The following is a 42,329-nucleotide window of genomic DNA, read 5'->3' as shown; positions in this document are numbered from 1 at the left end:
TAATTACGCAACAAAGCCATGTAACCCTCCCAGTTTTAATGACGGAGAGTTTTACGCTGCCAGAAAGGCGGGATAGAAGTTATCCAAGAGCATTAAAAAGAAGGCCCAGTCGGTATGCGACTAGGCCTTCAAAAAGGAGGTAAATGCTTCCTAACTTACAAACATTACGCATTTCGGCGCTTCATTTAAACGTCTATCACCTAAACATCACCAACATGGTGCTTAAGTAAAGAATTGAACTTAGGTAGATTAAAATATAGCTAAATCATATAAAAGTGGATTATATTAGCACCTAAAATGTGCATCCTCCGTGAATATTCTACATAAGTAATTTTAACAAATCAGTCTATCAAAATGTCCACACCATTTTTTTTGAAGAGAGATTCAAACAACAACTTACTAATATAGTATTTATTCTCACTTGAAATATATAAATACTCAATATGATCATTCTCAGATAATGATGATACAGGTTCAGCAATTATTTCACTATAGTCTTCTAAAGCTTCATCAACACACCCTCTTGAAGGTGATATCATTGAAGGCTCTAAAGAAACTTGTAAATTGCTCAACAATTTATCAAAACAAACATTTCTAACAAATATCCTTTTATTAAGATATTGATTTATGTATAAATCCGGTTCTACTTCAACAATTCGGTTAGAGCAGTTGTCGTGTTTATCTAAATCTTTAAGCTCTATAAATTCTCTCATGACAACATCCACTCCATAGTCCATTTACTTGCAGATATAACCTTGCCTGATTGCAAATCCCCACCATTAAGAACGTTATTAATAAAGCTTTTATGAAACAAGTATGTCATTGAATCTTCAGATGGTTTAAATATAATCCTTTTTTCTATAGGTATTGATGAGAGAATTTCAAAGTCTAATTTATCCCCATCAATTATATCTATTACGTTACCGCAGTGAATATATATATAATCTGAGCCATTTACAGAGGCAGGAACGGCTGAGCATTTATAAAGATAAATTGATTTTAATTTTCTGTAAAAATCAACACTTAATAATATATCATTTGAAACGTAGACGTCAAATATAGGCTTAATTTTTTCTGTAGATATAAAATCAAAGCATTTAAAAACAACTGGGGTGAATGAAGCTACAGTTCCATTTGAAAGAATATCAAAGTCACGTTCATCGTCATAACTTACGATGTAATTTACATTTTTATAATTCTCACTGACAATGAAATAATCATCTGAAATTTTATGTGTCATACTCTAAGCCCTTACCAAAGTTCTCTAATTCAAAAACAGTTTTTAGTCTATTGTTATGTTTCATACTATCTATAAGGGGAGATAAGTTATAGCCATGATACCTTTCTACGCAAGACTTTGACTCATCTTTCTTTTTCTCGATATTATCTGTGATCTCTCTACATCCAGGACCATTCTCCCTGTAATCTTTGCCAAATTTGTGAAGAAGCAAGTTAAAACTACTAATCCATTCCAATTTTATGCATGATAGATAATCTACATTAACTAGTACTTCTTGACTCTCAGATTCAGTATCACCAGGGCAAGTCCCTTTTCTACGAAGTAGTTTCAACATATGTAAAATCATCTTGGTAGTAAACATATGATACGACATTCCCATTTGCATATCTGGAATCGCTTCTCCATTATGATTACCATAATGAATCGGTACTTCTAACTCACATGCCATCTGCGATAACGTGGGTAGCGCCACGATGTTTTTACAGTGATTAGTATCATACTTAGCAGCCTCCAACATAGTCCCATATTTAGTCTTGGATGCAGCTTTGACTCCTGAAACAGAAAGAATGTGATGACCGGTAACGGAAACTTTTTCGGAGGCCTCAACATACCAAGGGTGAGCCGAAGGATATTTGTTTGGTTCACTGATTTTGTTAGCTGAACGCCAACAACTTCTTCTCTCAAAGTCGTGCCTTTTACCTGTTTTCACTGTTTTCTTTAAACTTCCTTTATTATTTCCAGAGTAAAGTTTAATTCTTTCGATTTCCATTAGTGGAGTCATTTTTTATTTCCTTTTCGACCCTAGCCTAGCCTTACATGGATGTTTTTTGCTTTTTTTATTTTTCCTACATATTTTGCAAACATACTCAGCCTTGTCATTCTCTTCATTTGTTTTGCTAGCATTTTTACCAGACTGTGCGGTCTCACCAGAGCCATGCTTTACCTTCGCCGGATATGCTCTCTCACTCTTACCCAAAATTCGCGCAAACAATTGGTCAAATTCACCCATCGCTTGTTTTAGTTTATCCGGCACCATTTTATCGATGATTTTCACTTCATCGGCCAACTTTAAGAAGTATTCTGCTAATTCGTCTGCGCCCATGCGATTGGCGTAAGAAGCAAGCTCACTTGCTACTTCGATACAGGGCTTTAAAACATCCGACACAATGTTGCTCGCCTGCTTGGCGTAATCAACCCAATCTAATGTGCGTAAGAACTTTTCTGGATCGCCTTTACCCATACCACGAAGTACCGCGAGTAAAGTGTCTTTCGATGTGCCCTTACCACCTTTCAAAGCAACTTTACATGTACCTTTAACTGCACTACCAAACGTTGGGATACAACCAATCAAAGTCAGAGACAATGCCAACCAATTTTCTGGCTTCTCTCGCTCTTCTTCACTTAATAATGTCATGATATTGGCTGAGAGATCTCGCACATCCGCTGCTTGGTCAACTACGGGGAGCATGGTCAGCGCTGTGTTGGCTATGATTTGCTCTACCGATGCGTCATCATTGAAGTCACCTAAAATTACCCCCCAGATCCAGCTAGCTGCCCCTGACATTCTCTTCCAAGAGTTTTCCCAGAAACCAACTTCACCTCGCTTTGCTTCTTCAATAATTAATTGGGCATTCGCATTTGGATTGAAATTAGGGTTGGTTTTAGTGGGGATGTTTGGCATGAACTCACGGCTGTCTTCACCATAATCAATGTTAAACTCTCCCGGGGCAACGCCACCTACTGAAGCTTTGCCTACATTATCTAATGTGCCTTCAAAGGCAGCGCCGGTTTGATCGACCAGTTTATATGTCGCCCCTTGAACAGGCTCCCCATCTGAGTATGAAAGAAACAGATCAACCGTATACGTCCCTTCTTGCTCTTCGGTTACTGAAACCGAAGGGTTTTGCGCGCCGCCCAAACACATGGTGTTGGCTTTGTTCATCGTCATTTGATCGGACAAGCGACATACGCCGGCACCTTCAAATTTAACGGTAGGAGACGCCGATATGAATTCTGCCTCGGCTTCAATGGTGCCAGATGAGACACCCTTTTTATCACCACCGGCATCGCCAGTACTGGCACTGAATTTACTGCCTTTAATAGCAATGCTGTTACCACCATCCATAGAAACGGTAGTGGTGCCGCCTGCTAAATCAGCGGACTTTGCATTATTGCCATAGGGAATAGGTACAACAGAGTTGCCAACTGTTGTTAAACAAACATCAGGAAGCGTTGCGTTCGCTTCTCCTCCCGAGCCTTGATGAACTACGCTGAGTCCATTCGCACAAACTGTTACGCCCATAGTAAGTCCAATTAAATTCCAATGAATGCATGATAAAAGAGATCGCAGGGTGCAATCTCTCTAAGTACGTAGTGAAAATGAAAGTAGAGCCTGTTAATTCGAGCCTAATTTTAAAAATGGACAGCAGATCTCATAATTAATTCTAATGCTACTGATATACATCTAGAAGTTGCTGAAATTTCAGGTCAATAACCAAGTAGGTCGCGACATACATAACGCCAAAAATGGCAGTACTAACCCCAAGAATTAACTTCGGTGAAACAACACGTTTTAGCGGCTTTTTTAAGTACTTCGCCTTTAAATTAACTAACGTTACTTTTTCTTGTTCAGCTAAACGCTCGTCTCTAACTAAACGATAAATCGTATTTCCTATCTCTGAAAGCTTTTCGTTACCACGGTCTTCTCGACCATATTTTCCTTTGAACCCAAGTTGAAGTAATAGATAAAGGAATTCGATGACGTGTCTATATTTTCGTGGGTCAGCTTTCAAACGCTCTAAAATAGTGAAGAATTTGTCGCCACCAGATGTTTCGTTATGGAACTCTGACAATAAGCTATTGGTACTCCAATGGCTGTTCGCCCCCCACTCTTGGCGACATACAGATTCATCGATTGCAGCACATAAGCAATAGCGTATAACCAGAATAGATGCCCTATCCAATTCCATTTCGTTAAGCTTTCGCTCACCTTTGCGAATCTCTCGAGCAACTTGTTCTCTGAAAGGGCCAGGGTCGTCCAGCCAAGGAATTGAAGACATACATGAAAGACTGGCGATCAACCAGGTAAACTGATCAACCAATGGGTTAACCCCCATGCTTTCTACATTTAGGTCTCTTACCGCAATATTCCTAGATAAATCAGGTGCAGGCATCACCTCCATTGGTTTGCCTGGTTCTGGTTGGAATAGTACTACGGTGATATCGTTTTCGACGTAACTCATAAACGTACAGCCCAAAGTTGTAGTGATAAGTTCGCGAAGTCACCAGCAATATGGACAGCGATGGCCGCTGCGTTATTCAAGGTACTCCATTCATCGCTCGTTTTATCCAATTCAAAATAGGTATAACCTGCATGGTAAGGTAACGCTCGAGGCACAACTGGCATTGGTTTCATTTCTATGCCAGGTAGTTGTAAGTTGATCAAATCACGAATGTTGTCAATCGAACCAATCTTAGTTTGACTTACAAACTGTGTATGTAAAATATCGAGTGGTACGTCTGCTTTAACCGCAAGAATAAACGTTGTAGATTCGACAATCTTACTGTCTGGGATTGCTGCCGTTCGAATTCCGTAGCTTTGCTCTCTTAGTGTTAAAGGTATTGCCCGTTGCTCTGACATCACGCTTAGCGTCATTTTTGCGCTATCAAGCGTGCGAGATAAACAATCAGTCAATTGGCGGTGGTTGTATTTTGTAAACTCTTGCGGTCTACGAGAGGCTGAGCACAACGTAGAGAGTTCACCTTCAGCTTGTAACAGGGTTCGATAAAACGACTCTGGATGAACACCCTCTACACTAGCAAAATGCCAGAATAACGGCTCATAACGATTTAAGGCTTGTAACAACATAAAATCAGCAACAGATGATACCCCCTGTTGGTCAACCACACCTAAACGCTGAACAATCGATTCTGCTCTGTGTTTTAGCATTGAAGCGAATTCTGTCGCGAACTTACTCAAAACTGTAGAAGCGTGTATATCGATGCATGTCGGGATATAGTTCTCATCCAGAATAATGCTTCCATCTGGCTTGACTTCCGAAATTTTTAAAATAGGAATGGATGTATATGCACTCTTATCCTCGTGATCGTACATCAAGAAGAAGTTAAGCTTACCCACGACAATACTTGCCATGTCTTCTGATTCATAACAGGCATCCACGGCCTCTTGGCTTTCCATTTTATAGCGGGCACCATCACTACTTTCACCAAAAAGTTCAGAGCGCTCGGATGGCAATGGGCAGCACAGGTACACCACTTTATCAGCTATAGATGGGTCAACATCTCTTACTTCGGGAAGTTCGGCAAGAAGCGGCAAATCAAATGGTGTGCGATCTTGTAATATGCCTTCTGCTCGCGTGATCCCGATTTTGCCTAACGCCAATAGTTCGGTGTTTATCTCGATTTTTTTCACTCCCCAATGTAAAGGAGAGCTGTTAGAGCTAAGCATGTTAGATAATTTGCTTTGAGACCTATCTAGCTGTTGGAAGTGCTGAGGCTTCATGAACATACCATCTTGCCAAACCACTGGGTTATATAAAGACATTCGTCAATTCCTTAAAAATACGTCTGTTCAATACCGCGGGTATTGTTCGAAGATAATTCGCTACCCTCTACTTTTAACCTTAAGAAGTACTCACTTTTCTCTTCGATCACTTCGACCTTACGCCAAGATGAACCATTAATATTTCTAAATGCGACAGAAAAACCTAGTGCTCTAGTTTTTGGGTCTAGCTCCAACAGCTCATGCAGCTTATCACCGGGCTGAAGCTGATATTCGTACCGTTTGATGTACTCGTCCCCCAAGGAGGCCTTATCATTTTCAAATAGAGCAAAGAAGTCCAAACTACGGAACATAACGGGAGACGTTAATTCGTGAATTCTCAAGATGACTGGCGATGATTGTCCTTGTTCGCGTATATTGAGGTGTTCTGACGCTTCAATAACTAGTTCAATCGAAGAGGTTTCCGGCGTTATTCCAGAAGATTCTTTGAACTGTTCCCACATTGAACAACCTGATAAAAGGAACAAGATAATAGGAGCTATTAGTTTATGCATGATTCGTTTTTGCAACCTTATTGTATCGTTCTTTAATCAACGCTTTGAATGTCGATTCATGGAGTTGACGAGTATTCTGGTCATAATGTTCCCCGTACTTTTGCCATAACTTCGATTTACTTAGAAAACGGGTTTCTTGGCTTAATACATCTTCGAATTTTTTGGGGTCGTTCGCTTTTAACTGATCGAACACAAGGTCGTTGAGTGTTTTTAAATACAAAGCGTCATGTTCATCAAGCTCATCCAAAATCTGTTCAATGAGCTCATTTGGAGCTAACAGATTTTGATTGTTTAGCGTTAACATTAACGTGGTTAGGCTAAGCTCATTCTTAGTAAACGAGTTTTCGTCTGTAAGTTCTTCAACACCCTGTAAGTTTTTGTACAGATTATCGATACACAATCGTAAACACGCGCCCATTTGCTTAAAAAATAGAGCGTCATGATTTGAATCAGTTTCTATATCTGCACCGAGGCCTTCGAAGAATGCATGTGTTACGTTCTCAGATGATGATTCACTCAGGGCGACATTATTCTGAGATCTACTTTCGCTTTCCGCACACAGTTCTTGAGTCTCAACATGTGGGACAAACTCTTGTGTCACCTCTTCCCATTTGTGGCTTTGTATATTCGCAGAACTTCGGGCACTAACAACAGATTGCACCGGAATTGACGTATGCTTAGAAACAGAAGAACGTTCAATAACGTCTTCAGGTTTGCCGTTTAAATCTTTATCATGAATAGGTTGTACGTAACCCGGTATTTCTTCCTCGTTATCAAGATTATGTGCATGAAGAGTCGTCGGGGCCTCTTCTTCTAATCCCATCCAATCTTCAGGAATCAAATTAGGTAGGTCAAACTCCGAGTGAATACTCAAACTGTCATCAACAACTTGCCTTTGAGGTTCGATCGACGTGCTCGCAAGGTTTTTATCATTACTTTCATCCCTAACAAGATAATCGTCGTCTCTTTGCATCGAAAACTTTAAGTGCTCAACGGGGTCATGACTGTCTACGTCGTCAGGTTTTGTTTCCATAAAAAGGTCTTCAAGTGCGCCAGGTTCAACGTCCTCTTCAACAACTGACTTTTCCAAATTCATTAGTGGATCGGTTGAATCTCTTTCTGGGGCGATTTCAGAGGCAATATCGTATGATGTTGTGACCAATTCTAACGATATACTAACTTCATACTGGCCAAGGGATATCTTATCACCATCACACAATGAGACTGGTTGATTCTTTAGGATCTTATTACCATTCACCAACGTGCCATTTGTACTGACATCACTAATGTAATAGGTATCTCCATATATACTCAATAAACAATGCGTACCAGATATAAATCGGTTGTGATCCGTTAATGTTACGGTACAGCCTGCTTCTCGTCCTAAAGAGCCTCCTTCTTCAGGCACCTCTATATTCTTAGCACCAACGTACTCTTCTGGGCACTTCGAGATCACCAAAATCAGTTGATTTATTCTCATGAATTACCTTTAAAACAGAAGAGAAACACTAAACTCAACGCCACCCAAACCCTCGTTATAAAAAGGTAAGATGTATGAAGCTTGAGGAACTATTTGCAAGTGCGCGTCAGGGTTACTACCCAATTTAATTACGCTACCTAGAGTGACAACGGCTCCGGCTTCAAATTGGTCGATGTCCTCAAGTTGTGCTCCATATCTAAAGCCTTGGTCATCGACTTTCCAGCGGTTAGAGTATTGTGAATAACCCAAAGATAAACCAGCGCCAATATAAGGCGTAAATATTGACCAACTTCCTAATGCGAATTGGGGAACAATGCGAAATTCGTAGTTAGTCACCTCGTTGTAAACACCATTACTTGGGGCTTCGATGTCTTCGGATAAATAATTTAACCCTAACCACCAGCGCCACCTGTTGTTACTTTCATCAATGGGACGAGTATGGACTAAGCCATATCGCAATGTATCGACTTGTCCAGTCGTTCCTTCTTTGTATTCGATACTATCAATGCTCAGCATATTAACTGAAGCACCATATCTTTCGCCCTTTGCGATCACGATAGATGAAAAAAGGCACATTGTGGATATTAGACCGATTTGACTTAGCTTTCGCATGCTTCCCTCTGAGTTCGTCCATATATTAATTAGATGCGCAAGATAGCAAGTATTATTTCTTTTACAAGACAGAGAACACGTTGCAAGCTAATTTCGACATTATAACTAGTAAAAGAAACGATATATCTATTAGAAAATGCATTAAGAAATCAACCAATAAAATGGCACTTTAAAATTAGAACTGTCAATAATAGAAAAGTTAAGCGTTAAGAAAAAGTAACTTTATGGGTAATTGGGTAATTGGGTAATTGGGTAATTGGGTAATTTTCGATCGCAAATTTAGAAGCAAACATACATAAATTTATCTAAATAGCGTAGAGTCGGCACTTCGATTTCGAGTTAGGCATCCGCTAACAATCAAGATAATGATTAAACGCATCAACCCTGCTCAATTAGCAACCATAAACATCATTAACAATACGCGTACGACATCACAAAAATAACCACAAAAAGACAACCTGGATCATTGAAATGACAAAACATGAGCAATTTTGAAGGTGTAACACCATTTTAATTATGTGACACACGTCACATCAAGGCTATATTCATAAGATTTCAAACCTTTTCACATTCAAATTATTAATTTTAACTATAGAATCATTAAAAATTATAATCACATTATCAATCATGCGGGCTAGTTTTATTGGTTTCGCTGTTTTTAGATTTCATTGTATATACAGTTGGATATTAAGATCATGCTCTCGTCAGATTTTACAAGACGCCCCATTGATGAAAAAAAACCCTACGGAACCAATCCTAACGGGTTAGATGAATTCACAGAGATAAAGCGCCAAATTAATAACATAAACAAGGTCACAGGCAGAGTTTCTTGGAAAAAAATTCAGACTTTGTCGAAAGAAATACTGTCCAAAAACAGTAAAGATTTCCGTTGTAGCTGTTATTTTACTGTTGCAGCTACGCACAACGAAGGCTTAAAAGGTTTAGTTGAAGGGCTTAACTCTATCTTAGATTTGTGTGTCATTTATTGGTTCACCGCATATCCAGAGGTGACAAAATCAAATGCAAGGATCGGAGCGATTGATTGGATGGTCGAACACACAGATAAACGAATTAAGTCCATAAAAACAAGTTCCGACGACATTCTATTGATCGAAACATGCCACCGCTTATGTTTGAGAATAGAAGAAGAGCTCAGACTACATTACGGTATAAAAGCACCTTCACTAGGGGGAATTCGTCGAACCTTAAAGCACTGGGTTGATGAGCATAAAGAGAACGAAGCAAAACTCTTTGAAGCAGAAAACACAAAAAAACTCCGCGTTTCGGAAGAACATAAAAAGGCAATACCAGTAGTTCAGCCATCAACCATTAAAATCGATGTGTCTAACAACAAACCTAAGAATGCAGCTGAAGTCGATGGAAAATCGACCTCGAGTTATTTAGTCATCTATCTTCTCGTTGGGTTTCTAATTTTGGCTTTATCCTCTCATTTCATTTATAAACAATATCAACGAAAAGAGTTGGCTAGACAAATCGTTACGTCTGATATCCCACAACTGAATGAAATAGTACATTCACTAAAGTATGAATATGCTTCGATTTCTGATGATGTAAGACCTAGTGTCGTCAATCAATTAGATGAATTAATGAAAGATTGGGGTACCGATCCAATTAAAGTGTACGAGATCGATACTCTAAATCAATTGACTATTGATTTAACTAAGCTTTACCCAGACTCATCATCCGTCTTACGTTTACGTAACGAATTCACTAATGAGCAACAAAAGTTAAACGCAGATTACATAAAACTTCATCGACGCTTCTCAAACGCGAGAACTGTGTTTGCAAATGCAATTAGAGGAAGTGAAAGTCAGAAAACAGCCCAAGCTTACGAATACAGCAACTCCCTTTTCCCGTTGATTGGCCGTATTGAATATGCAGAAAAAGAAAAACAACAAAAAGAGCTGCAGAAATCTCTTCAAATACTCAACGTCTATTTACACAAAATTAAAAACTTGGAGTCTGAGCTTAAAGCTATTAAACCGTAACATTAAGAAAACATCTTACGGCCAGATCATACAACAAACTTAAAACAACGAAATAGAAATAGGCTTATGTTAAAACACAAACTAATGAGAAACCCTGTTGTTATATCAACGGTGGTTTTTCTCTTTCTTGCAGCTACAATCGCTGCTACTTATATCCTTTGGCTAGATATAACAGACAAGTTTTATCTTTGGGTTGCTTTAGGCGCTGTCACACTTATCTATTCGTTGTTTCAGGTGACACTGTGGCTTAAGAAAAAAAACAACACTAAAGCCTTAAAACTTGAAACAGAGGAAGAAGCTCTAGCTATGGTAATGCGCCCTCTTCTTTGTCGTTCAAACAAAAAGCCAATATATTTGATGATTGGCAATAAACACGCGGGTCGAACTCAGTTCCTACTTAACTCTAGTGCGATCAAACCGATGGATCAAACTCGTACCGCAAAGAATGATTTTTTCGAATGGTATGAGTCTGACTCGGCTGTATATATCAAACCAGCTCAACGACTGTTATTTCAAGAAGTATCAAGTAATGACAGCGCTTTATGGAATGCGTTTGTAGATGAAGTCATTACACATAAACCAAGAAAGCCATTTTCTGGTTGTCTATTCTTTATTGATTTTGAATTTCTAATTATCTCTGAATCGGAACAAATAGATTACACATTAACAGCTCTTAACCATCGATTAGAATCAGTAAGTGACAAAACATCATCAGCAATCCCTCTTTATCTAATGATGTCTAAGCTCGATAAACTAGAAGGTTTTAAGGAGTACATTCACTTTAGCTCCCTAAAAACATCGGTCGAGTTTCTATCAATCCCATTGAAGGAAGCTAAAGGAGTATTCGTTGAATACTATCACGACAGTTTTCGAAATTTAGTCAAAGTGATGGAGAGTAATGCACTGGATTCATCTTCCCACTCTCACGACGTAAATGAAAAGCAAGCTATATTAGCTTTCCCTAAACAGTTTGAGTTATGTCAAACTGAGATCGCATCAGTAATAGAGCGACTTTCAGAACTGAATACTGGGTCCTATTCACTTGATATCCGCGAAGTGTTTTTTATATCGAATATCCAAGGTGGTAGAAAATACAACCTATTGGCAAAGAGCTGTAGTAACTACTTCAATTTGCCGATCATTGCTTCAGAACATACACAGTTGACTGAAACGCCCTATTTCACTCGCTTCTTGATGGACTCTCAAATCCTCCCAGAATCGGACTTTGCAGGCGAAAACAAAACTTATCTTAGAATGATCCAGCGACAAAGTCGCTTTGCTGTTGCTGTTTCTATCATTTTGCTTGCGAGTGGCGCTTACCTCTTTTCAACGACTTTGAATAGCAATTTAAGAGTGATTAGCCAACTCATTGGGATTGACGACTCACAATCTCTAATTCAAAGAGATAAATCTTTTGATAACTCACTTGAAAATGCAATCCAAATCATACAACCATCTTATCAAGCATGGCTTAGTGGATCTCATGCATTAGATAGTGAACTTTTAAACCTAAACGTTAGCCGTCTCGATGAAAGCACAAAAATCGCTTACAACGCCCTGATCACGCAAATTAGAACGCACCTAATGCCAGCAATTGAACAGGGATATCGTTTACAGCTAACACATAACCAAGACAATGTTAACAATGCGCTGCCTTTGCTCAAAGGCTACTTAATGTTAAATGACCCAAGCAAGCGAGAGACAAAATTTCTACGTCAACAAACAATGTCAACACTAGAAAAGCTAAGCACTCAACCTGAAACGATTGCTAGCGTAATGAAGTATTTAGACGCCTATCTCCGCACGAATTTTGAGCCGGTATCAATAAACATGAATATTGTTCGCGCGACAAGACGATCGTTGCTTTCTCATTCAAACGTAGATTTGGTTTATGCTAGCTTATTACAACAAGCTGGTGATATCGATTTAGGCACTTTGAACCTACAACGAGCGGTTGGTTTTGACTTCAACAATGTTTTCAACGATAACTTAGATCCTGCACGGTTAGAGATCGATAAAGTTTATACGTCAACAGGTTTCAGTACTTTTTATCGCCCTCGCGTCGATTTAATGTCTCAACAGGTTATCACTGATAATTGGGTTCTTGGCCTATCAAACCACATGATTCCTACTGACAAAGAGCAAGAAAGCTTCAAGAGACTAGTAAGGAAGAAATATACCGATGATTACATTAGTTATTGGCGAAATGCTTTGAGCGAGTTAAAAGTAAAACGTTACAACAATGTAGGGGAATTGACTAACGCTATTGATCTAATTTCCGGGCCATCTTCCCCAATGACAACCATTTTAAAACAAGTTTATACAAACACACAATTTTCACCTATAGGCCAACAAAGCATTTTGATGGCCAAGGTTAACCCAAAACTTGCCGGAGCGGTAAAAGCGGCTCCGGATCTCGTTGAAGAAATGGTACAACCCGATTACTTATTAATGAAAAGGGTTGAACAGGCATTTCATATCCTGAATCAGCTGCAGATCAATGAAACTCCAAACTCTCCCACTCCATGGGATGAGACGATAACCGCGCTGAGTCGAGTTCGAACTTATATGAAGGATATTGCTGACGCACCAGATCCTCAAATGGCCGCGCTGTCAGCAGCGCAACATAGAATGGGGAGTACTGAGGCAGATCCTATTATTCGTTTAAAACAGATCGCTCAAAAATCTCCTGAGCCAGTAAGAAGTTGGCTTTTAGACGTAGTTAACCAGAGCTGGTCCGTGATGATTTCTGAATCATCAAAAGGAATACAAACTCTTTGGTATAGTGAAATATATAGCAAGTTCAAAGAGTTAGGATTAGGAAAATATCCTTTCGATTTAAGTGCAACTGAAGAAATTTCAATCGATGACTTTGAACTTTTATTTGCACCAGGAGGGTTACTAGATGCATTCATCGTCAAAAACTTCGCACCTTTTTACGACACAAACCTATGGACACCAAAACAAGTAGAAGGTGAAACGATGCCGCTCTCACCTGAGTTACTCGTTCAGCTTAGAAATTATAATGTAATTAGAGATACGCTAATCAATAAAAGCACAAACCGACTGTATCTTCCTTTTAGCGCAAAAGTACTTGACCTGGACTCTAGTGCAATCAGAGCAAGCTTGAAGATAGCAGACTCAAATATCAATTATTACCATGGCCCTAGCAGAATTCGAGAACTCGAATGGCCTCCTCAAAATGGAGACTTCAATATAAGCATCACAATACAAGACGTAACAGACGAGGGGAAACAACACGTACTGAGTAAAAATGGTCAATGGGCTATCTATAGACTATTTGGAGATTCTACGTTGACAAATACCCACAACGGCAGCTTCGTGAGTGATATAAAAGTATCAGGCAGAGACCTAAGCTTACGAATTACCCCTTTAACTCAGAGAAATCCGTTTACGTTGGCGGAGCTATATAACTTCACTCTACCTGAAGCTATATAATACAAATACAAATACAAATACAAATACAAATACAATAATTATTCGGCAAAGGCAGAACACATGATGTCAAACATTAGTTTACAAGGCTTAGACAAACTAGATCGCAAAATTCTTTCGAATCTACTCTCAAATGGACGCGAATCGATTGCTAATTTATCTCGAAATATAGGCTTATCACGCACAGCTGTCGCTGAGCGTATCAACAGACTTGAAAAAACAGGTATTATCAAGGGATATACGGCGCAAGTCAGAGTAGAAAACGACGGAAGAAAGGCAGCGAGTTACCTCCTAATTTCTTGCGAGAAAGGTAAAAAAAATGATGTCAGTGATGCACTAAAAGAATTACCTGAAGTTAGGCTGACCAGTATCGTTGGCGGTACATATGACATTATATCTTTGATTGAAGCCCCCGACTTACAATCAATACACCATTTATGCAACGAGATAGAGTCTTTTCATGGTATCCGCTCTCTTAATACCACCGTTGTCTTACACCAACCAATTAGTCGTTAAAACAAAGCCGCTCTTATGAGCGGCTTTTTCATACGCCTCCAATAACCCTAATTTTCGCATCTTTTTCACTCGCTTGACCTAACCATAACGTCTGGCCAAGGCTAGCTCCTTGGCCAAGCTGATTCTTGGGGATCGAACCTATATCAACAGTAAGCCTTAGATCCCAAGACATTGGGTCGCGAAGAATGAAGCGCATCAAACCAACTAGGGTGGTATGAAGCTCTCCACCATAGGAAAACTTACGGTACGTATCAAAGTCAACATTGTCGATACAGAGGTTAAATTTCCCGTTTAGGTCTGGGATACTCTTACCTAAATGTAGGTTTGAACCCAAAGTACAATTAGTTCTATTCAATTGATTTCTTTGACATTCTGCAATATTCACTCTCCGGAATACCCACTCTTCAATTCGTACACTTGGTAATGAAAAGTAATGCGCCACAATACCGGAAATTAGTTTAGGCGATCGTGTTCTAGTAGACAGTTGATTAACGTAAGACAAAATCTTTGCACGATCGAGTCCTATCGCTTCTGACTCTTGAATAACATTAGACAAGCCAGCTAGGTGTAACATTCGTCCAGAGAACTTGTCCGCTGCACCACTTTGATACTGAACATGATAACGATACTTTTTCCAAACACGATAAATTAAGCTGGTATATCGATTATGGAAGAAATCAAAAAAATCTTTGACCGGATTATCATCAATATCTCTACCAACTAACTTTTCGGTGTAATTAGCTGGTAAAGGAGAACTAGAGCCGTGCAAGCCCAAAAAATTAGTTTCGATTCTAGAATATTGCTTACCCGATCTTTCCATGTGACAGATAAATTCCATGTCACTTTTAGGGAAACATAGATTTGGTGAAACGCTGAACGCAACCCTCTCTTGACGAAAGTACTTATTTTCACCAACAGCTACAAATTCACCGTCCGGCAAAAGTTGATAATGCTTCTCCAATAACAGAACAGCTTGAAAGAAGCTAAATTCATTGGTCTTCTCTGCTAATACATCAATCATAAGATCGTTTGTTGCCCAGTTAAGCTCGCCCAATGATAGCTTTCTCCACGTTGTTCATCGTAAACTTCTAACTCTGTAAATGAGTTAACGCTTGAATATAGTCGTATGAACTCGTTCAGTACATTCGCCATCAAAAACATGTCGCCTTCATTTACAAAAAAGCTAGAGTTCATCATTAACTTTAGTTGATTACCTCGTACTGATACCCCTCTAAACACTCTATCGATAGGTTTCATTTCTGATGAGATAATACCATCAAGCCTATGTAATGAAGCTCTGTGTGCCTGCCTATCTACTCTAGAGTGAAAGTCGTATGTCGAGAGTAAAACTTTAAGTACGTCGATATTAGATAGCGATAAATAATTGAGAGACATATTTGCAATTAGTTGCCATTGGAGCTCTCCGTTGACTTGAGGACTAACAGATTGTGTAGGTTTAGTAATGTTGCTAAAAGTAGCGTAAGTTGGTGATTTATGTGTTGTATATATGACATCACCAACAGACAATCTTTCAGAAAGATCCGAATTGCTACACTGTAACTTCATCAGCACTGTTTCAGAACCTAGATCTGCGATATCACCATTGTGGGTATGGAAAGAGATAAAACGTTCAAGCCCTCTCCCACTCACTCGCTCAGATACTTTAGACTTGTAAAAATCACGCTTATCTCTCTGGTTGATTTGATGCTCAAAAGACTCAAATTCGATAAGAGGTTTTCGGCGCCTTTCATTTTTACTCCAGCTTTCTACTTGGTCTATTGAGTAAACTTCGTAATGATCTTGATTACTACTTTGTGGCCTTACTTTGTATTCATTGCGACGGTGCTCGAGCCTGATCGGGTCCCCATCTTTTTCGAACAGGTTGACGGCTGGAGTGCAATGTAGCCTTAAGTGCTTATCTTTCAGGACGACTTCAGCTGGTAATGCTCTCTTAAAATGAAACTTCAGATTTACAGTACTCTTTTGTGGGACCCCTTTTAACCACTCAAGGCCGGTGACATCAAAGAACATAAATTTCTCAGGTAATGAAAAGTATTCTTGTAACAATCGATAACCGGCAAATGAGTTTTCGCTATAAGGCAATATTGCCTCATCGTCTTGGTAACCAACCGGCTTGACAAACTCAGGTCCTAGTTTACGTTTATAGGCACCGCCAACATCCAGCTCAACATAATCTAAGTATCTAAATATCCACAAAAATAGAATTCTAGTTATATGAATCTCACCATGTAAATGAAACCTCAGTTTATCTAATCCAATACGTGATAGTTCTAAGCCATGTTCAGTAGCCAGTGTTACATCAACCGAAGAGCTTGTTCTGCTGTTACTTTGTTCGATACTTGTTATTTGAAGCGGGAAGAGCTCTACGTCATAACAGGTTCTAAATAAGCACTGCGTTCCTTCAACTTGTTCGCTAGCCATCTCAGCCCCGCGCCTCACTACCGTTTTTTCCGTAACACTTCCTAAATGTGGCGTTAACTCACTAATGCACAACGACGGAATAGAACGCATATAATGTGGCCACAATAGCGTCATCAATGATTGGGTCAACTCTGGAAGTTCGTCGTCGATTTTTTCTCTGATGCGGCCAGTAAGGAACGCAAAACCTTCAAGAAGACGCTCGACATCAGGATCGAATGTCCCTTCGGACAGAAAGTTGGTCAGTTTGGGATTGTATTTGGCAAACTCACTGCCGGATTCTCGTAGATATGTGAGTTCATCTTGAAAGTATTTACTGTTACTCAAGGGACACCTACTAAACGTTAAATTGGCCGTCAGTTCCCATATAGACGTCAATGGACATCGGAACTTTCCCACCGTTATGTAAGACTTCTCCGCAAATGCCAAAGCCTAATTGAAGAGGGTTATCGTGATTTTCTCTATAATGAACTTCTACATTTCGTAGCCGAGGTTCGAAGCTTTCAATAGTGGAAGTGATGTTCTTTTGAATATGGCGAACTAAGTTAGTATTGCTCGAAAGAACATCGTTGAAATCAGGTAAGCCATATTCCCCATCGATCATTGCATTTCCCGAATGAGTATTAAGTAGATCGGCAAGGTGTAGATGAATGGATTCAATCAAATGTTTATGTGAGACTACTTTCTCATAACAGTTTTTAGGTTCACCTAGTTCAATTCGTTCTAGTAATCGGTAACCTTTTTCCATATATAACTCTAATAAAAAAGCAGCCAAGAAATCTGGCCGCTTATTAATTTCTAAAACCTATTATTGGTCTAGTTTACCAACCAAAGATAAGTCAAAGCTTGCACCCATGTACTTGAAATGCGGGCGAACAGACATTGATACTTTGTACCAACCTGGGTCACCCTCAACATCAGACACTTCAACTTTAGCCGCTCGCAATGGTCGACGACCACGAACTTCTGCTGGCGGGTTTTCTTGATCAGATACGTATTGACGGATCCATTTATTTAGCTCGACTTCAAGGTCTGTACGCTCTTTCCAAGACCCTATTTGCTCACGCTGAAGTACCTTGATGTAATGGGCTAAGCGGTTGATAATGAACATGTAAGGTAACTGAGTACCCAACTTGTAATTCATCTCAGCTTGCTTACCTTCAGGCGTATTCGCAAACACTTTTGGCTTCTGTACTGAGTTTGCCGAGAAGAACGCTGCATTGTCAGAACCTTTGCGCATTGTTAACGCCATAAAGCCTTCTTCTGCAAGTTCGTACTCACGACGGTCAGAAACCAATATTTCAGTTGGGATCTTAGTTTCGATCTGGCCCATCGCTTCAAAGTTGTATACCGGAAGATCGTTAACCGCACCGCCGCTTTGAGGTCCAATAATATTTGGACACCAACGGTATTTTGCAAACGACTCACTGATCTTTGAAGCCATCGCGTAAGCTGAGTTACCCCAAAGGTAGTTATCGTGGCTATCCGTAACCATTTCATCGTAATCAAACGCCTTAATTGGGTTATCTTCAACTGAATATGGAGTACGAAGCATAAAGCGTGATGTACACAGGCCTACATAACGTGCGTCTTCGTGTTCGCGGAATCCACGCCACTTAGTATATTGAGGACCTTCAAATACCGATTTCAAATCTTTTAAATTTGGTAATTCTTCATAAGAATCCAAACCAAAGAATTGAGAAGAAGCCGAAGTAATAAATGGTGCATGAGACATAGCTCCTACATTACCCATATATTCCATCAACTTAATATCAGGTGAAGAAGCAGACAATTGGTAGTCACAAATAACAGCGCCTACAGGCTTACCGCCAAATTGACCATACTCACGAGTATAGATCTGCTTGTATAAACCGGATTTAACTACTTCAGGGGCATCTTCAAAATCGTCCAGAACTTCGTCTTTCTTAGCCGAAATAAGTTCGATTTGAATGTTCTCACGGAAGTCCGTGTGATCAACAAGATATTTGAGCCCGCGCCATGTTGATTCAATAGCTTGAATTTCTTCATTGTGTAGAATTGCATCAACCTGCTTAGATAATTTCTGGTCAATCTCAGAGATCATCAAATCAACCAGCGATTGGTCTACTTTTTCTACTGTTGAGCTGCTTAACAACTCACCAATAAATGCTTCAACGCCACGCTTTGCAACGTCAAAACCTTCGTCGCTAGGCTTGAGGCGAGTCTCATTTAGAATGCTATCCAGAAGTGAGCCTGATTCAACTAGAGCTGCTTCTTGTTCTGGTGCTTGTACTTCTGCCGACATGGTATTCCCTACTCTGCTTTTTCGCCTTGGTCTGCACCAATGCTAAGTTCATCCAAAAGTTTCTTTCTTGCTTCTTCATCTTGAAGAACAGCTGCTATCTTCTTACGGAAAGCAGGTACATTTCCTAGAGGGCCTTTTAATGCAACCAAGGCTTCACGAAGCTCTAATAAGCCATTTAATTCTGGAACTTTCTTCGCAATAGACTCAGGAGTAAAGTCCTTCATATTTTTAAATGTAATATCAACGCCAATTTGCGCGCCTTCTTCGTCAGAAAGTCGATTGTCAACGTTTGCTTTGATATTCGGCGCATAGCCTTCTAATACTTCGTTAAAGTTGTCTTTATCGATATTAATAGGATTACGCTCTTCGATCGGTGTTTCATCTGCACGGGCAGTAAAATCACCGACGACCATCATACTTAGAGGCAGTTCAACATCTTCAGACGCATCGCCTGTCGCTGGAACATAACGTATATTAATTCGCTCTTTCGGAGCCACCGAGCCATCACGTGACATAATTAGTCCTTTTCTAATTTATTGCTGGTCATAAATTGTTCCCCATTCGCTATATATCTTTGGTAGAAAATCTTTATTTCGATACAGTTCCCTAAGAGTTTTTTGAATTAAATGCTCTAAGGTGAAAAACAAATGAGGTTCCCAAATTGATAGATTTAATTCTTTGCTGACTTCCCAACTTTTTTCCAAGTAAGGCAAGCACAACGGATACAAACCAACATTTTGGTAGGCTTTTACTAACTTCAAATGCAACATAAACTGCCCACGACCGGAGTTATCCAACTTGAGTTTTTCAGACAGTTCAGCGACATACATACCCAAATCTTCTAGGGCAATATCCTCCATCTCTGATAAATCATCTTCAGAAACAACAATACTTTGAACAATTGAAGAGTTATCCGAAGACGAACCATTACCTGTAGATAACCAAGCAATGGTTGCTTCATCTGCAAATGGAATAGAATTTTTAAAAGATAGGCTTTCAATTCCATTAAAAGAATCGATAAACCTCCTTGTTTCTTGTTTAACGGCCGTTGCAGCTTCGTCATACCCAAGATTACTCAACATTGAATAAACAAAATAATGTCCAGTCAGCCAAAAGGGCGCATCGGTCAGAGTTCGTTCGAGACGCTTAATTGTGTCAATATCACTTTCTTGATGTGCTTTGTCTCGATACTCAACTTGCTGATCTAATGAAACCGCTAAACTCAGCTGAGTAACGTTTTCTTGGTGGTCTGGTAGACCGTCAACGTCGAACCACGTGAGATGACGATAAATCCGATATCCTAATGGTTCTGTCGGATTAGAATGCATCATCATTTCTGCAACTTTTTTTAACGTACGCTTTGATGCTGTCGGAGACGAAAAATCCGTTTCAACGTCAACGAAGTTAAGTTCACTGGGCGAGATCCGTGCTTTATTTGACAAAGCTTGAGTCAAAGAAGAATCTAAAGGTGGTTGAACGTCGACATCTTTCACTTTCTCGGACTTTTCACTCGCTTCGGTCAACAGACCTGTAACGACAGCCCTGTCTTGTCCTAATACCTCTTCGCTTGAAGCTGCGTTCTGCATCAACTGATTTAGCTGAGTTTTTATTTCAAAAAAGTCCGCATCAGAATCTTGAAATATTTGGTCAAATTGGCGCTGAATACTTTCGACTAATGTCACACAACGTGAAAGTGCTTCCCAACTCAAAGATTGGGTAGACAATTTAGTCGAAACAAGTTTAATTTGATGGTTCAACCATTCAACGGCACCATCTCTACCTCGCTTACGTTTTGGATATAACTCGCCCCCAAAATGGCTTATTGATTCGTTAAGCAAAGATAAACCTTCGTCTAGCCCAGCGACTCCGTTCTCTTCAACCAAAGCTCGAATCAAATAGCAAAGCGCTTTAAGATCCTTACTATGTTGACTTAGTACCTCAATTGAATGGACCTTTACTATATGCCAGTCAACAGTCTCACCAAACAATGAACCAAATTTTTTAACTTCAGTTTCCATCATTTCGTAGCAAAACTCATACCTAGCGTCCTCACCCGTTGGAGAGGCTCCTGGTATTGGTGCTAATAACGTTTCTGTATCGATCAAACTCAAGTTAACCTCGGCTTTCAGAGTTGTAACTTCTAATTGCTCGCTCGATGGCTATTGCACCTCTTGCGGGTTTAGATAACTGATGGCTCTTATCAATTGAGTCACTTGCCATACTATTTAAAATTTCGGTTATCTCTTCAAACTTCTTAGGAGCATTTATCTCTAGATCGACTAATGAATCATGGAGTTTTTGTGTGCCAAAAACAGATTGCTCAGTCACCGTACTGAACAAGATGAATTCACTTCGAGCCACTTTCAGTGCTCTTACTTTTGCCTTTAATTTAGGCGTATTGCCAAAAAATGATTGCGCGGCTTCTGCCTCATCAATAGCTTTAGAGTAATAATGTTGCTCCGCATTATTCTCTATTGAGAGATCTATTCCGTTCAGCACTTTCTGGGGTAAAACATGGCTATAAAAATAAGCTTTTGATTGATTTATTTTCCAAGCGGTTTCAATATCGCTATCAGCAACTTCTGACTTACCATCTAGTATCAAATCGACCAAACGCTGTTCGTTATTTTCATCAAAACTTGCGATATTTTGTGAGTCGATGGTCGCCTTATTAATACTTGCCATCGCGTCCGTCAGCGCTTTGTCTGCATAAGGAAATAGCGCCCCGTCGCTGTTTAGTTTCTCTCGTAACGAAACAAGCTTTTTCCGGATAGACTTCAAAGTTTTAGGAAGTTGGTCAACTGTTCCTGCATATTGACTTAAATCCGATTCATAGTTTTTGTACAATTGAGCTAATTTACTCTGCTGTACTTCATAAGCTTCTCTGTAAGGAGCTGTCGAGACGACATCTTTTTCCATGTCTTCTAACGCAAATTCAATATCCCACGGTGACTGAGCCAGGAAAGACGCAGTCTGGGCAGGTTTAATCGTACTTACTAGATTACTTGTACCGTTGCTCGATTTAACTATCGATTTCCATTCAGGTTGGGTCTGGTTATACAAATAAGTCCCTGTAATAATTGCAACACACAAAACCAAACTCGCTTCTAAATAGCGAAGTCGCCCAGTGTGAATTCTATCGATAGCACTATGTTTTGTTAAAACGAGATCGGCGTTACGTAAGCTACTAAACAAGGGGGCACTAACTTCAGTCTCAAACTTTTGAGTATCTATCTTAGCTAATTGTTGTGCGAACGAAGTAGCCGTGTATCTATGCTGTCTTGGGTTGCCAATAACTTCTTTAATTAACTTCCATACATGATTAGGAATTTGAGTTGGTCGTTTCTTTGCTTTAAGTTGCGTAGCCCAAGCATCGCCAAATACTGCACCAAGAAATAAATGGCCGGTCAATAACGCTAGAGAATAAACGTCATCTTGTGGTTGAGCCATTCCAGATTTTAGAAACGCGGGAGATGCGTAGCTCATGCTTGCTTCTGCATAAGTGTTTGACTCTCCAACATACCGAGCCGCACCAAAGTCAATCAATTTAACGTAATCCGACTCTGTAACGATGATATTTGACGGCTTAATATCTAAGTGGCAAACACCTCTGGTGTGCATAAACTCTAGCGCACCAGACAATTGGTAGATCAACCATGCAATATGATCATGCCGAAACCCTTTGGGAGAATGGCGTGCCATTTTCTCGGCTAATGATTCTCCCTGAATCCAATGATACATAAAGTATGGTCGTTCGAACTCTTTCCCTATTTTGATGAAATCAGCGACACTTGGGTGTTGAGACATTTCAAGTCGACTGGCCTCACCTATGAGTAATTCATGTGCTACGTCAGATGAATTCTCGTTTAGAACTTTGCAACAGACCTGTTTTTCAGGACTTCCTTTTTTCGCTAAATGATAGACAGTCGTTTTGCCATTTTTTGAAGGTAATGTATCTAAAACGTCAAATTGAGAAAAAATCACATACTCTAACTTAGGCTTATTTTTATTAGCCAAGTCCTGAGCTTGCTGATTTTTCTTTTCGATCGCTTTCACAACCAACTTATCTAGATAACCTTTGGCTGTCCCTTGCTTTTCTGGCACGCTAAACTCTTTATCAAACGAAATAAATTAATGTAGGATAATAATTACTGTCTAATACCCTTTTCAATAGCAGTATTAAAAAACCTCGGTAAGACTATTACTTTAGTTATTATTACTAAACAACCACGCATAATAACAAACTCATTGACTACCAATTGTTCATTGTTTTCCGATTAAAAAATAAAAACTCTTCTATCGTAGTTAGGCTTGGAACAAACATTGCCACATAAATCACACTTTATAATTACAAATAAGAGGTTATTGTAAGTAATAAATTTCAGACGAACAGTTCAATCATTACCGTGAAGATATGAGCAGCTGTGGCAAAGCATTTAAACTCAAGGATTACTTGCCTTAATATTTAACCGAATTTAATAATAGAAATGTAGATTGATGAGATTATCGACCGGATAAGCACTTAAGAGGTGATGAACATTCAAATTGACTTCATGAGACGTTAATTACCGAAGGGCTCTCAGCCCTCCGGTTATGTTAGCTCTGCTAATTATTTTTCATACGGGTCAGTTGAAGTAACGCCCTTTCGCCCTGCAAATCAAACATTAACAAGGTAATAGGTCTATTATGAGGCCCTTCTTGAATAGCACTGGCCATTAGAGCCAATGATGAGCAACTGCCGAGTGTGCCCCATAAATCATTGATTAAAAATGGCTGTTGAGGGTTATCAAAATATTCTGCACGGGCACCTAACGCAAAACCATAATCTTCAGTATGAGATCTCAAATTGGTCATATCGGAGAACACAACCCCAAAACTCTTGATACTACGGCTCGCACTTCTTACAAGCTTCATCATTGACCGGCGGGTTGTATTTGCAGGTTCTAAGCCGAAATAACCTAATTGTCCCAGAGGGGTAAGCTTTAACGTTTTAACCAAATTATTCCGGCACAAAATTACGCCCGCCCCTCCTTCGCTAGGTATTATCCCCCAGGGGTTAGACGAACTCATAACGTGCCCGGTTTCAATCAATGCGTCTATATTTGCCACAGGCGAATCAACCGATATACTCATTAAAGCATCATATTGATTCAATTTGGCCAACGAGGTGCTTAAGTGTAACGTCCCACCTTGCTGAACCACTTCATAGTGAGAGATTGAGTCACTGTGCTTACATTCACTTAACCATTCACTAACCTCTACTATGGAAAGAGCTTCCGGAATGTTGATGAGTAATGGAATCGGCTTTAGGGCCTTAGGTAGCTGCTTTAAAAGAGCCCCGACTAAGCTCTCAATAAGCTCTGAGCATTTGTCAAACAACGATGTGTTGGAAGTGTATTCAATATTACCGTAGGTAAATCTTTCAATCCCATCCTCAGCTACTTTCTGATCAAACCTTCCCAAATCCGCCTTAGCGACTGCTGTGGCAATTTCAAGGTTCATGCCCGTTGGTGTCATGGCTTCCATTCCAATAATAAAACGAGCTGAATTGTTATTCATTGTCGGACAGCTCCTGCTTTTTATGAATCCTAGTTGACACTAACATATGCTCCTCTCCTTGGCATGGGAACGCGGCGCTATAGCTAATTGAAAGTGTACGAGCCTCTGTGTCAATAAAAACCGTCGTAATAGTCATATCGACTTGGTAAGTAGTATTTTTAAACTGAGCTTCTGCAATATACATATCTTTAGGAAAGCGAAAAGAAAGCGCATCATTATGACAAAATCCACTCATCATCAATCGTTCACCGCCCGATATGAACCCTCTACACTGTTGATCTTGTGGTGCGCTCTGATAAAAACGTTGGTCGAAATCTAACGGATAAAGGGGTTTCCGATTCTCTAGCCAATCGGCATCAAAAGTCCCAGCATACCGCTGCCTACCTCCAAAAAATGGCGCTAGCGGGCCAAACCCTGCTACCCGTGTATTCTTTGACGTCGCACTCCAATCTTCAGTTGGATAAAAAACAGAAGGTACTTTCTGATTTAATAGTTCCGCTTTACTATCAGCAATACCTCCGCCAAGCCGGTTTCTTAAATCGCCTCCAATAGCACAGGAGAAATCTATCTCTTTTTCGACAAACGGGAGTGATTTACTCAAGGTTACGCTACCACCATGCTCTATCCATTGCCTATCTCCAAGTACCGATAGAGTTTTATCAATATGGCCATCAATCAAAAGCCGACACTCGTGGTATGTAACGGCCTTTTTTGCGTAACTTCGCGCCTTGCCGAAAACCAGTACATCTGTATTGGCCTTCACTACAGAGAACTCATGATCAACTTTCATCGCAGAAAGTCCCGCTTCACCCAAATAAATAGGATCGTCATAGATCTCTGACTCTTCCAGCTCCTTCCAAACAGAATCTACGAATTGCCACGAGCGCTTTCCAACAACAACCCAAACCTCTTTACCGTTCTGATCTCGTTGAAAACGGCCTTTTATTGAAAGTTCTGGATGGTTCTCAATATCCCACAACTGCATTATTATTCCTTAAGTTAAACCTTTCTGAGGCTGTTGAATTCTGAGTTAGTCGCGTGATATTCCACTTTTGTTGATGAGTAGGCATAGCCATATCCCAAGGAATGTATGAACGAGTATGGAGGCAAACCTGACGCCAAATCCAAATCCTAAAAGCTGCATTAACTTGAGTATCGAACATGGCTTGTATACTAGTTTCTAGAGTCAAAGCTTGTCCCATTCGACCTGGAGATACTTGTTTGTAGGCATCAGTCTTGGCCCACTCTTGTAACCTTTCGAGTATTTCATGCCATTCAAAATCAATGCCCAAGTTTTTTGGTGTCACAGGTAAGCGTTTTCCATAAACAATATAAAGCGCTTGGATCCAATCCTCACCTTCGAACTCTTCAAGGCTCGATATCAATTCAATTATTATAGGAACGTGTTCATTGAGGCCATGTAATACAAAATCAAATGGAGCCTGTGCACTACTCGGATCAAAGTGTTCAAACTCTTTGAGGTCTAAAAGTTTGGCATAAGTGATAACTTCAGGATCAGACATGCTATCGATTGAGGTACCGAACTCCTGACGAAACCAAGTTCCTCTATCCTCTTTCGTAAGCAAGCGTTCAAACAGGTTCTGACTTCCATTTGAATTTTCAGCTAACCAGACAACGCTTTCTGCGTCGTTTTGTAACGATAAAAACAAATGTGCTTTATGTTTAGAAAAGCGCTCATCTTTAAGCCAGCGCTTTAACAGGCCAACTGTGATAGTTTGGCGTAACTGTAAGCACTCTAAATAAAGCAGAGGCAGTTTAGAACCACCTTCAACCATTTCGATGACTACAGAGTCGATACTTGGTAATGACGACTGAACAACCAAGAATTTTGCGGTTTGGTCATCTAACTCATCTAGTGTAGATAAGCCACAAAGTAGATTTTCATGATCCTGTCCAATATCGGAATTCAACATAAGCCAAGCATAAACTGTCGGTTCACTTTGCTTTAATTGATGGATGAGTCCCGGAGCCAAACGATAGAAAGACAAATAAACATTTTTTAGGTCTTTAACCTGACGATCAGCCAACGCTAAATACTCCAGCTCGATGCTTGGGTATCCCCTCTTATGGACTTGTAATCGTTGCTTTAATAAGAAATTGAGTGTCTCCGAAGCCAGTGACAACTTTTCATTACAAATTTCCAGCCACTTGATAGGAAGCTCGTCCAATAAAGCGAGCGTACTTTCCGCATTGGCAATCGCCAGCTCCACATCTTCATTAGTAATCGGCTGGTTTAGCTGATCTATACCTATTTTTTGACGCATCCGTGAATCCAATCTAGTAACACGATCAATTGATCGCGATGGTGCCGCCTTGAATTTTTTGTGCCTTCTCAGCTTGAGAAGTCACATATTTGGCTTTGGTGGTAATTCGACCATCACGGCCGCTGTAGCGAGTTTCGGTTTCGCCACTTCTCACAATTAACTCTTGTTCCGTTTCAATAACCATTTTCTTTGCTCTCAGCACAAACTCATCCGACTCCTCAAGAATGGAGAAAAAGATATCTGTGACTAAAGGAAGGTTAACGTCGTTATTTAGGAACTCAATGCGACATGAAAGTTTGTTATCTATAGCAAATTGTAACTCAACTAATTTAAAGCCTCGCCCCAACCTTGCATTAATTGGCTGCTGTAACGAGTTGCCTTCAAAGTCGACTCGTACTCCATTCATAGACTCATTGATCGATAAGATTCTTCCAAAACGTGAAAAGCAAGCCGATAATTCGGCTTGCTGTTCGGTGATGGTTTGTATTATTGGGATTTGTTTTTCCATCATTAATTGACCGCTACGTTGCCACCTTTGACTACAACTTTGTCACTTCCTTCAATGGTTATTGAAGAACCTGACAGCTTAATAGAACCGTCGCTATTCATCACTAATGACGAACCACCCGTTTTCAGTACAATCTTGTCACCGCTTATGATCTGGGTCGCACCATCGGCTTTATATGACGTGTTCCCTTTCACAGACACAGTCAAGTTGCCACCAACCGTTTGGTTATCATCGGCACCAATATCAGAGCTTTTTGATGCGCCTACCGTTAAATTGCTGTTTTCACCCACATCCAAGTCATCATTCTTACCAATCTTGGTAATTTGATTATCTCCAATTTCTAGATCAGAGTTGTTCTTTACATATTGAGTTTCATTAGCGTTGTAAGTAACCGATACGTCTTGCTCGACAGTTTCAGTAAACGTACTGTTAATTTGGGTAGTCTTATGGCCATCGATTGTCTCTTTATGATCACCATGAACATCGTTCGTCTGATGGCGCGCCACTTTCAAGAATTCATCTTGGCCTATATCGCGATAGCGGTTATTTAAAACCTTGGTCGACATGTCCTTTTGCGCATGAATGTAGACTTCTTCTTGATTGGCTTCATCTTCAAAGCTCAACTCGTTATAGCCAGTCCCTTTATGCGTTTGAGTTCGGAATGTCGTACGTGTTTTATTCTCTGGTAACGAATAAGGAGGATAATGAAGCCCGTTATAAACAGCACCTGTCACTAAAGGCCTGTCTGGATCGCCTTCTAGGAAAGTAACCACCACCTCATGGCCGATACGAGGTAAGTATACTGCTCCCCAAGTTGGTGCTGCCATTGATTGGCTAACACGAATCCAGCAACTTGAATGCTCATCGCTCTCTCCATAACGGTCCCAATGGAACTGGACTTTGATTCGCCCAAGCTTATCTGTATAGATCTCTTCGCCTGCAGGGCCAACAACAACCGCTGTTTGTGTACCTTCAACTAAAGGAGCTTCAAGTTTTGGAGCCTTAAATTCAACATGTCTAGGAATGCACGCAAACTGGTTGTGATATGTGGTCGGCAAGCCATTAGTTTCGTCTTCATGAACCTGAGGATCGTGGCCACTATGCATTACCGATAACATGAGGTAATCACGATTGATTGCTGAGCGTGGATGTTCGCTGACACTAAAACTGTATCCAGAAGCCAATCTCATGACATTACTGCTTGCTTCTACTTGTTGATTGTCAACAACATGCTCCGACATCCATTCATTTGATCTTACTTGCCCCATTGCTGGGTCCACGTAACGCCCTGGGAAATCGAACAATTTCAGGTCTAAATCAAGTTCACCAGAGCTGCTCATTTCCTGAGGAATTTTCGGAAACTCGTAGTTATAATCAGTGTAAGTAACGTGGCCGGTTTTCACTCTATTCACGAGTTCAAGGTCTGAGATATGCTCGCGGTCTGCAACACCACCACCATCAGCATGGTAAACAATTGGCCCCAAATAAGACCCGTTCAGTGGCGTGTTCAATAACTCAGCTATTGCGTCATTGCTATCGACAATCACCATCGTGTGGTTAGCTTCTGTATGCTCGAAGTAGTACCACATTCCGTGTTCTGCCAGAATTCGTTGAACAAACTCAAGGTCTGTCTCTCGATATTGGAGCACGTATTCTTTTGAAGGATATACGCCTGACAGCTCTAATCGATAATCAGTTACTGACGCATCATCTAAAACTTCAGAAATGATTGCCGACGCTGATTTCTGTTGAAAAATACGGCAGTCTTGTCTTTGGCTCAAAAACCAAGCTTGTGGAACTAGAGTCAATTGGTAACGAGAGAATCTCCTGCCCGATCCAAGGTAACGCACCTCATTTACCACGCCGTGAAAACATCTCGCAGAACTGACGCCTTGACCGTATAGAGTCAAACTACCTGGTTTACGGATGAGTGCGTCAAATGAGATATCAGGATCAAGTGAAAGTAATGATAGGCTGATTTGAAAAGGCTTGGAAAGCTCTTCGATTACCTGAAAGCTTTCAACACGGAAATCATGCTCAGAGCCTTGCAGTTCAAACTTAAATTCTACGTCATTCACCATATCTTTTACCTGATACTAATAATAGAAATAGGGCCAACAGCAATTGTTGACCCTTTGTTGTTCACGAAAAGCGATTAAGCTTCGCGTGGAGCACGCCAGTCATCGTTACCAGCAGTACCACAGTTTTCGTGAGTGACTTCGATTGCACGGTAAGTCAGCTTAAGTACTTCTTCAGTTACACGATCTGAAGTTGCAGCGTCTTGACAGTGATTCATACGAGTTTGGATATCTACAAGTAGTGCATCAATTAACTTGATTGAGTAGTAGTGCTCTTGCTTACCTTGTACTGAAGTACGGTAGAAACGGATTACACACTCTGGAAGCTTTTCGCCAGACACTAATGCGTTGAATAACAGAGGTGAACAACGGTCTTGTACTTTAGTTACTACTACAGGGCGGTGAACACGTTGACCTGTTGGTTGGCCACTTTGTGGGTCACGTGGAACTGTTAGTACGTGATCAAGTTCTTGAACTAGGAACTCATCAACGTGAGCTTCTTGCCAAGTATTACCTACAGAATCTGCAGAGTAAGTATCTTTAGTAATGTGACCTTGTGTTTCACCATTGATAGACATATATGCTGGAGTTGGCATCGATATTTCCTTTTTAAATTTTATAAGTCATTAATTCACCAAATCGCTTATCACCGCGACTGATTCAACTAATACAAACATCATGCCAACCCTATAAAGGCAACAAATACAGCAACTTAACGAAAGCTTGGTCATTTACAATTTATATGTAATAACAATTTATTGTATAAAAAAACAAGTTTTCGAACATTTAGTTTAATAAATTGAATTTAAAAAACAAAGACAAAACAACTAGCTTGAACAATTGAAATAAAGTTAAAAAAACTATCAATTAAGTCGAAATACCTAGGTTATATTTTATTTTATATGAAAATCAATACTTCAATCAGACAAAAAAACAAAGCTGATAATAAAAACAACCAATAAACAATAGTGAATTCATCTCCGAATAAAAAACCAGTTACCAATTTTAGTATAATTAGCACATCCCATATAAATAACTAACAGAATTAAAATGATAAATATAAACCTTTCCTCTTTGATACAGCGTCTGCACCCGATTGTAAAAGTCGCTTTAGAAGATGCTGCTGCATTAGCGGTATCGGAAAAAGCCAATGAAGTGCAAATTGAACACTATCTATTAAGCTTATTAGAAAGGCCAAATAGTGATTTTGACATCTTATTAAGTCATTTCGATTGCTCAGAGACCATATTAAGACAATCTATTCGTTCTACGCTAAATACCAACACCACAGGAAATGGCAGCAAGCCCGTTTTCTCTTCACTTTTAATCGAATGGCTTCAAGAGAGTTGGTTAGTCTCGTCTTTAGACCTATCCGAAACTCAGATTCGCTCTGGTGCCCTACTTCTTACGCTAGTGAGTAACCCACTACGCTATGGTCAGCACGGTTACGCTTCAATCTTAGAAGGTGTAAACCCAGACACCTTAAAACGTAACTTTTCTGAACTTACAACAAACTCTCTTGAATCTTTAGCAACGACATCTGAAAAAACCGACGCACGTGAAGATGGTTCGGCATTAAGTAAATTCACCACCGACTTTACCGGCAAAGCAAGAAAGGGCGAGATCGACCCAGTATTCTGCCGTGATCAAGAAATCAGACAAATAATCGACATCTTGGCGCGACGCAGAAAAAATAACCCAATCGCAGTAGGTGAGCCGGGAGTTGGTAAAACAGCGGTGGTAGAAGGTCTTGCTTTAAAAATTACCGAAGGAGATGTGCCAGACTGCCTCAAAGGTGTTGAACTATATGGCCTAGACATGGGCTTACTTCAAGCAGGAGCAAGTGTAAAAGGTGAGTTTGAAAAACGCCTTAACGCAGTACTCGATGAAGTGAAGAATTCACCGACTCCAATCATTTTATTTATAGATGAAGCTCACACGCTAGTTGGTGGAGGCAATCAAGCTGGAGGCAGTGATGCTGCCAACCTACTTAAACCCGCTCTAGCACGTGGTGAAGTAAAAACAATCGCTGCCACCACATGGTCTGAATACAAGAAATATTTCGAAAAAGATCCAGCTCTGGCGCGCCGTTTCCAACTGGTAAAACTTGATGAGCCATCGGCTAGTCAAGCCGCATTGATCATCCGAGGCTTAAGACCAGCCTATGAAAAGTCACACAACGTATACGTACGTGACGACGCAATCACTGCCGCAGCAAACTTAGCTGATCGTTACATCACCGGACGCCAACTGCCAGATAAAGCAATCGACGTGTTAGATACGGCTTGTGCTCGCGTCAATATTAGCCTCAATGCAACACCGGCACCTGTTGAAACATTACATCAAGAAATTGCGGCTGCGAATCGTGAGCTCGAAGCTCTAGAACGTGACCAACTGCAGCAAACGGGTGACAAACACAGTGCCGCTTTAATTCCTGAGCTAAAAGAGAAGATTGAAAAGGCCACCGAAGAACAAGCTACCCTTCAGGTTCAATGGAAAAAAGAACAATCTCTTATTCAAGAGATCATAGAACTGCGTAGCCATCTTTATAGCCTTACTACTCCTTCGACTGAAGAAGACAGCGCTCCTAAAGCTGACAATACGGTTCAAGATGATGATGCACTAACAAGTGACAAACCAAATTGTCATGAATATTCTGAAGAGCAGACTCGTGAAGCTATTCAGTCTTGTAACGAACGTTTAGATAACGTGCGCGGTACCAATCCACTCGTTCACTATGAAGTGGGTCCCGACGAAATTAGTCATGTAATTTCTGATTGGACAGGCATCCCTATGGGTAAGATGCTTCAAGATGAGTCGCAAGCCACCTTAAACTTGAAGCAAAACCTAATTCAAAGCATTAAAGGCCAAGAATTTGCCATTGATGCGCTTGCTGAAGGAATTCAAACCGCAAAAGCGGGATTAGGTAACCCAGATGCACCAACAGGCGTTTTCTTATTGGTTGGCCCAAGTGGTGTAGGTAAAACAGAAACCGCTCGTGCTATCGCCGACCAAATGTTTGGTGGTGAGCGCTTCATGACCACCATCAACATGTCTGAGTTCCAAGAGAAACACACTGTGTCTCGCCTTATTGGTTCTCCTCCTGGCTATGTTGGTTTTGGTGAAGGCGGTATGCTGACCGAGGCAGTTCGTCAGCGCCCTTACTCTGTTGTTCTTTTAGATGAAGTTGAAAAAGCAGACCCAGAAGTACTCAACCTGTTCTACCAAGTGTTCGACAAAGGCACGCTAAATGATGGAGAAGGTCGTACCATCGACTTCAAAAATACACTCATCATCATGACAAGTAACCTCGCGACTCATGAGATTGAGTCTTTGGTTCACCAAGCGAAAGACATTGATGCCAATATCGTCGCTGAAGCCATTCGCCCAACGTTGAATCAACACTTCAAGCCAGCCTTGTTGGCTCGTATGTCCGTGTTGCCATTCCTTCCACTTTCAGACGCAGCAATGACTGATATCATCCATCATAAACTGAAGAAAGTGTCTGAGCGCCTGCAAAGCCACCACAAACTGGCACTTTGCTATGGTGATAACTTAGTGGAATTCGTATTAGGCAACTGCCGCCTTGCAGAGACGGGAGCTCGAAATATTGATGCCGTTATTAACCGTCAACTATTGCCGCAGCTTTCGACTCAACTACTGGTGAATGACAAGGATGATTCACATACTCAAATTGAAGTTTCTGTGGACGAGCAAGGAACTCTAACCTATGCGTTCAGCTAACCATAGTGAGCTTAGTAACGCCCTACTTGCGATCAGCCAATCTCTGGCTGATCGCAGCCAGTTAGCTCAAACTTTGGATGCCGTTCTCACAGCAGCAAGGCAAATGACTTTCGCGAAACATGGCATCATTTACGTGCTTGACCAAACCGGTCAAGCCTTGATTCCGAGCACCGCACACCACCATGAAACAGTCATTGCCTCACATCCTTGGGAGCCTCTGCAGTTAGACACAGTAAGTGAAGCCGACCCATTCAACTTCGCCGTACGTAACGGCGAAGTTGTCTTGATCAATGAGCTATACACTTACAATGGTTATGACTGTGAAGGCATCTATCAAACCGAGCAAACGTTAGGTCTAAAAAGCAATAACTTACTTGCTTGGCCATTGATTGATGATGAAAGTAAAACTATTGGATTATTGGTTTTGCTTGATTTAAGCGTTATCGATAACGAAACCGCACTTACCGAGTTTTGCCGAATGGCGGCAAGTAATATTCGCCATGCCATTTGGTTAGAGCAATATGGACAAGTGATTAAGAGTTTAAGCGCTGATAACCAAGCGTTGGTTCGTGAAAATACTCAGCTAAAAAAGCGGACAAAGAAAACCTATCAAGGTCCGATCGCTGAAAGTGAAGAGATGGTCAATGTATTGAGCCGACTTGATAAGGTGCTCTCTTTGCCTGTCGACGTCTTACTTAGAGGCGAGACGGGTGCGGGTAAAGAAGTCATTGCAAAATACATTCACGAAAACTCGAATCGTTCTGACCAAGCATTAATCGTTCAGAACTGTGCCGCAATTCCTGAACAACTTCTGGAATCCGAACTTTTCGGGCACAGAAAGGGCTCATTTACCGGTGCAGACAAGGACAAAGTTGGCTTATTTGAAGCAGCAAACGGTGGTACCCTGTTCCTAGATGAAATTGGCGATATGCCAATGCTACTTCAAGCTAAACTGCTACGTGTGCTACAAGAACGTAAAGTTCGCCCTGTAGGCGCCAGCAGAGAGATTGAAGTGGATGTTAGAGTCATTGCTGCGACACACTGTAACTTAATGCAACAGATTAAAGACGGAGGCTTTAGGGCCGATTTATTCTACCGCTTGAACGTATTTCCCATCACCTTACCACCACTGAGATCCAGACAAGCGGACATTATCCCACTTGCCGAGCACTTTGTTCAGCACACCACGACGATGTTAGGCTTGCCTCAATCACCAGGCTTGAGTGCTAATGTGAGAAACCAACTACTTACTTATACCTACCCCGGTAACGTGCGTGAGCTTAAAAACATCATTGAGCGATCGGTTTTATTATCAGATTTCGAAACTATTACTCAGATTGAGTTTGGTGAACAGATCCCTGAAGACGTAGAACACCGTCAAGTTGTTGCTCCAGCTACATCGGCAATTCAAACCACGTTCGAACCTGAACCTCTAGGAGATGACGATGTCGCAGTTGGCCTAAAAGAAGTCGTAAGCCAATACGAACGCACAGTGATTATCGACTGCTTAAACTCTTGTAATTGGCACACAAAACGGGCAGCTGAGCAGTTGTCACTCCCGTTAAGTACTCTCAACCATAAGATGAAGAAATACGACATTTCTGCAGCGGGTTAAGCGAGAAGATCTTACTTCAGTTTCCATTGATAAGAAAAAAAACCGCCCGAAGGCGGTTTTTTATTTACTTAAAATCCATTTGTTTATCAATTCAATTTGGCGCTCACTTAGCCTAGTTGGTTTAGCTTCGCCTGCTGCCAACCACTCTAAAATAGGTGAAATATCAGAGTAAGTTTTTCCGTAGCGCTCTGCTATTTCTCTTTTCGAAGATAAGTCTGTTTTATCCTCTATTTTCAGAATCTCTTCAGCCCCTTTGATATGTTCTTCTTTGCATGAATACCAAGTTGCAGGAACGTCTTCACGGTCAACGGCATGCAGATTGAGCCTGAATTTTTCTGATTGCGAATGTAAACCTGACCCAGTAGGCCCAATGAGCTCAAGTTGAAGATCGATATATGTGCGAAAATTATCAACTAACTTCTCAACTCTCTTAAATGGTTTAAGCCCAGCTACTTTTGAGCCCAGTGCATTGACATATTCAGGCTTGAAAATCTGGGCATAAATATCCGTCTTCTGCCTTAACCCAACAAAGTTGGTTATGGCATGACTTTTAAGTTCATCCGAACTCATTCTTGAATAAGATTGACGTAAGCTCTCAAGCTGAATGGAGAGCTCGGTTTTTAATGGTGTTCCATTCTTTTGTGTGGTCATTACGTCAAACTGCCATTCATTATCATTTTCAAGAATAGTGCCTATTCGGTATAACTCCTTTTGACCCAAAGCAAACTGAGTCCCACCTGATACGCCAGTTAGAAAATCAATATTGTTCGTAAACTCGGCTTCTCTCAATTTGGCCTCAACACCAATCACTTTGCCAGGCGCGAATCCTAGGTTACTGAAATGTGTATCAGGACAGTGTTTAGTCTTAACGATCGCTAGGCAATTGACCCACTTACTCCAGTCAAAACCCTCAACCTCTTTGTTGTAGTACCGCTCTAAATCAGAGTATTTACCTTCAAGACCTTTCTGCATTATATGGAGCTCAACGGTCGGATCATCAAACACTTTAGGGAAACTGCCTTGGTCTGAACCCGGTTTAGGCGCTGATAGGAAACTTTCTGAAACTAACAAGTGATCAGCATGCCTAACATCCTTATTTTTACCAAATTGATAAAGTCGAGAGGGGCTTAGTGAGAGATTGAATGTAGAAATCCCCCATGTCCCCCAAAAGTTATAATTAATAGGTTCAAATAAATCATTAACCCCTTTGATACCCGCCAGATACTCATACTCTAGAGGCAGCTCACCAGAGCGTAATTCTCTATTTTCTTCTTCAAACAAGTGGTTCAAATATATGTTTTTCGTCGAATCTGACGGAATCCACGGTCTTGTACCTTTAATTTTATTGACACCAAAAACAAAAGACGGTTCGATAATGACGCCCCAAGTTTCATCATCAGATTGCTGGTTAAGAAGCGCTTTTTCCTTAGAAGTCAAACTTAACATATCGACTATCGGCTTAATATCTCGCAGGTACTCTGAACTTCTATTAACGATTTTTGAGCGTTTTAGCACCGCATCTGTTAAGTCTGAGTAATTCGACCAATTCCAGCGAGCTTGAACCTCAATTCCTACTCGATGCAATAAGCGACGCTTTTCTTCAGATATCGACTCTACAGCTCCCTTAGCCAAGACGACGATAATCCTAACTTCATCAAATGGTGACAAAGATCCATGCTCTTCTAGGAATTCATCCATTGCTATCCATTCTTTTGGTGCTCCGTCACGAGCCGTTTTAACGGATATTGATTGCTTAGCTCCTCTGTACAACGCTTCCAGATCGTTAGTTTTGAAGGGAATTTCAAACATTTTGACAAGCGCTTCTGTATTAGCGGATGCCGTGTAATGAATCGGGCTGTATTCCATAAATGGTCTTGGGCTTTCATTATCCTCAGCGTCAGAGTACCAATCGCTCAACTGTCTGCCCGCAATGCTTGCCCCTAGTTGTGCGTAAGCAGAATAAGTACTGGCTTTTAGGAGTGATAACTCAGCTTGTGCATAGTCTGAATCCATAAAGAACTCATCAAGGTGGATCATACCAAACCCATTTTCATTAAGTTGCCACTGATCGTTGAGCAAAAAAAGTTGAATGTAATCATTAATATTTTCTATCGAAACGTTGCTATGTTCGCCTGACATTTCTTGATAGTTTCGTTCAAGCAATAATCGACTCAAACCATTCAGCGCGTGAGCTCGTTTGTAATAACTTGACTTCATCTCGTCAGAGAGGCTTTCTGAACCAAATGACAGTATTTGTTCTTGAGAGACAATATTTTGGTATTGTATTTTTTCAAGATTATTTCGTAGCTTTAAAGTGTCTGCTTCTTCATTAATCAAATCATAAAGATTTGAGAACACCGAAGAACCTGCCTTGCCTACCGTATAAATAAAGTTAGCAGTAGCTCCCAAAGGCGTTACTGAAGCCACATCAAGGGCAGTATCAAGGGCAAGTTCTATTGCATCTAAAGTGGCCGCGTCAAGCTGCATCTCATTAGCAATCATCATTTGACGAGACTTTTCGACGACGGTTAGTCCACCTCGAGAAACTGGGTAATCTAAGATTGCTTCAAAATGAAGCAGTAAGTCGACGCGACGATTGCGCCGGCGTTGATCTTCAGAATCATTGGGGACAAGCGGATCTCGCTCACCTAGACCAATGGTGCGTATGCACGTTTTCCAAGCAGCCTGGTTAGACGTAATCCCTTCTAATATACATTCTCGTATATAAATCGCTCGCTCTTCTGACAAAGTCTGGTTGTATTCGATCGACCCACGCGAACAAGTGTGACCCTTTATCGTAATTGGAATCGGGCGGTGTATTTGCGATAGTATCCCACCCAACTCAATTAAGCTGTCTCTAGCTTTTCGGTTATCTGAATTGCTGCGGTCAAAAGCAAACGTTGTACTTCTTAATTCGAAGATGTGTTGCCCTTTTTTAACCTCGGTATTTAATGAAAGCTCATCGCTGTCTCCAAGATTGGGCAGTAGATTTTTGAGTTGTTCAAGTGCCTTAGTCTCTGCGTTCAAAAGCGCCTTATCACCAATGCTGGCCAAAGACTTCATTCCAGGCTGCTGTACAGTCGCAAGGTACTCAAGCACAACCGAATCAAGCCTTTTGCTCGCCTTATCGTCTTTGTTGTAAGCCTCTACTAAGTTTCCACCTTTAATGATGACATCAGCCAAAGTGAAACCTTTATCGACCTTTTCCGCTATTTGAGTATCTTGTAATAACTGACGCCACTGCGAAGGCACTTCAATCAAATTGATCTTATCTTTCAACTTGTCAAATAAGATATTGCCTTTGTCACCGAACAACTTAATCATATCGATTTGACTCTGGCCAAATGCGGCCGTGTTCGCTGAAAGATCATTAGCTTTGCTTATAACGGACAAACAAGCCTCTGTCGCACCCGCAATATTTCTCATTTCGCTATCAGCACTGCCACCAACAGAAGCCGCAGCAACCTTGGCTACGGTTTGCCAACTTAACTTGTGTTGCATCGTTTGGGCTGCACTTTCAATGTACGCTTTATTACTTTGTACACTGTGCCATATCTGGGGAGCAATTGCGTTTTTTGGCTCACTGGCGAGTTTTTCAGGCAAATCAGTCGGGCTTTGTTTCAGTTTTTCCAGTAAATTGGGGTAAAGGTGAGAGGATTGATTGAACAGTGCTTCCTCTACCGAGATGGGATCACCGTTCACCAAAGCACTGCGCCCAAGCGGGGTTGAGATTGGTAAGTGCAATACTCGTTCGCAAAAACTGTATTGCTGGATTTTAGTCTTCTGCCAAAAAGCTTGCGCGCTAAGCTCAATAACGGTAGAGAGATCAATATCAAAACGGCAGTGCTGGTTCGCCTCCTCGAGTTTAAACACCGAATCGGAAATTACCCAGAACGTAGCGCTATAAATGCTCTTTTCTTGACCGTCGATATCTTTGAATTTCACTTCTTTAACAGTGCTCACCGCGGTTAAATTACTGCCTTCTGCATCCCCTTTAATACGCAACTGTGAAGGAAAATTCGACAGCGTAACCGTCGCGCCAATGAAGTTGGCATCAGAGAAGTGCACCACAATCGTATATTTCTGGGGTAAAACAATGGCTTTTAGCGTACTCAGTTGTTCTGACTCTATCGAGTACTCAAGTTTACCGATAGCAGCAGCATAGTGTTTATCATTGACCTCTTTACTTGGTAATAATTCCGAGATGGAATAATCACTTTGTTCAGTGACTTGATAGTAATTTTCTATAGGCTTAGTTTCTGCCCCAGAGATAAGCGAATTATACAGATTCACCAGCCATTTACCGCCTTTGCCCTCTTCACTCATAAGATGAATTGGCGCTAAATAAGGTGGAAAAAATAGTAAGCGAGAGTGACCAGAGGCAAACGTCGTCGCGGATGCAGGATTACCTTGCAATGGCAAATCTTGTCCCAAATCTAATGATTCAGGCGCATTAAAATAGGTAATTTTCCCGAGTGCATCACTGTACAATAACGCCGCTTTCGGTGGTGTTTGAGTTTGGTACCCTTCGCCATCATAGCTGACAGTCCAGCCCTCACGGTCATCTTTAGACGCGAAACACACATTACGCAGGGGAAAGTATCGACTATTTGGTACTGGTCCCTTGTCATCAAAAAGTTGCCCTAGGAGATAAACACCACTGACTTGAAGGTTTGATTTCGCCATGAAGTTTACTCCTTATTTAGCTTTATTTGAGTGACAGTGTGCCGTCACAAAGTGATCGCCTTTTCTTTCAATTTGGCATGTGGTTTCACAACGTCCGATTTCAAGTGATGTCCACTTTCCATAATCTATTTCTTTACATTTTTCTTGCTGTGCTTCCTGATAACGGGCGAAAGCTTGCTTGTATTGAGAGTGGTCTGGTAAGGCTGGGAATTCCTGACGTAAATCATAATCAGAGAAATCAGGCTGCAAACTCGCAGGAACAAAAAGGGAGAAGCCATTAACACTATCGCCTTCTACAGGCGGTTTATACTGGTAGGCTAGTACATCAATCGGCGAACTCTCATCTGCCTGACGCGCTCTATACAGTCTCGGGGTAGGCGCATCCTTGCCACTTAATACGCCGAGTTGCAACGTGTAGCGGCTGTCTGTACTAGCCAAAGGTATGGCTTTGTCGGTTGCTCGAGTATTAAACGCACGATAGCCATCCTTGGTGTTGCAGGTAAACGCACCGCCATCTTCCCGCCAGTAGATATACTCTGCAAAGGCATTGTACTTTCTCCGCTCTTCGGCTAAATAACATTCCTTAGGGTAATAACGCTCCTCCTTGTAATGTTGCCAATCGCCAACTTGATAAACAAGATTGGTTTCCTTATCGGCTTTACCCAAAATTTTTTTGCTACGTGAGGTTCTTGTCTTAACCAGAAGTTCTTTCCCATCATTTAACAGCCTTACTCTTTTAATCTTGTCATAGGCAAGATCCCCCCAATTACCTTCAAGCCATTTCTTTCTCAGCTCAGGAGAATCCGGGTTGGGTAAAGCCAACGGCAGCTCACTCATAACCATGCTTTTTGTATCAAATTCATACGCCTTACCGAGTTGCGACATGTAAGCTTTACTGCTGTCAAGCAGCCAGCCACCAAAGTTACAACCGCCACCAAAGCGTTCAATTTGGCGGGTTTTAAGATCTGCAACGGCGCAACCTTTTAACGATGCGAATAACCCCATGTTAAAAAATAAGAAGCGGCCATTTGGTGAGCGCTGCGGGCGCAAGTTTTTGGTAAACCCAACTAGGCTGCCAACTTCTTCTGGGGTCAACAAGGTTTGCAGGTTGCTGCCGTCTAAATTCATGGTGTATAAACCAGCTTGTTTGCGGTTTTCAGCACGATAAATCTGAGTAATGATTTGCGGCTTGTCGCCGGGGTTGTCCCACTGAGCCAACGGCGCGGTGCGTGGATCTGCAACTTCCAATATCCAATCTGTTTTCTCTGATGTCCAACCATCGAAGAGCCCCATATAAGAAACTACTGTATTTAGCGCTTTGTTATATTTTTCTTGCTCCGCTTGTGCAATCGCTCTTTCATCTAACCATTGCCTAACTTGTGGGCTATAAGCACTGCCTACCCCAACGCCCGCTATAGCTAATGCGGTCAAGCCAAATACGACTTTTTTATTCATAACTTACATTCCTAATTCTTGTTTCCACAGCGACATATATTGGCTGAGATTATCTTCTGCATTCAGCTCTTGTTCGCTGCGTTCTGGCTCGGGCTCTACCCTTTCCGCCATTTGGCTCGGAGTCGACCAATTCTGTATTTGCTCAAGAGTTAAGTCTTGAAAAACCAGCTCCGAGTGATGGGTATGACCTGGAGAGGTTATCTGTAAAGTGAATTTTCCTTTTGGGGGAAAACCACCGAGCTGCGCCGTCGCAAAATGTTGGTTTTCTTGGTCATATTGAAGCGCTTCACTCAGTACCCAATCACTTTCACTATCAGATATCACCGCATAATGAATGACAGGAGTATTAAAATCGATCAGCCCCGTTTCAACTGACAATTGAAAACCACTGTTTTTTCCATCCACATAAGCAATCACGGTGTTACTCTGGTCGTAACTACGTACTATGGCTTGTTGGTCACTCAGCCATGGCATGTCGTCTTCGGTAACTTTGTGGATGGCTGCGCTGTCTACATTGGAGGTGAATTGTTGTGCACTGAATGACTGCCCGTCACTGTAACTACTTAATTCATCTAACGGTGTGCTGGATTTCTCTAGTAAAGCAGCATCCGATTCTAAAGCTTCAATTTGAGCGAAGCGCTTTTGCTTTGGTGAAAAAATGATCTTGAGTCCACTTTCCCCTTGTTGGACGTCACCCGATATTTTATAAGGTGCCCAGAAATGCGGCATGGCAAAGCCGCTTGCGCTTCTTTGTATTACCTGAGGTGTGTCTTTTTTCTTTTCTTCTTGCTCTAGGGTACGGTAATACTCGACGTCAACATCTTGGTAGTAACCTTTCTCGTTTATGGGCATCTCTCGCCAAAGCTTCCCTTTCCAAAAGACATAAAGGAAACCACCACGCAGATCAGAAGCTTTTGCTTTGTCGTTGCTACCATCTAAGTAAGCCAATGATCTCACAGGCACCAACACGTTATCCCATTCATCCATATAAGTTTCTTTATCAACGGGTTGCAGGTTTTCTGCGAGTTTAAGCAAGATTGGTTGAGGCTGGTCAGAACAAGGGATTTTGATGTAAAGCGTTTTGCCCTCAGTTTCGAGATCTTTAAATGTCGCGAGACTGCGGTGTTTATTTTCGGTATCGGCCTTGCCTACCGTGACTTTTTCTTTTTGAGTATCAGTTTTACCCAACATCAAACATGCCGCATTGCTTGACCACTGGCCAGCAAACTCAACGACAATTTTATGTTCTGGGGAAGGTTCAACCGGCGAGAAGCTATAGTGACGTGC

Annotated in this window: 29 protein-coding genes and 2 pseudogenes; 6 read left to right on the top strand and 25 right to left on the bottom strand. The window is 41.0% G+C overall.

Annotation, left to right across the window (positions count from 1 at the left end):
• Positions 1 to 341: 341 nt before the first annotated feature.
• The 9 genes from AB4180_RS20295 to AB4180_RS20255 form a co-directional block, all read right to left on the bottom strand.
• Positions 342 to 725 (bottom strand): hypothetical protein, encoded by a 384-nt coding sequence (locus AB4180_RS20295; protein WP_241820703.1) that lies wholly within the window; start codon positions 723 to 725, stop codon positions 342 to 344.
• A complete protein-coding gene (locus AB4180_RS20290) occupies positions 710 to 1,240 on the bottom strand; it encodes a hypothetical protein (protein ID WP_012600844.1) in 531 nt (176 codons plus the stop codon). Before AB4180_RS20290 ends, AB4180_RS20295 begins: the two co-directional genes overlap by 16 nt.
• Complete coding sequence (locus AB4180_RS20285) at positions 1,230 to 2,021, bottom strand: AHH domain-containing protein (RefSeq protein WP_012600845.1); 792 nt, start codon at positions 2,019 to 2,021, stop codon at positions 1,230 to 1,232. Before AB4180_RS20285 ends, AB4180_RS20290 begins: the two co-directional genes overlap by 11 nt.
• Positions 2,022 to 2,024: 3 nt before the next feature.
• Positions 2,025 to 3,542, bottom strand: a complete 1,518-nt coding sequence (locus tag AB4180_RS20280) for a PAAR-like domain-containing protein (RefSeq protein WP_012600846.1) — start codon at positions 3,540 to 3,542, stop codon at positions 2,025 to 2,027.
• Positions 3,543 to 3,690: 148 nt separating this feature from the next.
• Positions 3,691 to 4,482: a type IVB secretion system protein IcmH/DotU gene (icmH, locus tag AB4180_RS20275; protein WP_029223836.1), complete on the bottom strand. Its 792-nt coding sequence runs from the start codon at positions 4,480 to 4,482 to the stop codon at positions 3,691 to 3,693.
• Complete coding sequence (tssK, locus tag AB4180_RS20270) at positions 4,479 to 5,804, bottom strand: type VI secretion system baseplate subunit TssK (RefSeq protein ID WP_012600848.1); 1,326 nt, start codon at positions 5,802 to 5,804, stop codon at positions 4,479 to 4,481. The genes icmH and tssK overlap by 4 nt, the downstream gene beginning before the upstream one ends.
• Positions 5,805 to 5,815: 11 nt before the next feature.
• A complete protein-coding gene (tssJ, locus tag AB4180_RS20265) occupies positions 5,816 to 6,316 on the bottom strand; it encodes a type VI secretion system lipoprotein TssJ (RefSeq protein WP_029223835.1) in 501 nt (166 codons plus the stop codon).
• Positions 6,309 to 7,796, bottom strand: coding sequence for an FHA domain-containing protein (locus tag AB4180_RS20260; protein WP_012600850.1), 1,488 nt, complete (start codon positions 7,794 to 7,796; stop codon positions 6,309 to 6,311). The genes tssJ and AB4180_RS20260 overlap by 8 nt, the downstream gene beginning before the upstream one ends.
• Positions 7,797 to 7,805: 9 nt before the next feature.
• A complete protein-coding gene (locus tag AB4180_RS20255; protein WP_017097135.1) occupies positions 7,806 to 8,408 on the bottom strand; it encodes a hypothetical protein in 603 nt (200 codons plus the stop codon).
• Between the two features lie 695 nt (positions 8,409 to 9,103).
• Here AB4180_RS20255 and AB4180_RS20250 point away from each other — a divergent pair.
• From AB4180_RS20250 to AB4180_RS20240, 3 genes are all read left to right on the top strand, one after another.
• Positions 9,104 to 10,417: a type VI secretion system ImpA family N-terminal domain-containing protein gene (locus tag AB4180_RS20250; RefSeq protein WP_012600852.1), complete on the top strand. Its 1,314-nt coding sequence runs from the start codon at positions 9,104 to 9,106 to the stop codon at positions 10,415 to 10,417.
• 66 nt (positions 10,418 to 10,483) lie between these two features.
• Positions 10,484 to 13,876: a type VI secretion system membrane subunit TssM gene (tssM, locus tag AB4180_RS20245; protein WP_102250332.1), complete on the top strand. Its 3,393-nt coding sequence runs from the start codon at positions 10,484 to 10,486 to the stop codon at positions 13,874 to 13,876.
• Between the two features lie 60 nt (positions 13,877 to 13,936).
• Positions 13,937 to 14,389, top strand: coding sequence for an Lrp/AsnC family transcriptional regulator (locus AB4180_RS20240; RefSeq protein WP_017097132.1), 453 nt, complete (start codon positions 13,937 to 13,939; stop codon positions 14,387 to 14,389).
• Between the two features lie 28 nt (positions 14,390 to 14,417).
• Here AB4180_RS20240 and tssG read toward each other — a convergent pair whose 3' ends face one another.
• The 13 genes from tssG to AB4180_RS20175 all read right to left on the bottom strand — a co-directional run bounded on the left by tssG (position 14,418) and on the right by AB4180_RS20175 (position 30,138).
• Positions 14,418 to 15,410 carry a type VI secretion system baseplate subunit TssG gene (gene tssG / locus AB4180_RS20235; RefSeq protein WP_041473125.1) on the bottom strand — a complete coding sequence of 331 codons (993 nt, stop codon included), beginning with the start codon at positions 15,408 to 15,410 and terminating at the stop codon, positions 14,418 to 14,420.
• Positions 15,407 to 17,155, bottom strand: coding sequence for a type VI secretion system baseplate subunit TssF (gene tssF / locus AB4180_RS20230; protein WP_029223833.1), 1,749 nt, complete (start codon positions 17,153 to 17,155; stop codon positions 15,407 to 15,409). The genes tssG and tssF overlap by 4 nt, the downstream gene beginning before the upstream one ends.
• 10 nt (positions 17,156 to 17,165) lie before the next feature.
• The gene (tssE, locus tag AB4180_RS20225; protein ID WP_029223832.1) at positions 17,166 to 17,576 is read right to left on the bottom strand and encodes a type VI secretion system baseplate subunit TssE; all 411 of its coding nucleotides are present in this window, start codon (positions 17,574 to 17,576) and stop codon (positions 17,166 to 17,168) included.
• 60 nt (positions 17,577 to 17,636) lie between these two features.
• Positions 17,637 to 19,112, bottom strand: a complete 1,476-nt coding sequence (tssC, locus tag AB4180_RS20220; RefSeq protein WP_017097130.1) for a type VI secretion system contractile sheath large subunit — start codon at positions 19,110 to 19,112, stop codon at positions 17,637 to 17,639.
• An 8-nt stretch (positions 19,113 to 19,120) separates the two neighbouring features.
• Positions 19,121 to 19,627, bottom strand: coding sequence for a type VI secretion system contractile sheath small subunit (gene tssB, locus AB4180_RS20215; RefSeq protein ID WP_012600859.1), 507 nt, complete (start codon positions 19,625 to 19,627; stop codon positions 19,121 to 19,123).
• An 18-nt stretch (positions 19,628 to 19,645) separates the two neighbouring features.
• A complete protein-coding gene (gene tssA / locus AB4180_RS20210) occupies positions 19,646 to 21,223 on the bottom strand; it encodes a type VI secretion system protein TssA (protein ID WP_102250331.1) in 1,578 nt (525 codons plus the stop codon).
• 1 nt (position 21,224) lies between these two features.
• A complete protein-coding gene (locus AB4180_RS20205; RefSeq protein WP_017097128.1) occupies positions 21,225 to 23,216 on the bottom strand; it encodes a protein kinase domain-containing protein in 1,992 nt (663 codons plus the stop codon).
• A 501-nt stretch (positions 23,217 to 23,717) separates the two neighbouring features.
• Positions 23,718 to 24,671 (bottom strand): hypothetical protein, encoded by a 954-nt coding sequence (locus AB4180_RS20200; protein ID WP_017097127.1) that lies wholly within the window; start codon positions 24,669 to 24,671, stop codon positions 23,718 to 23,720.
• A complete protein-coding gene (locus AB4180_RS20195; protein ID WP_017097126.1) occupies positions 24,664 to 25,656 on the bottom strand; it encodes a DUF2169 domain-containing protein in 993 nt (330 codons plus the stop codon). The genes AB4180_RS20200 and AB4180_RS20195 overlap by 8 nt, the downstream gene beginning before the upstream one ends.
• Positions 25,637 to 26,956 carry a hypothetical protein gene (locus AB4180_RS20190; RefSeq protein ID WP_102250330.1) on the bottom strand — a complete coding sequence of 440 codons (1,320 nt, stop codon included), beginning with the start codon at positions 26,954 to 26,956 and terminating at the stop codon, positions 25,637 to 25,639. The genes AB4180_RS20195 and AB4180_RS20190 overlap by 20 nt, the downstream gene beginning before the upstream one ends.
• Before the next feature lie 25 nt (positions 26,957 to 26,981).
• On the bottom strand, positions 26,982 to 27,467 hold the full coding sequence (locus tag AB4180_RS20185) for a hypothetical protein (RefSeq protein ID WP_012600865.1): 486 nt from the start codon (positions 27,465 to 27,467) through the stop codon (positions 26,982 to 26,984).
• Positions 27,467 to 29,545 carry a type VI secretion system tip protein VgrG gene (gene tssI, locus AB4180_RS20180; RefSeq protein ID WP_017097124.1) on the bottom strand — a complete coding sequence of 693 codons (2,079 nt, stop codon included), beginning with the start codon at positions 29,543 to 29,545 and terminating at the stop codon, positions 27,467 to 27,469. Before tssI ends, AB4180_RS20185 begins: the two co-directional genes overlap by 1 nt.
• Positions 29,546 to 29,619: 74 nt before the next feature.
• Positions 29,620 to 30,138, bottom strand: a complete 519-nt coding sequence (locus AB4180_RS20175; protein ID WP_012600867.1) for an Hcp family type VI secretion system effector — start codon at positions 30,136 to 30,138, stop codon at positions 29,620 to 29,622.
• Between the two features lie 454 nt (positions 30,139 to 30,592).
• On the opposite strand from AB4180_RS20175, the gene tssH reads away from it, so the two are divergent.
• The 3 genes and pseudogenes from tssH to AB4180_RS20160 form a co-directional block, all read left to right on the top strand.
• Positions 30,593 to 33,286, top strand: coding sequence for a type VI secretion system ATPase TssH (gene tssH / locus AB4180_RS20170; protein ID WP_102250329.1), 2,694 nt, complete (start codon positions 30,593 to 30,595; stop codon positions 33,284 to 33,286).
• Positions 33,273 to 34,656 (top strand): annotated as a pseudogene (locus AB4180_RS20165) (sigma 54-interacting transcriptional regulator); the annotation flags it as partial. The gene tssH and the pseudogene AB4180_RS20165, both read left to right, overlap by 14 nt.
• A gap of 80 nt (positions 34,657 to 34,736) precedes the next feature.
• Positions 34,737 to 34,901: pseudogene (locus AB4180_RS20160) on the top strand (helix-turn-helix domain-containing protein); the annotation flags it as partial.
• Positions 34,902 to 34,961: 60 nt separating this feature from the next.
• Here AB4180_RS20160 and AB4180_RS20155 read toward each other — a convergent pair.
• The 3 genes from AB4180_RS20155 to AB4180_RS20145 all read right to left on the bottom strand — a co-directional run.
• The gene (locus tag AB4180_RS20155; RefSeq protein ID WP_241909283.1) at positions 34,962 to 39,587 is read right to left on the bottom strand and encodes an OmpA family protein; all 4,626 of its coding nucleotides are present in this window, start codon (positions 39,585 to 39,587) and stop codon (positions 34,962 to 34,964) included.
• A gap of 12 nt (positions 39,588 to 39,599) precedes the next feature.
• Positions 39,600 to 41,042: a hypothetical protein gene (locus tag AB4180_RS20150; RefSeq protein ID WP_102250327.1), complete on the bottom strand. Its 1,443-nt coding sequence runs from the start codon at positions 41,040 to 41,042 to the stop codon at positions 39,600 to 39,602.
• Positions 41,043 to 41,045: 3 nt separating this feature from the next.
• A partial coding sequence (locus tag AB4180_RS20145) for a hypothetical protein (protein WP_102582342.1) occupies positions 41,046 to 42,329 on the bottom strand: 1,284 nt, incomplete at its 5' end.

Source organism: Vibrio sp. 10N.286.49.C3 (genome assembly GCF_041469545.1).
GTDB classification, from domain to species: Bacteria; Pseudomonadota; Gammaproteobacteria; order Enterobacterales; family Vibrionaceae; genus Vibrio; species Vibrio tasmaniensis_A.
This window is presented reverse-complemented; position numbering and strand designations above follow the sequence as displayed.

Excerpts from the sequence above, each read along its gene's own strand:
- tssC (WP_017097130.1), bottom strand. The coding sequence starts at position 19,112 with ATGTCGGCAGAAGTACAAGCACCAGAACAAGAAGCAGCTCTAGTTGAA.
- tssK (WP_012600848.1), bottom strand. The coding sequence starts at position 5,804 with ATGTCTTTATATAACCCAGTGGTTTGGCAAGATGGTATGTTCATGAAG.
- AB4180_RS20175 (WP_012600867.1), bottom strand. The coding sequence starts at position 30,138 with ATGCCAACTCCAGCATATATGTCTATCAATGGTGAAACACAAGGTCAC.
- AB4180_RS20195 (WP_017097126.1), bottom strand. The coding sequence starts at position 25,656 with ATGCAGTTGTGGGATATTGAGAACCATCCAGAACTTTCAATAAAAGGC.
- AB4180_RS20200 (WP_017097127.1), bottom strand. The coding sequence starts at position 24,671 with ATGAATAACAATTCAGCTCGTTTTATTATTGGAATGGAAGCCATGACA.
- tssB (WP_012600859.1), bottom strand. The coding sequence starts at position 19,627 with ATGTCACGTGATGGCTCGGTGGCTCCGAAAGAGCGAATTAATATACGT.
- AB4180_RS20190 (WP_102250330.1), bottom strand. The coding sequence starts at position 26,956 with ATGCGTCAAAAAATAGGTATAGATCAGCTAAACCAGCCGATTACTAAT.
- tssM (WP_102250332.1), top strand. The coding sequence starts at position 10,484 with ATGTTAAAACACAAACTAATGAGAAACCCTGTTGTTATATCAACGGTG.
- AB4180_RS20185 (WP_012600865.1), bottom strand. The coding sequence starts at position 27,467 with ATGATGGAAAAACAAATCCCAATAATACAAACCATCACCGAACAGCAA.
- AB4180_RS20255 (WP_017097135.1), bottom strand. The coding sequence starts at position 8,408 with ATGCGAAAGCTAAGTCAAATCGGTCTAATATCCACAATGTGCCTTTTT.
- tssI (WP_017097124.1), bottom strand. The coding sequence starts at position 29,545 with ATGGTGAATGACGTAGAATTTAAGTTTGAACTGCAAGGCTCTGAGCAT.
- AB4180_RS20155 (WP_241909283.1), bottom strand. The coding sequence starts at position 39,587 with ATGGCGAAATCAAACCTTCAAGTCAGTGGTGTTTATCTCCTAGGGCAA.
- AB4180_RS20280 (WP_012600846.1), bottom strand. The coding sequence starts at position 3,542 with ATGGGCGTAACAGTTTGTGCGAATGGACTCAGCGTAGTTCATCAAGGC.
- AB4180_RS20260 (WP_012600850.1), bottom strand. The coding sequence starts at position 7,796 with ATGAGAATAAATCAACTGATTTTGGTGATCTCGAAGTGCCCAGAAGAG.
- AB4180_RS20150 (WP_102250327.1), bottom strand. The coding sequence starts at position 41,042 with ATGAATAAAAAAGTCGTATTTGGCTTGACCGCATTAGCTATAGCGGGC.
- AB4180_RS20290 (WP_012600844.1), bottom strand. The coding sequence starts at position 1,240 with ATGACACATAAAATTTCAGATGATTATTTCATTGTCAGTGAGAATTAT.
- tssE (WP_029223832.1), bottom strand. The coding sequence starts at position 17,576 with ATGGAAAAAGGTTACCGATTACTAGAACGAATTGAACTAGGTGAACCT.
- AB4180_RS20240 (WP_017097132.1), top strand. The coding sequence starts at position 13,937 with ATGATGTCAAACATTAGTTTACAAGGCTTAGACAAACTAGATCGCAAA.
- icmH (WP_029223836.1), bottom strand. The coding sequence starts at position 4,482 with ATGAGTTACGTCGAAAACGATATCACCGTAGTACTATTCCAACCAGAA.
- AB4180_RS20285 (WP_012600845.1), bottom strand. The coding sequence starts at position 2,021 with ATGACTCCACTAATGGAAATCGAAAGAATTAAACTTTACTCTGGAAAT.
- tssG (WP_041473125.1), bottom strand. The coding sequence starts at position 15,410 with ATGATTGATGTATTAGCAGAGAAGACCAATGAATTTAGCTTCTTTCAA.
- tssJ (WP_029223835.1), bottom strand. The coding sequence starts at position 6,316 with ATGCATAAACTAATAGCTCCTATTATCTTGTTCCTTTTATCAGGTTGT.
- tssH (WP_102250329.1), top strand. The coding sequence starts at position 30,593 with ATGATAAATATAAACCTTTCCTCTTTGATACAGCGTCTGCACCCGATT.
- AB4180_RS20250 (WP_012600852.1), top strand. The coding sequence starts at position 9,104 with ATGCTCTCGTCAGATTTTACAAGACGCCCCATTGATGAAAAAAAACCC.